At 56.6% G+C, this 56271-nt stretch carries 55 protein-coding genes, 1 tRNA gene and 3 pseudogenes (2 of these 59 only partly in view); 24 read left to right on the top strand and 35 right to left on the bottom strand.

All coding sequences use genetic code 11. The features are described from left to right. Positions 1-214: the final stretch of a magnesium transporter gene (mgtE, locus tag TU76_RS12675; protein ID WP_016782141.1), read on the top strand. It extends 1229 nt beyond the left edge of the window; only the last 214 of its 1443 coding nucleotides appear in the window; its start codon lies beyond the left edge, outside the window; its stop codon occupies positions 212-214. A gap of 117 nt (positions 215-331) precedes the next feature. Here mgtE and TU76_RS12670 read toward each other — a convergent pair whose 3' ends face one another. From TU76_RS12670 to TU76_RS12650, 5 genes are all read right to left on the bottom strand, one after another. Continuing rightward, on the bottom strand, positions 332-652 hold the full coding sequence (locus TU76_RS12670; RefSeq protein ID WP_019823397.1) for an Arc family DNA-binding protein: 321 nt from the start codon (positions 650-652) through the stop codon (positions 332-334). Positions 653-924: 272 nt separating this feature from the next. Further along, the gene (locus TU76_RS25400; protein WP_019823395.1) at positions 925-1101 is read right to left on the bottom strand and encodes a PA3371 family protein; all 177 of its coding nucleotides are present in this window, start codon (positions 1099-1101) and stop codon (positions 925-927) included. A gap of 29 nt (positions 1102-1130) precedes the next feature. Next, complete coding sequence (locus TU76_RS12665) at positions 1131-1361, bottom strand: hypothetical protein (protein ID WP_019823393.1); 231 nt, start codon at positions 1359-1361, stop codon at positions 1131-1133. 233 nt (positions 1362-1594) lie between these two features. After that, positions 1595-2323 carry an aspartate/glutamate racemase family protein gene (locus TU76_RS12655; protein ID WP_019823389.1) on the bottom strand — a complete coding sequence of 243 codons (729 nt, stop codon included), beginning with the start codon at positions 2321-2323 and terminating at the stop codon, positions 1595-1597. Between the two features lie 55 nt (positions 2324-2378). Continuing rightward, on the bottom strand, positions 2379-3920 hold the full coding sequence (locus TU76_RS12650; RefSeq protein ID WP_037031889.1) for an NCS1 family nucleobase:cation symporter-1: 1542 nt from the start codon (positions 3918-3920) through the stop codon (positions 2379-2381). A 616-nt stretch (positions 3921-4536) separates the two neighbouring features. On the opposite strand from TU76_RS12650, the gene TU76_RS12645 reads away from it, so the two are divergent. Further along, a tRNA-Arg gene (locus TU76_RS12645) sits at positions 4537-4613 on the top strand. A 61-nt stretch (positions 4614-4674) separates the two neighbouring features. Here TU76_RS12645 and TU76_RS12640 read toward each other — a convergent pair. The 7 genes from TU76_RS12640 to TU76_RS12610 form a co-directional block, all read right to left on the bottom strand. Continuing rightward, positions 4675-5862, bottom strand: a complete 1188-nt coding sequence (locus tag TU76_RS12640; protein WP_019823385.1) for a fumarylacetoacetate hydrolase family protein — start codon at positions 5860-5862, stop codon at positions 4675-4677. A gap of 139 nt (positions 5863-6001) precedes the next feature. Beyond that, positions 6002-7786, bottom strand: coding sequence for an IlvD/Edd family dehydratase (locus TU76_RS12635; RefSeq protein ID WP_019823383.1), 1785 nt, complete (start codon positions 7784-7786; stop codon positions 6002-6004). A 16-nt stretch (positions 7787-7802) separates the two neighbouring features. Then, complete coding sequence (locus TU76_RS12630; protein WP_046808559.1) at positions 7803-8687, bottom strand: NAD(P)-dependent oxidoreductase; 885 nt, start codon at positions 8685-8687, stop codon at positions 7803-7805. After that, a complete protein-coding gene (locus TU76_RS12625; protein WP_019823378.1) occupies positions 8684-10054 on the bottom strand; it encodes an MFS transporter in 1371 nt (456 codons plus the stop codon). The genes TU76_RS12630 and TU76_RS12625 overlap by 4 nt, the downstream gene beginning before the upstream one ends. Positions 10055-10205: 151 nt before the next feature. Further along, positions 10206-11180 carry a D-erythronate dehydrogenase gene (gene denD, locus TU76_RS12620; protein ID WP_019823376.1) on the bottom strand — a complete coding sequence of 325 codons (975 nt, stop codon included), beginning with the start codon at positions 11178-11180 and terminating at the stop codon, positions 10206-10208. 38 nt (positions 11181-11218) lie between these two features. Beyond that, positions 11219-12067, bottom strand: coding sequence for an ureidoglycolate lyase (locus tag TU76_RS12615; RefSeq protein ID WP_019823375.1), 849 nt, complete (start codon positions 12065-12067; stop codon positions 11219-11221). Positions 12068-12164: 97 nt separating this feature from the next. Further along, positions 12165-12905 carry an SDR family oxidoreductase gene (locus tag TU76_RS12610; RefSeq protein ID WP_048351767.1) on the bottom strand — a complete coding sequence of 247 codons (741 nt, stop codon included), beginning with the start codon at positions 12903-12905 and terminating at the stop codon, positions 12165-12167. Positions 12906-13011: 106 nt separating this feature from the next. On the opposite strand from TU76_RS12610, the gene TU76_RS12605 reads away from it, so the two are divergent. Both TU76_RS12605 and TU76_RS12600 read left to right on the top strand, forming a co-directional pair. After that, the gene (locus tag TU76_RS12605) at positions 13012-13968 is read left to right on the top strand and encodes a LysR family transcriptional regulator (protein ID WP_019823372.1); all 957 of its coding nucleotides are present in this window, start codon (positions 13012-13014) and stop codon (positions 13966-13968) included. Between the two features lie 116 nt (positions 13969-14084). Next, complete coding sequence (locus TU76_RS12600; RefSeq protein WP_019823371.1) at positions 14085-15362, top strand: MFS transporter; 1278 nt, start codon at positions 14085-14087, stop codon at positions 15360-15362. Between the two features lie 157 nt (positions 15363-15519). Here TU76_RS12600 and TU76_RS12595 read toward each other — a convergent pair whose 3' ends face one another. The 9 genes from TU76_RS12595 to TU76_RS12555 all read right to left on the bottom strand — a co-directional run bounded on the left by TU76_RS12595 (position 15520) and on the right by TU76_RS12555 (position 23614). Continuing rightward, positions 15520-15771 carry a hypothetical protein gene (locus TU76_RS12595; RefSeq protein WP_019823369.1) on the bottom strand — a complete coding sequence of 84 codons (252 nt, stop codon included), beginning with the start codon at positions 15769-15771 and terminating at the stop codon, positions 15520-15522. Between the two features lie 94 nt (positions 15772-15865). Then, positions 15866-17188 carry an MFS transporter gene (locus tag TU76_RS12590; protein WP_019823368.1) on the bottom strand — a complete coding sequence of 441 codons (1323 nt, stop codon included), beginning with the start codon at positions 17186-17188 and terminating at the stop codon, positions 15866-15868. A 40-nt stretch (positions 17189-17228) separates the two neighbouring features. Further along, positions 17229-18464: an L-fucose:H+ symporter permease gene (fucP, locus tag TU76_RS12585; RefSeq protein ID WP_019823366.1), complete on the bottom strand. Its 1236-nt coding sequence runs from the start codon at positions 18462-18464 to the stop codon at positions 17229-17231. A 124-nt stretch (positions 18465-18588) separates the two neighbouring features. Further along, positions 18589-18918 (bottom strand): L-rhamnose mutarotase, encoded by a 330-nt coding sequence (locus tag TU76_RS12580; protein ID WP_048351766.1) that lies wholly within the window; start codon positions 18916-18918, stop codon positions 18589-18591. Then, positions 18915-19691, bottom strand: coding sequence for an L-fucose dehydrogenase (locus TU76_RS12575; protein WP_048351765.1), 777 nt, complete (start codon positions 19689-19691; stop codon positions 18915-18917). Before TU76_RS12575 ends, TU76_RS12580 begins: the two co-directional genes overlap by 4 nt. Then, complete coding sequence (locus tag TU76_RS12570; protein ID WP_046808555.1) at positions 19688-20551, bottom strand: amidohydrolase family protein; 864 nt, start codon at positions 20549-20551, stop codon at positions 19688-19690. The genes TU76_RS12575 and TU76_RS12570 overlap by 4 nt, the downstream gene beginning before the upstream one ends. Before the next feature lie 23 nt (positions 20552-20574). Then, a complete protein-coding gene (locus TU76_RS12565; protein WP_019823360.1) occupies positions 20575-21852 on the bottom strand; it encodes an L-fuconate dehydratase in 1278 nt (425 codons plus the stop codon). 14 nt (positions 21853-21866) lie between these two features. Beyond that, positions 21867-22715, bottom strand: a complete 849-nt coding sequence (locus tag TU76_RS12560; protein ID WP_019823359.1) for a fumarylacetoacetate hydrolase family protein — start codon at positions 22713-22715, stop codon at positions 21867-21869. 158 nt (positions 22716-22873) lie between these two features. Continuing rightward, positions 22874-23614: an SDR family oxidoreductase gene (locus TU76_RS12555; protein ID WP_019823358.1), complete on the bottom strand. Its 741-nt coding sequence runs from the start codon at positions 23612-23614 to the stop codon at positions 22874-22876. A 240-nt stretch (positions 23615-23854) separates the two neighbouring features. Here TU76_RS12555 and TU76_RS12550 point away from each other — a divergent pair, with 240 nt between their 5' ends. Together TU76_RS12550 and TU76_RS12545 are read left to right on the top strand one after the other, a co-directional pair. Next, the gene (locus TU76_RS12550; RefSeq protein WP_048351764.1) at positions 23855-24616 is read left to right on the top strand and encodes a FadR/GntR family transcriptional regulator; all 762 of its coding nucleotides are present in this window, start codon (positions 23855-23857) and stop codon (positions 24614-24616) included. Positions 24617-24737: 121 nt separating this feature from the next. Continuing rightward, positions 24738-26003: an EAL domain-containing response regulator gene (locus tag TU76_RS12545; protein ID WP_048351811.1), complete on the top strand. Its 1266-nt coding sequence runs from the start codon at positions 24738-24740 to the stop codon at positions 26001-26003. Here the strand turns inward: TU76_RS12545 and TU76_RS12540 are convergent. Next, positions 25958-27256, bottom strand: coding sequence for a histidine-type phosphatase (locus TU76_RS12540; protein WP_048351763.1), 1299 nt, complete (start codon positions 27254-27256; stop codon positions 25958-25960). The genes TU76_RS12545 and TU76_RS12540 overlap by 46 nt on opposite strands. Positions 27257-27630: 374 nt before the next feature. Here TU76_RS12540 and TU76_RS12535 point away from each other — a divergent pair, with 374 nt between their 5' ends. Beyond that, complete coding sequence (locus tag TU76_RS12535) at positions 27631-28872, top strand: glutamine synthetase family protein (protein ID WP_162207960.1); 1242 nt, start codon at positions 27631-27633, stop codon at positions 28870-28872. Between the two features lie 66 nt (positions 28873-28938). Next, complete coding sequence (locus TU76_RS12530) at positions 28939-30243, top strand: MFS transporter (protein WP_048351761.1); 1305 nt, start codon at positions 28939-28941, stop codon at positions 30241-30243. 70 nt (positions 30244-30313) lie between these two features. Here the strand turns inward: TU76_RS12530 and TU76_RS12525 are convergent, their stop codons facing one another. From TU76_RS12525 to flgA, 4 genes are all read right to left on the bottom strand, one after another. Further along, positions 30314-31054: a flagellar brake protein gene (locus tag TU76_RS12525; protein WP_048351760.1), complete on the bottom strand. Its 741-nt coding sequence runs from the start codon at positions 31052-31054 to the stop codon at positions 30314-30316. Positions 31055-31150: 96 nt separating this feature from the next. Beyond that, positions 31151-31618, bottom strand: coding sequence for a flagella synthesis protein FlgN (locus tag TU76_RS12520; protein WP_019823348.1), 468 nt, complete (start codon positions 31616-31618; stop codon positions 31151-31153). Positions 31619-31669: 51 nt separating this feature from the next. Then, complete coding sequence (gene flgM, locus TU76_RS12515; RefSeq protein WP_046808548.1) at positions 31670-31996, bottom strand: flagellar biosynthesis anti-sigma factor FlgM; 327 nt, start codon at positions 31994-31996, stop codon at positions 31670-31672. 151 nt (positions 31997-32147) lie between these two features. Beyond that, complete coding sequence (flgA, locus tag TU76_RS12510; protein WP_019823345.1) at positions 32148-32918, bottom strand: flagellar basal body P-ring formation chaperone FlgA; 771 nt, start codon at positions 32916-32918, stop codon at positions 32148-32150. 78 nt (positions 32919-32996) lie between these two features. Here flgA and TU76_RS12505 point away from each other — a divergent pair, with 78 nt between their 5' ends. The 6 genes from TU76_RS12505 to flgE all read left to right on the top strand — a co-directional run bounded on the left by TU76_RS12505 (position 32997) and on the right by flgE (position 38001). Beyond that, positions 32997-33959, top strand: coding sequence for a chemotaxis protein CheV (locus TU76_RS12505; protein ID WP_046808547.1), 963 nt, complete (start codon positions 32997-32999; stop codon positions 33957-33959). Between the two features lie 12 nt (positions 33960-33971). Further along, positions 33972-34799 (top strand): protein-glutamate O-methyltransferase CheR, encoded by an 828-nt coding sequence (gene cheR, locus TU76_RS12500; protein ID WP_019823342.1) that lies wholly within the window; start codon positions 33972-33974, stop codon positions 34797-34799. Positions 34800-35056: 257 nt separating this feature from the next. After that, entirely contained in the window at positions 35057-35464 is a 408-nt protein-coding gene (gene flgB / locus TU76_RS12495) for a flagellar basal body rod protein FlgB (protein WP_048351759.1), read from the top strand. Positions 35465-35467: 3 nt separating this feature from the next. Continuing rightward, on the top strand, positions 35468-35911 hold the full coding sequence (flgC, locus tag TU76_RS12490) for a flagellar basal body rod protein FlgC (protein ID WP_019823339.1): 444 nt from the start codon (positions 35468-35470) through the stop codon (positions 35909-35911). A 15-nt stretch (positions 35912-35926) separates the two neighbouring features. Next, on the top strand, positions 35927-36652 hold the full coding sequence (locus TU76_RS12485; RefSeq protein ID WP_019823337.1) for a flagellar hook assembly protein FlgD: 726 nt from the start codon (positions 35927-35929) through the stop codon (positions 36650-36652). A gap of 29 nt (positions 36653-36681) precedes the next feature. Further along, on the top strand, positions 36682-38001 hold the full coding sequence (flgE, locus tag TU76_RS12480; RefSeq protein WP_048351758.1) for a flagellar hook protein FlgE: 1320 nt from the start codon (positions 36682-36684) through the stop codon (positions 37999-38001). Positions 38002-38139: 138 nt separating this feature from the next. Here flgE and codA read toward each other — a convergent pair whose 3' ends face one another. The 4 genes from codA to TU76_RS12460 all read right to left on the bottom strand — a co-directional run bounded on the left by codA (position 38140) and on the right by TU76_RS12460 (position 43945). Then, positions 38140-39375 (bottom strand): cytosine deaminase, encoded by a 1236-nt coding sequence (gene codA / locus TU76_RS12475; protein WP_048351757.1) that lies wholly within the window; start codon positions 39373-39375, stop codon positions 38140-38142. A 545-nt stretch (positions 39376-39920) separates the two neighbouring features. Then, positions 39921-40667, bottom strand: a complete 747-nt coding sequence (locus TU76_RS12470) for a hypothetical protein (protein ID WP_048351756.1) — start codon at positions 40665-40667, stop codon at positions 39921-39923. A gap of 303 nt (positions 40668-40970) precedes the next feature. After that, positions 40971-42677, bottom strand: a complete 1707-nt coding sequence (locus TU76_RS12465) for an ATP-binding protein (RefSeq protein WP_048351755.1) — start codon at positions 42675-42677, stop codon at positions 40971-40973. 2 nt (positions 42678-42679) lie between these two features. Beyond that, positions 42680-43945, bottom strand: coding sequence for an SIR2 family protein (locus TU76_RS12460; protein ID WP_231984114.1), 1266 nt, complete (start codon positions 43943-43945; stop codon positions 42680-42682). A gap of 399 nt (positions 43946-44344) precedes the next feature. On the opposite strand from TU76_RS12460, the gene TU76_RS12455 reads away from it, so the two are divergent. Further along, a complete protein-coding gene (locus tag TU76_RS12455; RefSeq protein WP_072022822.1) occupies positions 44345-44602 on the top strand; it encodes a transposase in 258 nt (85 codons plus the stop codon). A 104-nt stretch (positions 44603-44706) separates the two neighbouring features. Here the strand turns inward: TU76_RS12455 and TU76_RS25225 are convergent, their stop codons facing one another. Both TU76_RS25225 and TU76_RS12445 read right to left on the bottom strand, forming a co-directional pair. After that, entirely contained in the window at positions 44707-45174 is a 468-nt protein-coding gene (locus tag TU76_RS25225) for a helix-turn-helix domain-containing protein (RefSeq protein ID WP_048351754.1), read from the bottom strand. Positions 45175-45351: 177 nt separating this feature from the next. Next, positions 45352-45567 (bottom strand): hypothetical protein, encoded by a 216-nt coding sequence (locus TU76_RS12445; protein ID WP_048351753.1) that lies wholly within the window; start codon positions 45565-45567, stop codon positions 45352-45354. Here TU76_RS12445 and TU76_RS25875 point away from each other — a divergent pair. The 6 genes and pseudogenes from TU76_RS25875 (at position 45463) to TU76_RS12420 (ending at position 49729) form a co-directional block, all read left to right on the top strand. Then, positions 45463-45685: pseudogene (locus TU76_RS25875) on the top strand (DUF6957 family protein). The gene TU76_RS12445 and the pseudogene TU76_RS25875 overlap by 105 nt on opposite strands. A gap of 42 nt (positions 45686-45727) precedes the next feature. Beyond that, a complete protein-coding gene (locus tag TU76_RS12440) occupies positions 45728-46150 on the top strand; it encodes a hypothetical protein (RefSeq protein WP_048351752.1) in 423 nt (140 codons plus the stop codon). Between the two features lie 104 nt (positions 46151-46254). Then, complete coding sequence (locus TU76_RS12435; protein WP_048351751.1) at positions 46255-46983, top strand: metallophosphoesterase family protein; 729 nt, start codon at positions 46255-46257, stop codon at positions 46981-46983. Positions 46984-47094: 111 nt separating this feature from the next. After that, a complete protein-coding gene (locus TU76_RS12430; protein ID WP_048351750.1) occupies positions 47095-47499 on the top strand; it encodes a DUF6957 family protein in 405 nt (134 codons plus the stop codon). Between the two features lie 3 nt (positions 47500-47502). After that, positions 47503-47889: a hypothetical protein gene (locus TU76_RS12425; RefSeq protein WP_169775414.1), complete on the top strand. Its 387-nt coding sequence runs from the start codon at positions 47503-47505 to the stop codon at positions 47887-47889. 541 nt (positions 47890-48430) lie between these two features. After that, a complete protein-coding gene (locus tag TU76_RS12420) occupies positions 48431-49729 on the top strand; it encodes an RES family NAD+ phosphorylase (protein ID WP_048351748.1) in 1299 nt (432 codons plus the stop codon). A gap of 367 nt (positions 49730-50096) precedes the next feature. Here TU76_RS12420 and TU76_RS12415 read toward each other — a convergent pair whose 3' ends face one another. Then, the gene (locus TU76_RS12415) at positions 50097-52241 is read right to left on the bottom strand and encodes a DEAD/DEAH box helicase (RefSeq protein WP_048351747.1); all 2145 of its coding nucleotides are present in this window, start codon (positions 52239-52241) and stop codon (positions 50097-50099) included. Positions 52242-52344: 103 nt separating this feature from the next. Next, entirely contained in the window at positions 52345-53970 is a 1626-nt protein-coding gene (locus TU76_RS12410; protein WP_048351746.1) for a HamA C-terminal domain-containing protein, read from the bottom strand. Positions 53971-54139: 169 nt separating this feature from the next. Here TU76_RS12410 and TU76_RS12405 point away from each other — a divergent pair, with 169 nt between their 5' ends. The 3 genes and pseudogenes from TU76_RS12405 to TU76_RS24740 all read left to right on the top strand — a co-directional run. Next, positions 54140-54988 carry a hypothetical protein gene (locus TU76_RS12405; protein WP_151121062.1) on the top strand — a complete coding sequence of 283 codons (849 nt, stop codon included), beginning with the start codon at positions 54140-54142 and terminating at the stop codon, positions 54986-54988. Between the two features lie 277 nt (positions 54989-55265). After that, a pseudogene (locus TU76_RS25870) lies at positions 55266-55469 on the top strand (transposase); the annotation flags it as partial. A 98-nt stretch (positions 55470-55567) separates the two neighbouring features. Further along, a pseudogene (locus tag TU76_RS24740) lies at positions 55568-55858 on the top strand (transposase domain-containing protein); the annotation flags it as partial. Here TU76_RS24740 and TU76_RS12400 read toward each other — a convergent pair. Further along, positions 55819-56271 carry the 3' portion of an HNH endonuclease gene (locus TU76_RS12400; RefSeq protein WP_048351745.1) on the bottom strand. 441 nt of this gene lie beyond the right edge of the window, so 453 of the gene's 894 nt are visible here — the last part of the coding sequence; its start codon lies beyond the right edge, outside the window — the gene reads right to left on this strand; it ends in the stop codon at positions 55819-55821. The pseudogene TU76_RS24740 and the gene TU76_RS12400 overlap by 40 nt on opposite strands.

Below are 56271 nucleotides of genomic sequence, written 5' to 3'. Positions count from 1 at the left end.
TCTGCTGTACGGCAGCTGGTCACTGGGTGTGGTGATGACCGCGGCCATGACGCTCAACCTGCTGTTGGCAGCGCTGATGGGGGTATTGATCCCCATGACCCTTGCCCGGCTGGGGCGTGATCCGGCCATGGGTGCGAGTGTGATGATCACCGCCATGACGGACAGCGGCGGGTTCTTCATCTTCCTGGGACTGGCAACCATCTTCCTGCTCTGAGGGCTGGCGGCCTGGTCTGACAACTGTCACGCCAGGTCGTTTTGTACCTGGCGCAAATCGCGCCCATAAAAAAGCCAGCTAAACGCTGGCTTTTTTGTCGCCTGAGTTAAATCAGGATTACTCCGAAGCTGCCTCAGCGTCGTGAGCAATCAGTGAAACCAGGGCGTTTTGTTGGCGATGGGACAGTTGGCGGAAGCGTTGCAGCAGCTCGCGCTCGTGGAGGGAGAGCTCAGGGCTGTCCAGGCGCATGCTGAGTTCGTCACCCAGTACGCCTTCTTGAATGAGGCTTTGCTCAAGGCGAGCAATGATTTCTGAGTTCATGCTGCGGTGATGATTGCGAGCCACCTCGGCGATGCGCTCGCGCATTCCGTCTGGCAGGCGTACGACGAACTTGTCAGCCGTACGGCTGGAGTAAATTGCCTGTTTCAATGGGCGCATTTTAGTTAACCGGTTAGTTCAGGGGAGCGGTTCTCGGGAATTGGCCGCAGGATGTGATTAAGACCGTCCTTATAGCCAAAGTTCAACCTGAATTGCTAGGAGGCGCGCATCATGCCTCAAATCTGCCACTTCCCTGGCGTCAATTCTGTGACAAATATTGAACCGGATAAAGGCGTTATGCCAGTAGTGATTGCTAAAAAATAGGCATCCGCATTAATAGCATCGACATCCACCACTTACCCCAAATGCTCCGCCCCCGACGTTGAGCGGTCTCAACGCAATTGCGGGTCAAATTTGAACCTGCGGCCGATGATCAGCGCCACCAGCCAGCAGCTGAAAAACACTCCGGCAGCAATTAATGGCAGATTTCCGAATTCGTCACGGGCAAATACATCGAGTGCGAGGCTCGACAACGCCAGCATTAACAAACTCAAAGCAATTTTGGACATGATTTCCTACCAACCTCTCAAGGTGCTCTTCAAAAGACCCAGCGCTCACCCTCAGATGCCAGATTGGCGGCAGGGTGTTCGGTGGTCAGGTGAGGTGTCACGCTGCTGACGCTATTCATGACTGCCACTTGTGGCTGCGGCGCGAGGGGCTTGTTGTAAATTTGGACATGTTGCTCTGCGGCAGCGGGCTCGGGTTGAAAGTGAAAAATCACTAACACAGCCAGCGCCAGGGCGTTTAACAGTAAAAGGGTGCTGTTCATGGCGGTCATCTCTGAGAGCATGGACGGGATACTGTTAATAGAGCAGTCTTCGTGCCAACTGTTAAAGGTCTAAAAACCCTTATAAAACAGCTGGTTGAGGTATGTATTCAAGAGGATTTGATTGCAATTTGCAATGATGGCTTTTTGATGTAGTGCAAATTGCACGATCAGGTCCAGAGCCCGCGGGAGCGGGCTTGGGAAAGATTCAGTGGATATCGCCAACAGATGACCCGTCAGCGTGCGAAACGTTCGGCCCATCCGTGAATAACCTTGGGGCGCGGGGTTGCGTAGGTGCGTACTTTTGACGTCGACAGCCCCAGACGAACCAGCGACTCGGCAACGGTTACCGCAGCGGTAACGCCATCGACCACTGGCACGCCGGTGCGCTGGCGAATCTGCTCATCCAGCCCCGCCATGCCTCCACAGCCCAGGCAAATGACCTCGGCCTTGTCTTCGCTCACGGCCAGTTCAGCCTGACGAACAATGGCCTCGACCGCTCTTTGCGGTGACGATTCGAGCTCCAGAACCGCCAGGCCGCTGGCCCGTACCGATGCACAGCGATACCAGAGCCCGGACAGTTTCAGGCGATCCTCAATCAGCGGTACGGTACGATCCAGTGTGGTGACAACCGAATAGGCGCGCCCCAAAAACATGGCGGTGCTGGCCGCAGCGTCAGTGATATCCACCACGGGTACGTTGAGCAACTCCTGCAATCCTTCTCGGCCATGCTCGCCATACCCGGCCTGAATCACCGCATCGAAGGGCTGGTCGTAGGACATGACGCAGTCCATTACCGCGATGGCGGCCAGATAACTCTCAAAATTACCTTCAACCGACTCGGCGCCGAAGCTGGGCGTCAGCCCGATGATCTCGGTGCCTGGTGCGGCAACGGACTGCGCCTGACGCGCAATGGCCTGGGTGATGCTGTCGGTGGTGTTGACGTTGACCACGAGAATTCGCATGGACGTTCCTTCAAATCAAGGGTGGGCGGTCTGACCTGGCCAGACCGCAAGGGTATCAATGGCCGGCGTTGTCGACCGCGATCGACTCGCCGCTGACCTGGGCGTAGTGGGGTTGGCGTATGGCGATGATCAGGTAAAGCATCGCCGCGATGCTGGCCCCGATCATCCAGGAGAACGGCGAAACCGCGTGGAAGCCCGGCACCAGGGCCAGCACGATGGCGATCAATGCGGCAGGAATAAACGCCGCGACAGCGCGTAAATTGACGCCACGGCTGTAGTAGTAAGCTCCGCTCGGGTCTTCGCTGTACAAAGCCGGCACATCAATACGGCCTTTTCGTACAAGCCAGTAGTCGACCATGATCACCCCGTACAGCGGGCCAAGCAGGGCACCCAGGCCGGACAGGAAGTAGACGATCACCAGCGGGCTGTTATAGAGATTCCATGGCAGGATCAGCACCGCGAGGGTCGCGCTGATCAGTCCGGCGCGTTTGAACGTCAGGTGCTTGGGTGCCAGGTTGCTCAGCACGAACGCTGGTGCGACGAAGTTGGCCATGATATTCACCGCCACCGTCACAATCAGAAACGCCAGGCAGCCCAGCACCAGAAAGAAGGTATTTGGGATCGTGGCAATAATTTGCGTTGGGCTCTCGATAACGGTTCCGTTGATTTGAAACTGAGCGCCACACAGCAGGACGGTGATACCGGCAAACACCAGAATATTTACTGGCAGGCCCCAGAAATTTCCAACCTTGATGGTTTTGCAGCACGGCGATGAGCGTGAGAAATCACTGAAGTTGAGGATCAGCGTGCCGTAGATCGCCAACCACAGCGCGGCACCGGCAAACACGTTGCGCCACACCTCCGCGGTGCTCAAGGGCACGCGGTCGGACCAGGCAATGGTGCCGTTAGCCTGAAAGTACATCCACCCCGCCAGACACAATACCGTCAGCAAAATCACCGGCCCGGCAAAGGCTTCGTAGCGGCGAACCATTTCCATGCCGTAGGCCAGGATTGTCAGTTGCACCAGCCAGATCGCGACAAAACACACCCAGCCCAGACTCGACAGGCCAAGGATCGAGTCATGGTCGTAAGCGTCGAAACCAGGGTGTACGGCCACCAGCAGCACCCGCAGAACCACCGAGGCCAGATACGTCTGAATACCAAACCAGGCGATAGCGATTACTGCGCGTATCAGCGCAGGAATTTGCGCTCCATGAATGCCGAAACTTATCCGGCTGATCACGGGGAAGGGCACACCGGTGCGCTGGCCCATATAGCCCGACAGGTTCATAAAATTGAACACCAGCATTGCGCCGATCCCGAGTGAAAGCAGGATCTGCCAGCCGTTCAGGCCCAATGCGTAGAGCCCGATGGCGAACGAGTAGTTGGCGATGTTGTGCACATCGTTGGTCCACAGGGCAAAAATACTGTAGCGGCCCCAGCGGCGGCCTTCGGTTTTAGTGGGAGCAAGGTCACGGTTGTGCAGGCGTGGACTGAGCGCCAAAGGTAATGCGCTAGCGTCCAGAGAATCGGGGAGGGGAGTTGAAACCGGTGAAGGTAAATCCAGAGCGATGGTATCGGAGAGTCTTGAACGCATTCTGGCAAGCTCCTGATGCCCGCTGGCGTGATGACTGTTCATGAGCGTTGGCTCGACAAATCTTCGTCACGACAGCGGAAATCACTGGTTGTGAGAGTTCGCGGTATGCCTGCTTTTATGTGGCAGGCTACGAAACAATGTGTACTTAGTTTTTGTTTGTTTTGTATACAAGTGTCGTGTGGGTGTAAGCGATATTCATGCCAGCAAAAACATCAGAACCGATAACGGTGTTCACAGACCGCTTTGTGTTTTTTTATCTATCTGAAAATAAAAGAATTTTTAATTTTTTCGCGACTGCTTAAAAACAAGCCAATAGAAAGGAGGGTGAAGCGAGGTGGATTCTGACCAAAGAGTGAGATGTTACCTTTTGATGCAGAAAACCTTTTTGAAAAGTTTGAGTGCACCGTTATGTGACGTTTTGTATACGATTAATAGGCGCTGTAGGCACCTGTAATCGCTGCCGCGCTGCGCGGGGCAGCGATAGGTCGTGAACATTGAGCGTCAGGTCTGCCGGTTGCACTGCAGTAACGGCTACGGGGAGTGAGTCTTACCGTGAAAAAGGCCACGCACGACATGACAAATAAAGGCATGGCCGTTACCATGCTCGCCGTCATTTGTCTCAGTAGCTCAATTGGATAGAGCATCCCCCTCCTAAGGGGAAGGTTGCAGGTTCGAACCCCGCCTGGGACACCAGATACGCAAAGGCCCCGCACTGTTTAACAGGCGGGGCCTTTTTTGTGGCTTAGCCCGTCATTCAAGCCTGGCGGAGTAACCCCCGCTGTGCCAGGTTCTTCATCAATGCACCCACCCCAAACGCCCATTGCGGCGCCTGGTCGCTACCCGTCACGCGGTTGTGCAGGGCGCCCAGTGTGGGTGATGAAATGCTCACGATATCGTCCGCTTTGTGGGTGAAACCCTGACCCGGGTGGTCGCGGTCTTCGGTGGGCGCGAACAGGGTGCCGAGAAACAGTACAAAGCCGTCCGGGTACTGGTGGTTGGCATTGAGCGTCTGCTCTGCCAGGTCGGCCGGGTCGCGGCTGATCTGGTTCATGGAACTCTTGCCGTCCAGTACATAGCCGTCCGTGCCTTCGACGCGCAAGGTCACTTCGCAGTGGCGCACGTCATCGAGACTGAAGTGTTCGTCGAACAGGCGAATAAACGGTCCCAGTGCGCAGGATGCGTTGTTGTCCTTGGCCTTGCTCAGCAGCAGCGCACTGCGGCCTTCGAAGTCGCGCAGGTTGACGTCGTTGCCCAGGGTTGCGCCGTGAATCCGGCCCTGGCTGTCCACCGCCAGTACGACTTCCGGTTCGGGGTTGTTCCAGCTTGAACCCGGGTGAATGCCGATGGCATTACCGCTGCCCACCGCCGCCAGAATCGGGGCCTTGGTGAAGATCTCGGCGTCCGGGCCGATACCGACTTCCAGGTACTGGGACCACATGTTCTGTTCGATCAGCACCTGCTTGAGGCGCATGGCTTCAGGTGAGCCGGGACGCAGATCGCGCAGGTTGTCGCCAATGACTTCTTGCACCAATGCGCGGATCTCTTGGGCGCGCAGTGCATCTCCGCCTGCTTTTTCTTCGATGACCCGCTCGATCATGCTGGCGGCAAATGTCACGCCTGCCGCCTTGATCACTTGCAGGTCTGCAGGGGCCAGCAGGTAGGGCTTGGCCATGTCACGTTGCTCGCCACTGTTGGCCAGCACGGCCTGAATCGTACCCAGGGCAGTACCGCTGATTTCACGCAGGCTTTGCAGCGGCTTGGCGCTTTCCAGCAGCGAGCTCAGGGTGGGGAAGTGCGCAGTGCAGTCGATCACTTCGCCGTCTCGAACCACTACCACGGCCGGGCCACCACGCTCGCCGGGCAGCCATACGCGACCGACCAGTGTCGCGCGTTGCCAGTCATTGGGCAGGGAGTTTTCTACGGTCAATTGCAGCGTTTGCATAGGCCTGATCCTTGAAAAAGGTACATCGAGATTCGTGGGAGCGAGCCTGCTCGCGATCGAGTCACTGCGGTTTGCCTGAGCATCCGCAGCGTCTGCTTCGCGAGCAGGCTCGCTCCCACAAGTCATGTGTCTGTGGTTTCTAGTGAGAGTGGCGGGGCGGGCCGTTTTCCGGGATTACGCGCCAGTACAACGTTGCCGGTTCCAGGCAGCCGCCGGTGGACAACTGGCCGACCAGTTGGCGATACAGTTCCTGCCACGGTGTTTGCGACGGGGCCAGCGGCGGCAGCGGTTCCTGGCGACGCTCGTTGAGTACGGTTTCGTCCACCAGCAAATTGACGCTGCGCGCATTCAGGTCGACGCGCAGGCGATCTCCCGTGCGCAGCAGTGACAGGCCGCCACCTACGGCAGATTCCGGGGACATGTTGAGGATCGACGGGCTGGCCGACGTACCGCTTTGGCGGCCATCGCCCATGCACGGCAGTGAGTCGATCCCGGCCTTGATCAGGTTGGAAGGCGGGGCCATGTTCACCACCTCGCCACTGCCGGGGAAACCCACGGTGCCGCAGCCGCGAATCACCAGGATGCAGCGCTCATCGATATCCAGCGTCGGGTCGTTGATCCGTGCCTGATAGTCTTCGGGTCCCTCGAACACAATGGCCCGCGCTTCGAAGCTGTTGGGTTGCAACGGGTCGCTGAGGTAGGTCTTGCGGAAGGCTTCACCCACCACCGACATTTTCATGATGGCGCTGTCGAAGAAGTTGCCGCTGAGCACGATAAAACCGGCACGGTGCATCAGCGGGTCTTCGAAGGCGCGGATCACATCGCGATCGCCGGTGACGGTGTCGGCGACCACCTCGCCCATGGTGCGGCCACTCACCGTGAGGCAGTCGCGGTGCAGGAGGCCAACCTTGTCCAGTTCATGCATCACCGCCGGTACGCCGCCTGCACGGTGGAAACTTTCGCCCAGGTATTCGCCGGCCGGCATGCAGTTGACCAGCAGCGGCACGTCTTCGCCCACGCGCTGCCAATCTTCGAGCGACAGATCAATGCCGCTGTGGCGGGCAATGGCAATCAAGTGCGGCGGGCAGTTGGTGGACGCGCCCAGTGCCGAGGCCACGGCAATGGCGTTTTCGAATGCAGCGTGGGTCATGATCTGCGATGGGCGTACATCCTCGCGAACCAGATCGACAATCCGCATGCCGGTGGCATAGGCCATCTGCCCGCGTTCGCGGTACGGCGCCGGGATACTGGCGCAGCCGGGCAGCGACATGCCCAGCGCTTCGGCCAGGGCGTTCATCGACAGGGCGGTGCCCATGGTGTTGCAGTGCCCAACCGAAGGCGAAGAGGCGGTGGTCAGGGTCATGAACCCTTCGTAATCGATCTCGCCTGCGCTGAGCAGATTGCGCGCATGCCACAACACTGTGCCGGAGCCGATGCGCTGGCCTTTGTGCCAACCGTCGAGCATCGGCCCACCGGACAATACAATGGAGGGCAGGTCAGTGGTGGCCGCCGCCATCAGGCACGCCGGGGTGGTTTTATCGCAGCCAGTGGTCAGCACCACACCGTCCAGCGGGTAGCCATGAAGCACTTCCACCAGACCTAGATAGGCGAGGTTGCGATCCAGCGCGGCGGTGGGCCGGCGTGACTGCTCGGCGATCGGGTGCACCGGGAATTCCATCGGAATGCCACCCGCGTCGCGAATGCCGTCCTTGACCCGCTTGGCCAGTTCGATGTGATGGCGGTTGCAGGGCGTCAGGTCGCTGCCGGTCTGGGCGATACCGATAATGGGCCGCCCCGATTGCAGTTCGGCGCGGGTCAGGCCCTGGTTCATGTAGCGTTCAACGTACAGCGCGGTAAGGTCAGCGTGACTTGGATCATCGAACCACAGCTGGCTGCGCAGGCGGCGTGGGGTTGAATCGGTCATGGCAGGCTCCAGCAAATTATTCGGGTAATGGGTTGTTACGGCGCAACTGACGGATCAGTCCGGCGTGGTCGAGTTCGCCATCTCCGGCCTCGACCATGGCTGCAAACAGACTGTCCACCAGGCTGCCCACGGGCAGGTTAAGGCCCAGCTTTTGCGCCTGAGCGAGGGCGGTTCGGGTGTCCTTGAGCTGCCACTTGGCAGGGCCGCCGGGAGTGAAGTCGTTGTTGAGCATGCGTTGACCGTGTTGACGCCAGATCGGCGAATCGACAAAGCCTCCCATCAGCGCTTCGTGGACTTTTGACGGGTCCGCGCCGCCGCGCTCGGCCAGCAGCAGGCCTTCGGCGACGGTGGCGATGGTGCTGGCGACGATCAACTGGTTGACCAGCTTGGACAGTTCGCCAGTGCCCGCCGGGCCTACGTGTACCGGGCGGCCCATGGCAGCCAGCACCTCGCGGCCCTGTTCGAAGGCCTCAGCTTCACCGCCGACCATGATCGCCAGGCTGGCTTCCCGCGCGCCGCGCTCGCCCCCCGACACCGGGGCGTCGAGGTAGCGCAGGCCGCGTTCGGCACACAACCGCGCTTGCTCGGCAGCGGTGTCGACGGGGATCGAACTCATCACAATCACCAGCGCACCCTGTGCCAAGGCCAGGGCCGCGCCGTTGTCGCCAAACAGAATCTCGTCGCAAGTCGGACCATCGCTGAGCATGCAGATCAGCACTTGCGCGCCGTGTGCTGCTTGAGCCGGGGTCTGGAAAACCTCAGCACCTTGTGCCGAGAGTTCCTGCACCTTGGCCGGCGAACGGTTCCATGCCCGTACCGCAAAGCCTGCGTGCAGCAGGTTGCGGGCCATGGGCTGGCCCATGATCCCGGTTCCGATAAAGGCTACGGCAGGCAGGCTCATGCTTTGCCTCCAACAGCCGGGGCCATTTCTGCGCCAATCTGCGACACCTTGTTGCGTGGCATCAGCACCATGCCCAGGCCACCCAGGCCGACCAGCGCTGCAATCACCATAAAGCCCGGGGTGTAGCTGCCGGTAACGGTGAACAGATAGCCTGTCAGGTAAGGGCCGATAAAGCCGCTGAGGTTACCGATGGAGTTGATCAGGCCAATCCCCACGGCAGCGCCAACGCCGGTCAGCACTTGCCCCGGTACGGCCCAGAACACGTTGATTGCGCTGTACACACCCATCGCCAGAAGGATAAAGCCGACGACGATGATCCACGGCTGGTTGAGCCATAACGCGACGGCTATGGACACCGCCGCGAGCATGGCAGCGCCGCCCGCATGCCAGTGACGCTCTTGCAGACGATCAGAGCGACGGCTCCACCAGATCATCGCTACAGCGGCAACGGCGTAAGGGATGGCGGTGATCAGACCATTTTGCATCAGGCCGATTTCAAGCCCGAACGAGCCACGGAACGAGGCCAGTACGGTGGGCATGAAGAAGTTCATCGCGTTGGAGCCCGAGGTGATGCCGAAATACACCAATGCCAACAGCCATACCTGGCGGTTGCACAGAGCCTTGCGGATCATCTGGCCTTTGGTTGGTTGAATGCCCACCACCAGCGGTTTGTTGCGCTCTTCCTGGGCCAGGGTATTGATCAGCCAGTTACGCTGTTTGTCGGTCAGCCAGTGCGCGTCGGCCGGGTGGTCAGTGAGGTAGAAGTAGCACACCACACCGAGGATCACGGCCGGTACGGCCTCGACGATGTACATCAGGCGCCAGCCGACGAAGCCCCAGGCATCGCCCAGCTCCATCAGGCCTACCGACAACGGTGCGCCGATGATTTGTGCGATGGGTACGCCCAGGTAAAAGGTGGCGATCATGCGGGCGCGGTAACGGCTCGGGAACCACAGCGACAGCAGGTAAATCACCCCGGGGAAGAACCCGGCTTCGGCAATACCCAGCAGTACGCGCAGGGAAACGAAGTGTACGGGCGTCTGCAGAAAGCCCATAGCGCCTGCGATGATGCCCCAGGTCACCATGATCCGCGCAATCCAGACCCGGGCGCCGTAGCGGTGCAGCAGAATGTTGCTCGGCACTTCGAACATGAAGTAGCCGAGGAAGAAAATACCCGCGCCCAGGCCATAAATGGTCTGGCTGATGCCGATGTCTTCGTTCATCCGCAGTGCGGCGAACCCGACGTTGTTACGGTCCAGAAAGGCGACCACAAACAGCAGGATGAGAAAGGGGATCATGCGCTTGGTAACGCGCTTGATCGTCTGTTGTTCGATGTCGGAGACATCGGGAAGTGGCGTTGTGGTCATATCGCACGGCCTCAGTTTTTATTGTTGTGTGTAACGCGAGCTTTTTTGCTTTTTGTGGGAGCGGGCTTGCTCGCGATAAAGGCGACGCGGTGTCACTGAACAACCGCATCGATCCCGTCGCGAGCAAGCCCGCTCCCACAGAGGTGTGGGGTTATTTGGGGGCCGTATCCTCGATATGGGCGCGCACGATGGCGTCGAAGTCCGGGTCGGCGGTAAAGCCCAGGGCTCGGGCGCGTGGAGCCTGGACCTTGCTCGGCCAGCTTTCCACGATGCGCTGGATGGTAGCGTCCGGCTCCCAGCGAATCAGCTTTGTCACGTCCTCTCCTGCCACCCGTTGCAGCGCCGAGACCATGTCCGCCACGGTGGTGGTCACACCCGGCAGCGGGATGATGCGTTCGTTGCCCAGGGTTTGCGGTGACAGGGTCATGCCCAGCAGCATCGACTCAATAATCCGCCGCGGAGACGTGAGGTACACCTGGGTGTCCGGGCGCACCGGGCACACGGCAGGCAGACCCACCAGCGGCTCGCGAATGATCGAGCTGAAGAAGGTTGATGCGGCCTTGTTCGGCTTGCCGGGGCGCACAGCCACCGTTGGCAGGCGCAGCACGCGACCATCGACAAAACCCTTGCGGGCATAGTCAGCCACCAGCAGTTCGCCCACGGCTTTTTGCATGCCGTAGGAGGACTGCGGCGTGAGCACGGTATTGTCATCGACCACAGGCGGCAGCGCGCCACCAAATACGGCGAAGCCGCTGGCATACACAAAGCGCGGTGTGTTGCCCTGTTTGCGCAGGGTTTCGAGCAGCAGCATCAGGCCGTGCAGGTTGACCTGCATGCCGAGGTCGAAATCCGCCTCGGCGGCCGAACTGACCACTGCTGCCAGGTGCCAGACCAGATCCACGCCGTCAGTCACTCGGGCGATAACGTGCGGGTCAGCCACATCGCCGGTCACCAGTTCGATGCGCGGGTCATCGGGCAGGTCTTCCCCAGCAAAGGCGTCAAACAGCACGATGCGTTCAATGGCACGAGGCGCCTGGCCTTCGAGGGTCAGGGTGTTCAGGTCAAGCAGGCGCTGAGCCAGTTGCTTGCCGATAAAACCGGTACCGCCGGTGATTAGAATTCTCATGTACAGCCCCTGTTTCTTATAGTTGTTTGAGCGGTGAATCAGTCGGCCTGCACGGTGCGCTGGCGCTGCTCGCCAAGGCCGCTGATGCCCAGGCGCATTTCCTGACCCGGGCGCAGATAGACCGGCGACGGCTTGACGCCCAGGCCCACACCCGGCGGCGTACCGGTGGAAATCACATCGCCCGGTTGCAGTGACATGCAGCGGCTCAGGTAGGCAATCAATGCCGGGATCTGGAACACCATGGTGCGGGTATTGCCGTTCTGGTAGCGCTGTCCGTCGACCTCAAGCCACAGGTCGAGCTGGTGTGGATCGGTGATTTCATCACGGGTCACCAGCCACGGGCCGAGGGGACCGAAGGTGTCGAAGCCCTTGCCCTTGTCCCAGGTGCCGCCACGTTCCAGCTGCCATTCGCGCTCGGACACATCGTTGATCACGCAGTAACCGGCCACGTGTTCCAGTGCGTTGTGTTCGTCGATATTGCGTCCGCCCTTGCCGATCACCACGCCCAACTCGACTTCCCAGTCGGTCTTGGTCGAGTCGCGGGGGATTTCGACGTTATCGTTGGGGCCGCAGATGGCGCTGGTCCATTTACTGAACACCACCGGCTCCGACGGCACGGCCAGGCCGGATTCTGCGGCGTGGTCCGCATAGTTCAGACCGATGCAGATGAACTTGCCGACCTGGCCGACGCAGGCGCCGATTCGAGGCGAGCCGCTGACCAGAGGCAGGGTGGCGGGGTCGATTTTGCTGAGTGCGGCCAGGCTTTCGGGATTGAGCGCGGAGCCTGCGACATCAGCGATGTGCGCCGACACATCACGGATATTGCCTTGAGCATCCAGCAGACCGGGTTTTTCCTGACCTTTATCGCCGTAGCGCAGCAGTTTCATAAGCACTCCTATATTTAAATATGTTCTGTGGGAGCGAGCCTGCTCGCGAAACAGGCGCTGATGCCTTCGCGAGCAGGCTCGCTCCCACAGTCAGGTTTCAGTTGCTCATCCCGCCATCAATCACTTGGGTGGTGCCGGTGGTGTAGCTGCTGGCGTCGCTGGCCAGGTACAACGCCAACTGGGCGATTTCTTCAGCGTGGCCGATGCGGCCCATGGGCTGGCGGTCAACAAAAGCTTGATACACCTCAGCTTCGGAACGTCCTTGCTCAAGTGCCTGCTGGGCGATGCGCTGGCGCAGCGACGGGGAGTCCACGGTGCCGGGGCAAATGGCGTTGCAGCGAATGCCCTGGCGCACGTAATCGGCGGCCACGGATTTGGTCAGGCCAATCACGGCGGCCTTGCTGGCGGTGTAGGCAAAACGGTTGGGCACGCCTTTAACGCTGGAGGCCACCGAGGCCATGTTGATGATCGAACCGCCCCCGTTGCTCAACATGCCCGGCAAGAAGGCACGGATCATCCGGTACATGGCCGTTACGTTGAGGTCGAATGAGAATTGCCAGGCCTGTTCGTCGCAGTCCAGCACAGCGCCGCTGTGCACATAACCTGCGCAGTTGAACAGCACGTCCACGTTGCCCACTTGCTGGCTGATAGCGTCAATGTCCGACGCACGGGTCACGTCCAGAGAGAGGGTTTGAATGCCGGGGATGTCGTGCAAGGCTTCGATATTCAGGTCGGTGGCGATGACCTGAGCGCCGGCATCCCGAAAAGCCATTACCGATGCGCGGCCTATGCCTTGCGCTGCAGCGGTGATCAGAACGCGTTTATTGGCTAGGTTCATGACAAGTGTCCGTTGTTATTATTTGGCGCAACCACTGCACACTAATGTTGCTTTGCGATAATCGCCAATGAGATATTCTCAGGACTTAATAACCGGAGGTTATCGGATGGCGGATGTCGGGTTTAACCAGCTGTGCAACTGGCTGAGGTTTCGCCATTTGGTGCTGATCGACACCCTGGCGCGCACGCAAAACATGCATGCCACGGCACAGGAAATGAGCATCAGCCAGCCGGCTGTTAGCAAGATGCTGCGTGAAATCGAGCACCAGTTGGGCTTCGAAGTTTTCGCCCGCTTGCCGCGCAGCATGACGCTGACCGACCTGGGCACCCACGTGGCCCGGTTCGCCCAGATCGCGCTGAACGACACCGGCCAGTTTGTCAGCCAGATCAATCATCTGCGCCAGGGCGGACATGGCCTGCTGAAGGTCGGCACGATCTATGCCGCGACGGCTTTGGCCGTGCCCGCGGCAATTGTGCGGGTCAAGCAGCAGTGGCCACTGCTTACCGTGCAAGTGCTTGAAGGCACCAGCGCCAACATGCTGACCTTGCTCGAACACAAGGAGCTGGACCTGGTGGTGGCCCGGTTTACCCTCGACCGTCATCGTGAGTTGTTCGAGTTCCAGGCGCTGGCGCCGGAGCCGTTGTGTCTGGTCACCGGCAGTCAGCATCCCTTGGCTGGAGCCAGTGAAGTCCCCTTGGCTGAACTCGGCAGCTGGCCATGGGTGATCTACCCCACAGGCACACCGATGCGTGCGCGGGTAGAAAAAGCCTTTGTCGAAGCCGGCATGCAGACCCCGGAAAACACCGTCGAAACCGTGTCCCTGCAAACCACCATGCAGCTGCTGCAGACAACCCCGGCGGTGGCGATGCTGGCTGAATCGATGGTCGAGCCAGAAATCCAGGCCGGACGCCTGACCCGTCTAGCCTTACCGTTTCCGCTGGTCTTGGCGGATTACGGCGTCATCACCCGGCGTAACGAAGAGCCGCAGTGGTCTGCAAAAGCTTTTATCGATGCGCTATTGAGCGGGCCCGATGCTCTGCGCGGCGCTCGCCAGACACCTTGATAACTCGCAGTTATTAACTGATCCAATCATGTGATTGGGCAGCGGCCGCATCGCCCTCTAAAGTGATCGACGCCCCACCTGCCGGGTAGGGGCGCAACCGCTCATGAGAGGCGCGAATGAGAACAATAAAAAGCTACAAGACGCTGACAATCTTCTTCCTGTTCCTGATTGGCGTGGTCAATTACCTCGACCGAAGTGCACTGTCCATCGCCAACACCACCATCCAGAAAGACCTTGCCATCAGCCCGATGCAAATGGGCGTGATGCTCTCTGCCTTTTCCGTGGCCTACGCCTTCTCCCAATTGCCCCTCGGTGCCCTGATCGACAAGCTGGGCAGCAAGTTGGCGCTGGGTGGATCGCTGGTGGTGTGGTCGGTGGCGCAGGCGGCTTTCGGGCTGTTCAGCAGCTATGGCCATCTGGTCGGGCTGAGGGTATTGCTGGGGATTGGCGAGGCACCGGTCTTTCCTTCGGCGGCCAAGGCCTTGTCGGAGTGGTTCGACACCCAGGAGCGGGGCACGGCAACCGGCTGGGTGTGGTCCTCGACCTGCATCGGGCCGTGCCTGGCGCCGCCTTTGTTGACCGTATTCATGGTGCATCTGGGCTGGCGCGGGATGTTCATCCTGACCGGTGTGATGGGCCTGTTATTGGCGGTGTGCTGGTTCAAGTTCTACAAAAGCAAAGCGCAATACATGGCCGAGACAGGCCGTGCAGAACCGGTGCCGGTGCAACAGGCCAAGGCACCGAAAGTGCGCTGGACCTCGTTGTTCAAGGATCGCAATACATGGGGGGCCTTTCTCGGGTTCATGGGCGTGATCTACATGATCTGGCTCAACCTCACCTGGCTGCCCGGCTACTTTGAACGCGAGCATGGCCTGGACCTGTATCGCACGGCCTGGGTGGTATCGCTGGCTTATCTGTTCGGCGCCCTGGGCACCATCGTCGCGGGCAAGTGCTGTGACCGTCTGGTGGCGAGGGGCATGCGGGTACTGGCCAGCCGAAAACTGATGGTGATTCTGGGCCTGCTCGGCGGGGCGCTGTTTACCCTGATCGTGGCGTTTACCACCAACGTGGTGGCGTGCGTGATCCTGCTGTGCCTGACCATGTTCTTCATCAACATCTCCAGCGCCACGGCCTGGATGATCGTCAACACCATCGTGCCGTCGGAGCGTGTCGCTTCGTTTGGTTCGATCCAGAACTTTGGCGGTTATTTGGCGGGCTCCATTGCCCCGATCCTGACGGGGTTCAGCGTGCAGCAGAGCGGCTCGTTTTCTTCGGCATTCGTGATCAGTGCGGTGGTCGCTGCGTGTTCAGCCTTTGCCTACTTTGCGTTGCTCAAGGAGCCGGGCGGGAATGCATCGTCACCCCTGCAGCTTCGCGAGGCGCAGGCTTTGTAGCAGCTGACGAGCGGAGCGAGGCTGCGTCCGGCGGCGCAGCCGTCGTGAAACCTGAATTCCGTTTTCGCCTGACACAACGAGGCACCTGACTAACGACGGCTGCGCCGCCGGACGCAGCCTCGTTCCTTCGGCAGCTGCTACGGGAATGATGAGGCGCTTATAACCACGACTCGGTAATGCGTCGGTCCAGCTCTTCCCAGTCAGCCATGCCCAGCACCCGGGTGGTGTTCAGGCCGCGCAGGTAGCCGCGCAGTTGATGAGCGCTGGCGTGAATGTCGGCAGTGCGGGTGTTTTGGTTGTGCAGCGCCTCTTCATAAAGGCTCAGATATTCGTCCACCCGGTCGCGGTACTCGGGCAGTACCGCTTCTCGAATCAGGTCGAAGGTTCGCAGTTTTTGATTGGTATTCACGGGTCACCCTTTGTGAGATTACGGGCTGTTGTTTTGATTCCAACTGTTTCCCAATGTAGCTCACATGTGACCCGTGTTAATACCCGCTGCCCGGTCAGTGTGACGCGGGTGCTGTCACGGACGGTGAATCGACCTGTTTGCCTGGCTCATGTCCGGCTCTTGCGCTGCGAATCAACATCAGCGCGCCCAACAACGCCGTCCCGGCCAAAAAGTACATGCCCGCGTGCGGATTGTTGAAGTAGCCCTCGGCCCAGGTTTTGACCGTTGGTGCCAGGAACCCGCCCAGATTACCCAGCGCGCCAATCACGGCAATCCCGCTGGCAGCTGCCGCGCCCCCCAGAAAACGGGTAGGCAGGGTCCAGAACAGCGGTTGCACGGTGATGAATCCGGCGGCCGCGATGCAGAACGCCAATATCACCAGCGGCAGGCTGCCACTTAATGTCGAGCCGACCATGCCCACTGCGGCCAAAGCCAGCATTAGCGCGGCGAAGCGAGTTTGCTGACCTTTGCGGTCGGCGTAGCGGGTCACGATATACAGCATGCACACGGTGGCAATCCACGGGATTGAAGTCAGTGCGCCAACCTTCAAGCCAATGCCGGTGCCCAGCAACTCGGCGATCCGCGTCGGCAGATAGAACAGCACCCCGTACACGCTGACCTGAATCGTGAAATAGATCAGGGTGAAGTACAGCACCATCGGGTTGATCAGTGCCGCGCGCCACGACGAAGGCCCCTTGTTGGCCTTGAGCAGGTGTTCCTTTTCAAGCTCGTGCTCAATGGCTGCCTTTTCTTCGCGGCTCAGCCACTTGGCATCCCGGGGCTTGTCGGTCAGATAAAAGAACGCAAACACGCCGATGATCGAAGCCGCCAGACCTTCAGTCACAAACATCCATTGCCAGCCGGTAAGGCCGAACTGCGCGGTTTCCAGCAGCCAGCCCGACACCGGCCCGCCTACCATCAGCGAGACCGGTACGCCAAAGTAGTAGATGCCATAGGCCGAGCCGCGCTGGTTCTGCGGGAACCAGTAGGTCAGATACAGCACCACTCCCGGCGACAGGCCGGCTTCGGCCACGCCCAGCAAAAAACGCAGGATGTAAAAGCTGGTTTCGTCGTGGGCAAACATCATCGCCGCCGACACCAGGCCCCAGGTGACCATGATCCGGCTCAGCCAGATACGGGCACCGATCTTGTGCAGCATCAGGTTGCTCGGGACTTCAAATACCGCATAGCCGATAAAGAAAATCCCTGCGCCCAAGGCAAACGCCGCGTTGCTCAGGCCGGTGTCCGCCTGAAAGGCGTGTTTGGCAAAGCCGATGTTGGAACGGTCGATGATGGCCATCGCGAACATCAACGCGACAAAGGGCAGGATGCGCCAGCGGATTTTACTTAGCGCCTGTTGCAAAACGGGATTGGACATGAGGTGCTCCGGTTATTTTTTTTGTGGAGTACAACGACACTTAACGGGCTGGTTTGGCTTTGAGGGCGCCGCGGGCATAAGCCGCCACGATCACAAAGCAACCCATCGGTAACAGGTAGGCCACGGCCGTGGAGGAATGGTCGGCCACCAGGCCCATCACGTAGGGCAACAGTGCGCCGCCGACAATGGCCATGATCATGAACGAGCTGCCGCGCTTGGTATGCGGGCCGAGGTTTTTCACGCCCATGGCAAACAAGGTCGGAAACATGATCGACATGAAGAAGAACGTCGCCACCAGCGCCACCACCGACAGGCCTTCAATCCCCGTCACCACCACCGCGCACAGCCCGACGTTGATCAATGCGTAGATCAGCAGCAGACGCTGGGCGTTGACGCGGCCCATCAGCCAGGTGCTGAAGAACCGGCCGAACATGAAGCTGAGCATCGCCACCGAGAGCAGATACGCGGCCTGCTGGCTGCTCATCTGCGCCCAATGCTCGGTCACGTAGTTGATGAAAAACGCACCCACGCCGACTTGTGCGCCCACATAGAAGAACTGGGTGATGACGCCGGTGACGAACTCGCGGTGCTGCCACAGGGTTTTGTGGTCATGCTGGCCGGCTTGTACTTCCTGTTCGCGCAGATCAGGCAAGGGGGTGCGGGCGATCAGGATGGCCACCAGCAACACCAGTGCGGCAATTACCAGGTAGGTCATTTGCAGCGATTGCGTGGTGTCGGTGCTGTTGGCGCCACTGAAAAACAGTGCGCCGCCAATCAATGGTCCAAAAAACTGCCCCAGTCCGTTGAATGACTGTGCCAGGTTCAAGCGTCGTTCAGCACCGGCAGGCTCACCCAGCACCGTGGCATACGGGTTGGCGGCGGTTTCCAGGCAACCCAGGCCGCAGGCGATTACAAACAGGGCGAACAGAAAGAACTGAAAGCTCTGTGCGGCAGCTGCGGGCATGAACAGCAGGGCGCCCGTGGCGTAGAGGCACAAGCCCAGCAAAATGCCAGCCTTGTAGCCGTATCTGTCCATGATGAACCCGGCAGGCAGGGCAATCAGAAAGTACGCCCCGAAGTACGCGCTTTGCAGCAGGCCCGACTGGGCCTTGCTCACGTGCAGGGTTTCCTGAAAGTGTTTGTTCAGTACATCGAGCAGGCCATAGGAAAGGCCCCACAGGAAGAACAGGCAGGTCACCAGAATCAGTGCCCAGCGATAGGACGTAACCGCCCGGGTAAAAGGTGGCTCTGCGACGTTCGAGTGCTTGAGTGACATGACGCATCTCCTTCTTATTGTTGTTGGCGACTTGCGTGGATCTGGATCGATTTGTGGGAGCGAGCCTGCTCGCGAAGGCATCAAAGCCTGCTTCGCGAGCAGGCTCGCTCCCACAGGGTTACGGCTACAGGCTGAATATCGGGCTCATCGGCGCCCATTTTTCATGGGGCAAGGTCCAGGGTGTGGGCTGTTGAAAACGCCACATCAGCGCTTCCCATTCCTGCACCTTGGGTTCGCTGGCGCTGGCACGCTCAAAACCCTCGGCGCTGAAGCCGGGGGCGGTGTCCATGACCATGAACAGCCGCGTCCCCAAGCGCCAGATCTGCATGTCCAGCACCCCGTGCTGGCGCAGGTGGGCGCTGATCTGCGGCCAGATGTGTTGGTGCAAGCGCTCGTACTCGGCGATCAATACCGGATCGTCCTTGAGGTCCAGCGCCAGGCACTGGCGGGTCATGTCAGCGCCCGGTCCAGGTGGGTGTAGCCACCATCGACCACCAGCCATTGCCCGGTGGTGTGAGAGGCGCGGGAGGACAACAGAAACAGCACGCTGTCGGCGATTTCCGAGGCCGTGGTCATGCGTTGGCCGAAAGGGATTTTTTCGACGATGCTCGAAAGCTTGGCTTTCGGGTCGGCAAAGGTGTCGATCCAGCGCTCATACAGCGGGGTCATGACTTCTGCCGGGATCACCGCGTTAACCCGGATCCCGTCCTCCAGCAATGAGGTGGCCCATTCGCGCGTCAGGGACAGTTGCGCGCCTTTGGCAGCGGTATAACCGCTGGTGCCGCCTTGGCCGGTGAGGGCTGTTTTGGAGCTGATATTGACGATGGAGCCGCGAGTGGCCTTGAGCGCGTCCACGCACAGGTGGGTCATCACGTAGTAATGGATCAGGTTTTTTTCCAGGGACTCGACGAAGGCCGAGCGCCCGGCCTCAACGCCTACGCTGTCGTTGACTCCGGCGTTGTTGACCAGCCCGTCGATGCGTCCAAAGCGTTGCAGTACAGTGGCGACCGCTGCCCGGCAGGCGTCTTCGTCACGCAGTTCGACCTGGATAAACAGGCTCTGCGAGCCGCGCTGGTCCAGTTGCCGTGCCAGCTCATCGGACAGCGGGCTGTGGCCGAAAATCACCGGGATCGCGCCTTCGTCAGCCAGCCCCAGAGAGATGGCTGCGCCAATCCCCGAACCGCCGCCAGTGACGATAAAGACCTTGTCTTGCAGGTACAAATTCATGGAGTCGCTCCCTCAATGGTGTAGACGCGGCACGCCGTACCGCCCCAGATAGCCGCGTGTTGCGACGTGCTGAGGCTGGACGACAGGCTGTCGAGCAAAGTGCAGGTGGCTGTGTAGTCGCTGGCCAGCAGGCACACGGGCCAGTCGGAGCCGAACATCAGACGATCGGCGCCGAACAGTTCCAGTGCGGTGTGCAAATAAGGCGTCAGTTGGGCGCTGTGCCAATGCTGCCAATGGGCTTCGGTGATCAACCCTGACAACTTGCAACTGACATGGGGCAGGGCGGCCAACGGCGCGAGCTGTTTGGCCCAGGCGGTTAAATCACCGGCTTGCACATCGGGTTTTCCCAGGTGATCGAGCACCAGATGATGCTGGTCATGCTGCTGGCACAGTTTGGTGACCGCCCCCAAATCTCTTGCCTTGACCAGCACTTCATAGACCAGTCCCTGGCGCTGCAACGTTGTGAGGCCGCGCTGAAATTTATGGCTTAGCATGAAGTCACCGGGTGAAGGTTCGTCCTGCAACTGATGACGAAAGCCACGCAAAACCGGATTTTGCCCCCAGCGTTCCAGCGACTGTTCAAGATCGCTGGCGCACAGGTCGACCCAACCCACCACGGCGCGAATCCACGGGTAACGTTCAGCCAGCAGCAATAACGCATCGGTTTCACTGGCGCAGGCCCGGGCCTGCACGGCGATGCAGCCGTCAAGACCGGCCGCATCAAGCAAGGGCCGCAAGTCATCGGGTTGAAAGTCCCGGCGCAAGCCGCTCATGTCGGGACCTATCCAGGGATAGTCCGTGGCGTCATAGCGCCAGAAGTGCTGGTGTGCATCGAGTCGCAGTGAGTGTGAGGACGACATTATTATTGTGCTCCGCCCTTGGTTCAGCCCCGGTACCGATACTGCTCGCGGGACGCTGCTTTCATCTGGATCGAAAAGCCCGGCGCCTGTGGGGGCATATAGGCCGCATTGCGAATCACGCACGGGTCTTCAAAATGCTCGTGCAGGTGGTCGACAAACTCCACCACCCGGCCTTCGTGAGTCCCGGCGATGCACAGGTAATCGATCATCGACAGGTGCTGCACGTACTCGCACAAGCCAACACCGCCGGCATGCGGGCATACCGGCAAGTTGTACTTGGCTGCCATCAGCATCACGGCCAGCACTTCGTTGACCCCGCCGAGACGGCAGGCATCGATCTGCACCACATCAATGGCTTCGCGCATGATCAGTTGCTTGAACACGATACGGTTCTGGCACATCTCGCCGGTTGCGACCTTGACCGGGGCGACGCCTAGACGGATTTTGCGATGACCTTCCACGTCGTCCGGGCTGGTGGGTTCTTCGATAAACCACGGGTTGGCAAACGACAGCTCGCGCACCCAGTCAATGGCGGCGTCGACTTCCCATACCTGATTGGCGTCGATCATCAATTGGCGATCCGGCCCCAGCACCTCGCGGGCGATGCGCACGCGGCGGATGTCGTCTTGCAGGTCGTGGCCGACTTTCAGTTTGACGTGGGAGAAACCTGCATCCACCGCTTCCTGGCAAAGCCTGCGCAGTTTGTCATCGGCATAACCGAGCCATCCGGCCGAGGTGGTGTAGCAGGGGTAACCGTCAGCTTCCAGTGAAGCCAGGCGCTCGGCCTTGCCCTGGGCGCGTTCGCGCAGCAAGGTCAAAGCTTGTGCCGGCGTGATGCAGTCGGTGATGTAGCGAAAATCAATGCAACGCACCAGTTCTTCGGGGCTCATGTCGGCCACCAGGCGCCACACGGGTTTGCCTTCTGCCTTGGCCCACAAGTCCCATGCCGCGTTGACCACTGCACCGGTAGCCAGGTGAATGGCGCCCTTGTCCGGGCCGATCCAGCGCAGTTGGCTATCGCTGGTCACGTGGCGCCAGAAGCGGCCCATGTCTTCGGCGATCCATTGCAGTTTCAAACCCACCAGCAAGCTGGACAGCGCCTTGATCGAGGCGCAGCAAATCTCGTTGCCGCGGCCGATGGTAAAGGTCAGGCCGTGACCTTCAAGGCCCGGGGTGTCGGTTTCAAGAATGACATAGGCGGCTGAGTAATCCGGGTCCGGATTCATCGCATCCGAACCATCCAGGGATTGCGAAGTGGGGAAGCGAATGTCTTCAACCCGTACGGCGGTAATCGTGGTCATGGTTCAACTCCCTGTCAGTCGGCGTTCACGGTGCGTTGTTGTTGTTCACCCAGGCCGCTGATGCCCAGACGCATGGTCTGGCCGGCGCGCAGGTACACGGGTTCGGGCTTGATGCCCAGACCGACGCCCGGCGGCGTGCCGGTGGAAATCACGTCGCCCGGTTGCAGGCTCATGAACTGGCTGAGGTAACTGACGATTTTCGGGATCTGGAAAATCATCGTTCGCGTGTTGCCGTTCTGGTAGCGCTTGCCGTCTACTTCCAGCCACAGGTCGAGTTGGTGCGGGTCGGCGATTTCATCGCGGGTCACCAGCCACGGGCCAAGCGGGCCGAAGGTGTCGCAGCCTTTGCCTTTGTCCCAGGTGCCGCCCAGCTCGAGCTGGAACTCGCGCTCGGAGACGTCGTTGATCACGCAATAACCGGCCACGTGCTCAAGGGCATCGCTTTCGCTGATGTAACGACCGCCCTTGCCGATGACCACGCCCAGTTCGACTTCCCAGTCGGTTTTGCGCGAGTTTCGCGGGATTTCTACGTTGTCGTTGGGGCCGACAATGGCGCTGGTCCATTTGCTGAACACCACAGGCTCGGCGGGGATGGCGGCGCCGGTTTCGGCAGCATGGTCGGCGTAGTTGAGGCCGATGCAGATGAACTTGCCGACCTGGCCGACGCAGGCACCGATACGTGGCGAGCCTTCAACCAGTGGCAGGGTCGACGGGTCGATATCTTGCAAGCGGGCAATGCTTTGCGGGCTCAGGGTTTCGCCTGCGATATCCGTGACCACTGCGGACAAGTCGCGCAGTTGACCGTTGTTATCGAGCAGAGCAGGGCGTTCCTGGCCTTTGTCACCGTAGCGCAGCAGTTTCATAAACAATCCTTTTTGGAAGGGGCAGGGCCCTGTGGGAGCTGGCTTGTTGTGGGAGCGGGCTTGCTCGCGATGGCATCAGCGCGATTATCCTGATACACCGCAGCGATCCAATCGCGAGCAAGCCCGCTCCCATAAGAGCAAAGTCAAAAGCGATGGAGTCAGTTACTCCAGCCGCCATCAATGATTTGTGCTGTGCCGGTGGTGAAGCCGCTGGCACTGGAACCGAGGTAGAGCGCCAGCTGGGCGATTTCTTCGGCGGTGCCGATGCGGCCCATGGGTTGGCGAGCGGCAAAGGCGGCGTACACCTCGTCGGTGCTGCGGCCTTCACGCTCGGCTTGTTCGCTGATGCGCTGGCGCAGGGAAGGGGAGTCGACGGTGCCGGGGCAGATGGCATTGCAGCGAATGTTCTGGCTTACAAAATCAGCCGCCACCGAACGGGTCAGGCCAATGACCGCGCCTTTGCTGGCGCAGTAGGCAAAGCGGTTGGGCACACCTTTAACGCTGGAGGCCACCGACGCCATATTGATGATCGAGCCGCCACCGTTGCTCAGCATGCCCGGCAAGAAGGCGCGGATCATGCGGTACATGGCGGTCACGTTGAGGTCCAGGGCGAAGCTCCAGTCCTGTTCGCTGCATTCCAGAATGTTGCCGCTGTGCACAACGCCAGCGCAGTTGAACAGCACATCCAGCGGGCCAAGTTCCTTGGCCAGGCGCTCGATTGCAGCGGCATCGGTAACGTCCAGAATATGTGTGTGCGCGCCTTCAAGGGTGTTGAGGGCTGCGGCATTGATGTCGGCGGCGAAGACTTCGGCGCCAGCGGCGAGGTATGCCTGGACACTGGCCTGGCCAATGCCCTGAGCGGCCGCAGTGATCAGCACGCGTTTGCCGGAAAGATCCATGGGTGCTCCATTACGTTTTTTTGTTTTTGTCGTAAATGGCCTAATGGTCAGGCCATTGTGGGCGTAGCAAATGGCAAAACGACTCAAGTGCAGGGATAAGGTTTGCTATGATCGCTTTACGTTATCCATCCAATGGTCAGGCCATTGGTCCTTTTGTAGCATGCACCTCAAGCTTCAACAAGCGTCTTTTTTTGCCAAAAGTGCTCGTCGAAGGCTGTCCATTCCAGAGCTTATTTCCTGATGCCATTTCAAGTTATTGATAATCAAAGACTTTATCGGCAAATCGCTGATCAACTACGTGCCTTGATCGACAGCGGTGAATTCCCGCCGGGCAGCCGTTTGCCGGCCGAGCGCGAACTGGCCAAGTTGCTGGGTGTGAGTCGCGCCTCGGTGCGCGAGGCGATGATTGCCCTGGAAGTCATCGGTCTGGTGGATGTGCGCGTGGGTAACGGGGTTCTGGTCTGTGAGCCGCCGGTGCAAGCGGTGTCCGACGAACCAGTGATGGCCCAGGCCACGCGAAATCAGTGGAAAGAACTGGACCCTGAGTTGGGCATCGAAGTTGATTTCAGCGCTGAGATCCCGCCGTTCGCCTTGCTTCAGGCTCGGCGCCTGATCGAGCCCGAGGCCGCGGCACTGGCAGCGGTGAATGCCAGTGACGAAGAATTGGCGGGTATTCGTGAGGCGTTCGAGCGCAACGTGCAGGACAACCGCAACGACTCCCATACCCACCCGGGCGACCGCCTGTTCCATATCCGCATTGCCCAGGCTTCGGATAACCCGGCCTATGCGCTGATGATCCAGCATTTGCTGGGTCATCGTTACGGCAGCATGTTCCAGCGTTTGCAAAGTCACTACACCCCGGATGACATGATTCATCGTTCGGAAAATGAACACCGTCGCGTGCTGCAAGCACTGGAGCAGCACGACCCGGCCGCTGCACGTCAGGCAATGGCCGAGCATCTGGATGAAGTGATCCGCATCTTCACCCGCAGTGCTCGCTGACCTTCAATCGACAGCCGGGTCGACTTGGGATAATTCCTACGTTTAAGGGGAAATTTCCTAGGTAACTATCCTGATGTCTCCGGGACAATTGACCTACACCGTTTTTCGATGGGTCAACCTGATGTCTGGTCATTCACTGCGTATCCTGATTTTGGAAGATGACGACTTCCAGCGCGCCGTAGCGGTGAGCCTGTTTCGCTCGCTGGGCTGTCATGAAGTGTTTGAGGCCAGTGATGGCAGTGAGGCGCTGGCGGTTCTTGAGCAGGTTGGTGCGGTGGATATCGCCGTCTGCGATTTACAGATGGAAGGCATGGACGGTCTGGCCTTTTTGCGCCGGGTGGGCAAGTCGGGGCAAGTCAAAGCCATCATCATCAGCAGTGCCCTGTCGGCTGACTTGCGCCGCACGGCGCGTCAGATCGTTACCCTTTTGGGGTTGGAGTTGCTGGGTGATGTCGGCAAGCCGCTGCACGCCGAAGTGCTTGGGCCTCTGCTGGCAAAGTATCAGGGCGCCTGCACCACCGAGAAAACGCCCGGCAGTAAGGTGCAACTGGCCTGTGAAGACGAGGTGCGCCAGGCCCTGGCTCTGCAGCAACTGCAGGCCTGGTACCAACCCAAGTTCAACCTGCAGACCGGCGAGGTGTGTGGTGTTGAGGTGCTGTGTCGCTGGCAGCACCCGAGTAAAGGGGTGCTGCCCCCGGCCATGTTTATCCCGGTGCTGGAGCGCTGCGGGTTGATGGACGACATGTTGTTTGCTCAACTGGATCAGGCGTTGAGACTGCAAGAGCAAGCCAGGATTCAGGGCTTTCCCTTGAACATGGCGTTCAACCTGCAAACCGCGCAATTGGCCAATAACCAGCTGACTTACACCCTCAAGGGCATCCTGACCCGGCATGCGACGCCAGGCTCCAGGCTGACCTTCGAACTGACCGAGAACGGACTGCTGCAAGCGCCGGCCGCCAGTCTGGAGAACCTGGTACGCCTGCGAATGATGGGCTGCCGGTTATCGATCGACGACTTTGGAACCGGGTTTTCCTCGCTGCAACGGCTGTGTCAGTTGCCATTTAATGAAATCAAGCTCGACGCCGGGTTTGTTCGCCACCTGGAGCATGAGCCGCGCTGCGAAGCGGTGATCGCCAACACCCTGGCGCTGGGCAAAAATCTGGGCATGTCGGTGGTCATCGAAGGGATCGAAACCGAGGCCCAGTTTCAGCGCTTGCTGACAATGGGCTGCGTTGAAGGGCAGGGCTACTGGTTTGCACGACCCATGAGCGGCCAGGACTTGCTGCACTGGTTGCAACAACGTGAAGCCAGTCCTGGCGCTGAGGCTTCAACGGCGCCGGATCACTCGAATGAGTACGGCGTCAGTGCCGTCGGGTCGATGTTCTGATCCACGGTGGCCATCGCATCCTTGAGCGGGCAAAGCAGGCCGACGCTGGTTTTACGGCAGTCCCCGGCGCTGTTGAAATCACGCTTGAGCGGTTTTTGGGCGCCGGTCAGCTGCGTCAGGTTGCGGATCTGATCCATTGACTGCGCCTCAAAGGCAATGCGCAGAAAGTACTCGCCGGTTTTGACTTCCTTGTAGCGTTCAAACTGCAGCGTACCGACGGGCGGGATATTGTTCTCGATGTAGTCCCCCAGCTTCCAGCCGAAGCCGAGCATGGTGCGCAGGTAGGCGATATTGGTGTCGTGGGCCACGAGCAGCATCAGCGGCACATCAGGCGGGATGCTTTGCCCGTCTTTTTGGGCCAGCGGGGTGCCTTGCTTGAGTTCCAGCGAAATCTGGTTCATCAGCTCTGACGCACCGCGACTGGCGATATAGGGGATGTCATTGAGGTAGTCGTACTTGGCTTTGGTCAGCACCATCAGGCTCGACACTTGGGCTGCGGTACGACCGTTGCCGAACGCGACTTTATCCAGTGGCAAGCCCTGGCTGTATTCCAGGCGGAACACTTCGCCCATGTTGGCGCCCGCGCTCAGGCCCTTGATCGAGAAGCGGCCCTTGGCGTTTTGTTCAAGGGTCCAGGCTTGTTTGCCATAGGGGCAGTCGGCCGCGGGCAGGCAGGCGATTTCTCTGAGTTTTTCTTCAAAGGGTTTGTAACGGGCCTGAGCGGCCTCGACGCTGCCACCCAGGGCTTTGAGAATGTCGGCTTTGGCTTTCACTGGGTCGAGGGCGGCAAAGGGCATTTCATTGGCCTGGAACAAGGCGTCCTGGTCGCCGCTGACATAGGTCGGTTGCAGGCCGCAGCCCGGGAACATGCCGTCGAGCAAGGCTTGCGCGGTGGCCTTGGTGCGCTGCAGGGGGCTGGCGTGTACCAGTAACTGGCTGGCATCCGGGCAACCCTTGGGGATCAGCCCGGCGGTGCGCAGTACTTCGCCACGGTAGCGTCCCAATTCGACAGCACCGGTGTAGCCATGGCCGGTCAAGTTGCCGAAGGGCACCAGCCAGGTCGGCCATTGGCGTTGGGTGACGGCGGTGAGCAGTTTTTCATTGGACTTGGTAGGAGGACGCACGCCATGACGGCTGACTTGCACGACTTTATCCAGCGCATAACCATCGCTTGTGGGGGTTTGGGCCAAGGCCGCAGGGCTGAGCATGCTGGCCAGTAGCAGACCGGTATAAAGAGGGAGCAGCGTCTTCATCGTTCTTCCTTTTGGTCTTCCTGACACGGTGGGCAAAGAGCTTAGACAGTTATCGGGTAAACACCGCACAACCTGGCGTATCGGCTCTGTGGGAGCGGGCTTGCTCGCGATAGTATCGACGCGGTTTACCTGGTGGACCGCGCCGCCTGAATCGCGAGCAAGCCCGCTCCCACAATGCCAGTACGGTCCATCATCAGCGACTACACAAACCTGGAACAGGTGCGTATTTTGTACACATTGCCCTCAGTGGCCTGCACAGCAAGGAAAGTGTCATGACGAGCGACGTCCAGGGCTCACTCGCACAGCGATTGGCGGGTATCGATGAGGTTGAATGCGTCACTCCCGATCTCAATGGCGTACCGCGCGGCAAGGTGATGACTGCGGCGGGCTTTCTCGAAGGCCGGCGCTTGCAGATGGCTCGTGGCGTGCTGTTGCAATGCATCATGGGTGGCTACCCGGAGTCGCGCTTCTACGGCAGCGATGATGGGGATCTGGCATTGGTGCCAGACCCGGCCCAACTCCATCGCCTGCCCTGGAGCCAACAACCCAGAGCCCTGGCCATTTGTGACGCCGATGAATTCAGCGGTGAAAGCTCGCGGTTGTCGACGCGTGGTCAGTTGAAGGCGGTTATCGCTCGCTACGCGGCCCGTGGTCTGGCGCCGGTGGTAGCCACCGAGCTTGAGTTCTTTGTGTTTGCGCCCAACCCCGATCCGACTCAGCCGTTCCGCCCGCCTGTGGGGCTGGATGGTCGTCGCGAAGATGGCTTTTCGGCGTTCAGCATCAGCTCCAATAACGGTTTGCGGCCTTTTTTCAGCGAAGTCTACGAGTGCATGGCGGCACTGGGTTTGCCGCGCGATACCTTTATGCACGAGATGGGTGTCAGTCAGTTTGAAATAAACTTGCTGCATGGTGATCCCCTGTTGCTCGCCGACCAGACTTTTCTGTTCAAGCACTTGCTCAAGGAGGTTGCCCTCAAGCATGGCCTGACCGTTGTGTGTATGGCCAAGCCACTGGCACACACCGCTGGCAGCTCGATGCACATCCACCAGAGCGTTGTGGAGCTGGGCAGCGGTCGCAACGTATTCAGTGACGAGGAGGGGCAGCCGACAGCCACCTTTCGCCACTTTATCGGCGGCCAGCAGGCGGGGATGGCTGACTTTACGGCGTTGTTTGCCCCGAACGTCAACTCCTATCAGCGTTTGTTTCACCCCTATGCGTCGCCGAACAATGCGTGCTGGTCCCACGACAACCGTGCCGCAGGCCTGCGCATTCCGGCCAGCTCACCGGTGGCGCGGCGGGTCGAAAACCGTTTGCCGGGCGCCGACGCCAATCCGTATCTGGCCATTGCCGCCAGCCTGGCGGCAGGGTTATATGGCATTGAGCATGAGCTGGAACCGAGCGCCGCGATTCAGGGTGAGTTCGAAGTGCCCCAGGCGCTGTCATTGCCCTGTACCTTGCATGCAGCCCTTGATCGCCTCAAGCGCAGTCAATTGGCGATTGAACTGTTCGGCACTGAGTTCATCGAAGGTTACGTTGCGTCCAAGACGCTGGAACTTACCAGCTTCCATGACGAAATAACTCCCTGGGAACGTCGCGTTCTGGCGGCTCAGGCTTAAGCGTTTAAATCTGTGGCGCCGGGCCCTCGTCCCGGCTGCAGATACAAGGAGCCGCACGGAAAGCCAATGCACCAAATCTGGAAGTCTTTTCGAGCGTTGTACTTTGCCTCGCTGATGATGCTGATCGGCTCAGGCCTGTTGAGTACCTATCTGGCGCTGCGTCTGGCGGCCGACAACGTTGACGGTCTGTGGATCGGCGCGTTGATGGCGGCCAACTATTTTGGCCTGGTACTGGGCGGCAAGATTGGCCACCGGCTGATTGCCAGGGTGGGGCATATTCGTGCCTACGCCACCTGTGCCGGCATTGTCGGTGCGGCAGTGCTGTGTCACGGGCTGACGGACTGGTTGCCGGTATGGTTGCTGCTGCGGGTGATCGTGGGTCTGGGCATGATGTGCCAGTACATGGTCATCGAAAGCTGGCTCAATGAGCAGGCCGATGCAAAGCAGCGTGGGGTGGTGTTCAGTCTGTACATGATCGCCTCCTATCTGGGCCTGGTGCTCGGCCAATTGATCCTGGTGATCCATCCGGACCTGGGGCTTGAATTGCTGATGGTTGTGGCGTTGTGCTTTGCCCTGTGCCTGGTGCCCGTGGCCATGACCCGGCGCATTCACCCGGCGCCCCTGCACCCCGCACCGATGGACCCCAAGTTTTTTATCAAACGTGTACCCCAGTCATTGATCGCGGTGATGGGCGCAGGCCTGCTGGTGGGTTCGTTCTACGGTCTGGCGCCGCTTTATGCCTCGCAGCAGGGGCTGTCGACCGAGCTGGTCGGTCTGTACATGGGTAGCTGTATTTTTGCCGGGTTGCTGGTGCAGTGGCCGCTGGGCTGGCTGTCCGACCGCTATGACCGGCCATTGCTGATTCGCATCTTCGCCTTCTTGCTGGCGGTGGCGGCATTGCCGCTGGCGATCCTGCCGTCGGTGCCTCTGGAGGTGCTGTTTGTGGCCGGGGGCATGGCGGCGCTGATGCAGTTCTGTATTTATCCGCTGGCCGTGGCGTTTGCCAATGATCACATCGAGCCCGAGCGTCGCGTGTCGCTGACCGCGATGCTATTGGTGACCTACGGCATTGGAGCAAGCGTTGGACCGCTGGTGGCAGGGGTGCTGATGAAGGTGCTTGGCAGCCAGATGCTTTACGCGTTTTTCAGCGTGGCCGGCTTGATCCTGGTATGGCGAATTCGTCCGAATGCAGTGACCAACCTGCACCAGGTCGATGATGCGCCGCTGCATCACGTGGCAATGCCTGACAGCATGTCCAGCTCGCCGCTGGTAGCGGCGCTTGACCCTAGGGTCGATGAGCAGGTGGTGCAGGATCAGATGGTGGATAACGTTGAGCCGGAGCCGGAACCAGAGACGGAACCCAAGCCCTAGACACTTTCCCTGTGGGAGCGGGCTTGCTCGCGAAGGCAGCTCCCACAGGATGTGCAGTGTTCACTCAAGTTCAATAATCGTCGTCTTTATCAAACTGGCGCGCTTCGCGCTGCAGTTGATACACAAAACGCTCGACCTGACGCTGAACGGCGCCGCTGATGTTGTGAAAGCGCATGCCGGCAAAGGTAATGTTCAGCCGCTCTTCAAAGTGCAGGTACCGCAGCTCGACCGGTGTGGACATCAAGCCGAACGGCAGGTCTGCGCTGAATCGCTCATACACCTGGCCCAGTTGCATGCCCTGGCTGATGTCACCCTCAAAGCGCAATTTGCAGCCTGTTGCTGAAACGTCCAGCAACTTGCCTTTGAGCGGGGAATTGAGCTTTTCACCTGCGACTTCCACGCTGACCAGGTTGGCCAGCCGCAACGCTGCACGAAACGCATTGCGCCGCTGGTGGTAGACCACTTCCTGGGGTAACGCGCCGCGATAGCAGCGATGATGATTGGCATCATCAATGGTCAGCAACGTGGTGCATTCCCAGGCAATGCGCACGCCGTCGTGGAAACCCTCAACCCGAAACGGTATGCCCGCCTCAAGAAAGCGCTCGCCGTCACGGGGGATCATTTCGTCCAGAGACATGGTATTGCGCTCACGATCCACATCCACCACATAGCTTTGGAAGCGCTGGGTACGGTCCTGAAAAGTGATAATCAGCGGGTCATGGCTCTCTAACAGCATCCGCAGGTTGGAGGCAATTTCCAAAGGGGTGGTCAGCACCTTGGGTGGTTGCGGAGCATCTTGGGCGTCGAACACGTTTGGTCAATCTCCAGACAAAATACAGCGACACGCAAAAAAGAGGCATTCTGCCATTATGGTGCGTGTCTCGCTACAGGCTGCGGATGTACAGGTTCAAGCCTGGCTGTAGGCGCGGTGCTTGTTGAGCATCGAGGTGGTGCCGCGTGCGTCATACAGCGATGGGGCTTCGCCGCCATGGAGAATGCGCAGCTGGTTGGCGGTGATCGCCTGCTGGGTCTGGATCGACTGTCCATTGATCAGGTTGGCGGCCTGGCATTGGGCCAGTAACTGGTTCAGCGCATCGCTCTGGCTGAGCAGTTGCGCACCCACACTGGAGTGGCTGGCCAGGCTTTCGAGGCCGCTGCGGTTGGTGGCCAGACCAAGGCCCGCCAGAATCTCGCTGCGTTTGCGGCCATGTTGCTCCAGCAAAATGATCAGCGACTGTTTGCGCGCCAGAATGTTTTCCAGCACCTGCATGTCGCGGCCTTTGAGGGCGATGGACTCGTCCTGCAACAGACCGAGCAATTGCTCGGCGGGGGCGAGGTCATCATTGATCAGTTGCAGTAAATTTTCGTCGTGCATAGTCGGCTCTGGGAGTTAAGCGTCCAAAAGCCTGGCACTGGCCGTGTGGGCCTAGCGCTGGGCTTCCATGTTAAGCAGTTTGCTGGCGACCCGGTTGCTGTCGACTTTATAGCTGCCTTCGGCGATGGCTTGTTTGAGCTCTGCCACCCGATTTTTGTCGACCGCAGGTTGGTCACGCAACGAGTCGCTGATCTTCTGCAACTGCTGAGCCTCTTGGCTGAGGTGTACAGACTCCCCGCTTGGGGCGCTGGCGCTGGTTTGTTCAGGGTTTTTTGCCGGGGCCGCTTGCGTGGCGCTGCCTGCTTCCTGATTTGCATTACTGCGCGTACTGCCGGTTAAGGGCGGGGCGCTGTTAAGACGACTGAAGTCGATGACCATAACGAAAAACCTCGGGGTATTTGGACGCTTGCCATGTTTTCGGCCATACCCGGAAAAACTTTAGGCTCGATTAATCATAGCTTCACACAGAACTGTACTGATCTGCGTCAAACCACAGTGTAGGAAACTAGAAAGACTGATGCCAACTTTCCTACAATGCCACTTCAACTTGACCGGGTGCTGTCACTCGGGCCCGGATCACACGCTTGGAATTCAGGTTTTTTACTCGTATCTGCTCGCTGAGCCCACCGTCTGACAGGGCTTCGCCGGGCATTTTGACACTTAATGTACCGCTACGCGCGCTGATGACCACGTGATCGCCCTTGCGCACGGCGGCAACCTGTTCCAGGTGCGTGAGGGTCAGCACTTGATCGGTGACCATGGGCCTCAGCAGCTTTTGACCCACCGCCAGTTCAGTGGCAGTCAGGTATCCCTGATTGATCAGGCTGATATCCCGCTCGCGCAAGGTCACATCGGCATAGTCGATCACCCTGCCACGCTTGAGGGGGTGATTGACGGTGACCACGTCCCGGAACAGTTTGACCTGAGCGGGAACGAAGATGGTCCACGGTGAGAGCCCTTCACAGCGTACGCGCACGATCACCCGGCCCATGGGTTGGGCCGGGCTTTCGAGGGTGGCTGTCAATTCCTTGTCGCAGTGGGCCAGTCGCAGACGGGGGTCCAGGTTGTTGACCTGGATCTGATATCGACCTTCGGTCTGGCTGGTGGCCAGGTAGTCTTCAACGGTGAATTCAAGAAAGCCCTGGGTCACGCCGATAAGCTGTTCAGGCGACGTAAACGCATCAGCCTTGCTATAAGTGCCTGTGCCAAGCAGGGTGCCAGCCGCCAGGACACTCAGACAGCTGCGACGCAGGGTCTGAAGGAAGGGCCGGTGGCAGGAAATTGTCGTTTTTGCGTTCATGGCCGATAAAAAAGCAAGCCCCGTGCCGTTTACCGGGAACTGCGTGATGAAACTTGAAGTTTTTAAGAGGAGCTGACTATGGCCGGGATGATGGATGCGGTTAACCAGCGCACTCAACTGGTCGGGCAAAACCGCCTGGAACTGTTGTTGTTTCGTCTGGATGGGCCACAGCTTTACGGGATCAATGTGTTCAAGGTCAGGGAGGTGCTTCAATGCCCGAAACTGACCTTGATTCCCAAATCCCATCCCGTGGTCTGTGGTGTGGCGAGCATTCGAGGCGCGACCATCCCGATTCTTGATCTGGCCATGGCCACCGGGGCGGGCCCCCTGAAAGATCAAAGCAGCCCGTTTGTGATCATCACCGAGTACAACACCAAGACTCAGGGTTTTCTGGTTCGCTCGGTCGAACGCATCGTTAACATGAACTGGGAAGATATTCACCCGCCGCCCAAGGGCACGGGTAACGACCATTACTTGACGGCCGTCACCCGGCTGGACGACCAACTGGTTGAAATCATCGATGTTGAAAAGGTCCTGGCAGAAGTCTCGCCATCACCTGAAACCATCACCCATGGCGTGGTGGATGTCGAAACCCGAAGCAAGGCACTGTCATTGCGGGTGCTGACCGTCGACGATTCGTCGGTGGCGCGCAAGCAGGTTGCCCGTTGCCTGCAAACGGTCGGTGTTGAAGTGGTGTCGCTGAACGACGGCCGTCAGGCGCTGGACTACCTGCGCAAGCTGGTGGAGGAGGGCAAGGACCCGTCTGAAGAGTTTCTGATGATGATCTCGGATATCGAGATGCCGGAAATGGACGGCTACACCCTGACCGCTGAAATCCGTAACGATCCGCGGATGCAAAAGTTGCACATCATTCTGCATACTTCGTTGTCCGGGGTATTCAACCAGGCGATGGTGAAAAAAGTCGGTGCCGATGACTTTTTGGCCAAGTTCCGGCCAGATGACCTGGCATCCCGGGTAGTTGACCGGATCAAAGCAGCAGACCACAGCCAGGGCTCATCCCTGGCTGTCAAAACGATTTAAGAGGCAGGACATTTGTCGACGGCTAATTTGGATTTTGAACAGTTCCGGGTCTTCCTGGAAAAAGCCTGTGGCATTTTGCTGGGTGATAACAAGCAGTACCTTGTCTCCAGTCGGCTCAACAAGCTGATGGAGCAGCAAGGTATCAAGTCCTTGGGCGAGCTGATTCAGCGTATCCAGAGCCAGCCGCGCAGCGGGCTGCGCGAACAGGTGGTCGATGCCATGACCACCAACGAAACCCTGTGGTTTCGCGATACCTACCCCTTCGAAGTATTGAAGAACAAGGTGCTGCCTGAGCAAATCAAGGCCAGTCCGGGCCAGCGGTTGCGCATCTGGTCGGCGGCCTGTTCTTCGGGGCAGGAGCCGTACTCGTTGTCGATGGCGATTGACGAGTTTGAGCGCAGCAATCTTGGGCAGTTGAAAGCTGGGGTGCAGATTTTTGCCACCGACCTGTCGGCCCAGATGCTCAATACTTGCAGAACCGGCGAGTACGACAACCTGGCGATTGGCCGTGGTCTGTCGCCCGAACGCCTGCAGCGCTATTTCGACCCCAAGGGGCCGGGGCGCTGGGTGCTCAAGGCGCCGATCAAGAGCCGGGTAGAGTTCCGCTCCTTCAACCTGCTGGACAGCTACGCAGGGTTTGGCAAGTTCGACATCGTGTTTTGCCGCAACGTGTTGATCTACTTCTCGGCAGAAGTGAAAAAAGACATCCTGCTGCGTATTCACAGCACCTTGAAGCCGGGCGGCTACCTGTTTTTGGGCGCCTCTGAAGCACTCAACGGCTTGCCGGATCACTACCAGATGGTCCAATGCAGCCCGGGCATCATCTACCAGGCCAAGTAACCTCCGTGGGAGCGAGCCTGCTCGCGAACGGCCTTAGCGAGCAGGCTCGCTCCCACCGGTTTTGCGTTGTCCGATAAAAAGCGGCAGAAAAGCGGCAGTCAGCGGTCAGCCGTTGCCGCTTTTCTGGCATTGCCGCTGTCCGCATCCCGGAAAACCCTTGAAATACGGGGCTGTAAAAACTGGCACGGGGTTTGCTATATCCCTGTCATGTAAAGCCTGAATCACATTCTCAGGTCAGCCCACAAAGGTTTTCCGACATGAGCATCAGCTTCGATAAAGCGCTTGGTATCCATGAGCAAGCCCTGGGCTTTCGCGCTCAGCGCGCTGAAGTACTGGCCAACAATATCGCCAACGCCGATACACCGAACTACAAAGCTCGGGATCTGGACTTTGCCTCGGTGCTCGCCGCACAGAGCGACAAACACCAGAGCGGCGCTTTTGCGTTGAACAAGACCAACACTCGCCATATCGAAGCGCAGGGCCTGAGCAGTGGCGACGAGTCGCTGCTGTACCGCACCCCGATGCAACCCTCGATCGACCAGAACACCGTGGATGCTCAGTTGGAGCAATCGAACTACGCAGAGAATGCGGTCAACTTCCAGGCCAGCTTCACCCTGCTCAACAGCAAATTCAAAGGGCTGATGTCGGCCCTGCGCGGGGAGTAATTCATGTCTCTATCCAGTGTTTTCAATATTGCCGGTAGTGGCATGAGCGCCCAGACCACGCGTCTGAACACCGTGGCCAGCAACATCGCCAACGCTGACACCGTGTCTTCGAGCATCGACCAGACCTACCGTGCCCGTCATCCGGTGTTCGCCACCGTGTTTGAAGGCGCGCAAAGCACCACCGGCGGCTCGCTGTTCCAGAACCAGGACGCTGCAGGCCAAGGTGTACAAGTGCTGGGTGTGGTTGAAGACCAAAGCGAGCTTCAGGCCCGTTACGAGCCTAATCATCCTTCTGCAGACGCCAAGGGCTATGTGTACTACCCCAACGTCAATGTGGTTGAAGAAATGGCTGACATGATTTCTGCCAGCCGTTCGTTCCAAACCAACGCCGAGTTGATGAATACCGCCAAAACCATGATGCAGAAGGTCCTGACCCTCGGTCAGTGATAAGGGGCGACGCAAATGAGTGTGACCGATTCCACCAGCGGCATGACCCTTAACCAGGTGCTTGCCAACTCAGCCCAGGCCAAGACCACCGATACCAGTCTGGCGGCGGCCTCCAAGGCTGCGTCCGGGAACACGGCGCTGGGCAAGGATGCGTTCCTGCAACTGCTGGTTACCCAACTGAAAAACCAGAACCCGCTGGACCCGCAGGACAACACTGCGTTCGTCGCGCAACTGGCCCAGTTCAGTAGCCTGGAAGGCATCACCACGCTTAACGATACGGTGACTTCTCTCTCGGGCAATTTCCAGTCTTCGCAAGCCTTGCAGGCCTCGTCCCTGGTGGGTCGCTCGGTGATTGTGCAAACCGGTGAAGCTTACGTAGACCCTGCCAGCGAAAAACCATTCAACGGCACCGTGGTGGTCCAGGACGCCAACTCCAATCCCGTGATCAGCATTACCAATGCGGACGGTGAAGTGGTTCGCACGATCGACATGGGCACCCAGAAGGCCGGTAACGCGGGCTTTACCTGGGATGGCAAGGACGACGACGGCGTGCTGCTGGACAAGGGTTCGTACACCTTCACCGCATCGAGCAAAACCGACACCGGTACGACGGCGCTCACCACCTACCTGCCTGCCACGGTTAACAGCGTGACCCTGAGCAAGACGGGTGGCGAAATCATGCTCAACCTCGCAGGCCTGGGCAGCATTGGCATATCCAAAGTCCAGACCATTGGCCTCTAAGCCGACTCATACGCCTCAAGGAGAGAAACATGTCATTCAATATCGGCCTTAGCGGCCTCTATGCGGCGAACAAGCAGCTCGACGTGACCGGCAACAACATCGCCAACGCTGCAACCACCGGCTTCAAATCATCGCGCGCAGAGTTCGCCGATATCTACTCGGCCAACAAACTGGGTACCGGCAGCAAGACCATCGGCAGTGGCGTGAACCTGGCAGCGGTCTCGCAAAACTTTGGTCAAGGTGCCGTCAACAACACCGGCAACCTGCTGGACATGGGCATTCAGGGCAGCGGCTTCTTCGTACTGAGCGACAACGGTTCCTTGAGCTATACCCGTGCCGGTACGTTCAAGTCTGATAAAGACGGCTACGTGACCAGTTCTGATGGGACTGCGCGTTTGCAGGGTTATGGCGTGGATGCCAACGGCAATATCGTCAATGGCGTGCTGACCGACCTGCGTATCGACACCTCAAACCTGGCGCCCAAGCCTACAGGGTCGGTAACGTCCGAGATCAACCTGAATTCCAGCTCTGATGCGATCGATCAGACCAAGGTCCCGTTCGATCCGACCGTGTCCACCAGCTACACCAAAAAATTCAGCACCATGGTTTACGACACCCAGGGCAACGCGCACCCGATGGATCAGTACATGGTCAAGACCGGTGGCAACAGTTGGAGTGTCTATACCCTGATCGATGGCCGCAACCCGGATGGCACGCCAGTGTCGGGTGATGGCGCCAAAGCGCCAGTGCCTTCAACCATGGCGTTTGATTCGGCCGGTGCGCTGACCAATGTCACGCAGCCCGATCCGGTTAAAGATCAGCTGGAAAACACACTGGTCGTCAGTGGCTGGAAGCCGGGTGCCATGATCAATGGCAAGTGGGACACCAACGGCGCCGACGCCAAGCCGGGTGGCATCGTCATCAACATGGCCAAAACCACCCAGTACAACACCGACTCTTCGCGTAACCCGCCGACCCAGGACGGCTACGCCACCGGCCAGATCAACAACCTGACCATCGACGGTTCGGGCGTGATGTTCGCCAACTTCAGCAACAACCAGAGCCGTGCCATCGGCCAGATTTCCCTGGCCAGCTTTACCAACGAGCAAGGCCTGCAGCCGGTAGGTGGCACGGCCTGGAAAGAAACCTACTCCTCGGGTATGGCAGGCTACGACGCACCGAAAATCGGCAGCCTGGGCGCCATCCAGTCCAACTCGCTGGAAGACTCCAACGTCAACCTGACCAGCGAACTGGTAGACCTGATCAAGGCCCAGAGCAACTACCAGGCCAACGCTAAAACTATCTCGACCCAAAGCACCATCATGCAGACCATTATTCAGATGACGTGATGGGTGTTATCGGTCATCCAGGCCTTCTGTAGAGACTCTGTTGTCGATAAAGCCTTCCTGTGGGAGCGAGCCTGCTCGCGAATGACCTTCGCGAGCAGGCTCGCTCCCACGATTGTTTTAGTCGCAGCCTCGCTTCGCTCAGCTGAACTCAACCCGCTCTGGCACCCGTGTCATCAATACCTTGCCGCCACGAATCGATACCCGCGCCTTGGCCTGGCGGCGCACCGCTTCGTAGTCGCTCTCGGCATCCAGCACCAGCATATTCGCCGGGCGGCCCACGGCAATGCCGTAGCGCTCGCCAAGGTCGAGGGTGCGTGCGCTGTTGTCGGTGACCAGGTCCAGGCTGCGTGCCAGGTCTTCAAAACCCATCATGTGGCAGATATGCAAACCGGCATCCAGCACCCGCAGAATGTTGCCGTTGCCCAGTGGGTACCAAGGGTCCTTGATCGAGTCCTGACCGAAGCACACGTTCATCCCGGCTCGGTCCAGCTCTGCAACCCGTGTCACACCGCGACGTTTCGGGAAGGTGTCGAAGCGCCCCTGCAAGTGGATGCTTTCGGTCGGGCACGAGACAAAGTTGATGCCCGAAGCCTTGAGCAGGCGGAACAATTTCGAGCAGTAGGCATTGTCATAAGAACCCATGGCCGTGGTGTGGCTGGCGGTTACCCGGCTGCCCATGCCGCGTACGCGGGCCTCTTCGGCCAGCACTTCAAGAAAGCGCGAATGCGGGTCGTCGGTCTCGTCGCAGTGCACATCCACCAGGCAGCCGGTACGCTCAGCCAGGTCCATCAGAAACTTGATTGAACTGACCCCTTGCTCACGGGTGTTTTCAAAGTGCGGAATACCGCCGACTACATCCGCTCCCAGCTCCACTGCCAGGGTCATCAGCTCGCGCCCACCGGCGTAGGACTCGATATCTTCCTGCGGAAACGCAACGATTTGCAGGTTAATCAGGTGGCGGGTTTCCTCACGCACTTCAATCATCGCCCGCAGCGCGGCCAGCGTCGGATCGGTGACATCGACATGGGTACGCACGTGTTGAATGCCATGCTCGGCCAGCATGCGCAGGGTGGTGTGGGCACGCTGCTTGGTGTCCTCATGGGTGATGGTTTCCTTGCGCTGCGCCCAGCGCTCGATGCCTTCGAACAGGGTGCCGCTCAAGTTCCACTCGGGCTGACCTGCGGTCAGGGCCGCGTCCAGATGAATATGCGGCTCCACAAACGGTGCGATCAACAACTGGCCCTGGGCGTCGATATCGCCTGCCTGAGGCGGTACATGAGCCGACTGTAGGGTGATGGCACTGATGTGCTCACCCTCACACATGACGGTGTGCAGGCCGGGAGTTTTTCGCAGCGTGGCATTGATGATCTTCATGGGGCGTCCTGTTGTTGAATTCTGCAACCTGCAATGTAGTCGCTGACGAAGCAAGAAGGGTGCTCCCGTCGTTTAATCGCGCAAAAACAAAACCCCCGTTAAACCCAACTGTTGCCAGGGTTTAACGGGGGTTTTTGGTCAGGCGGTTTGACCCGCCTGCCAGCTCAGCTTATTGGCATAATATTCATATAGGTCTACGTATACATTCGCGCAGCCCAACGCCTGCGGGGCTTTTATCAAGTCTTAATCGATGCGATCGAGTAAAAACGTATACTTTTGGCTATTTCAGCTTCATTTTGAGGGTCGAAGTATACGCTTTATCAGCCAAACTTCGAATCCGAAATATTTTGTAAGTCGACGTCTCTGAGCAAGCTGAGAGCTGTAAATCACGCTCCAATCCGGCTAAGCAAGAACCCATGCCCGTCGAACGATAACCCCATGTCTAGACATCAATTCCTCTTTACGTATGCTGTTCAGCCTTTTGATCGACCTGAGGTGATCGGCCATCCAGCCCAGGCTGAATTGAAGGATTGAAGCGATCTCGTTTAGTTGGGGACTGAGCCTTTGGAGGTGTGATAACGCTTGGCCAGAGCAGCAATTTTATCGGCCGTTATTGTGTCGCCCGGCCTGGCATTGGCAACAGTGTCAAAGATTGCATGAATCACCTCTTCCACATCGGGGATCTCCATAAGAGCATTGCGACAAAAAGCCAATCGGGCACGGTGCCCTTTTTGTATCTGCCGCACCAAAATATCCCATCGATGATCATCGGGGATGACGGCCTCTTTCATTTGAGTTGGTATTGTCTCGTGTTCGCCAGGATGCATAGGGCGTAACCGGTGAGATCTAGCGGAGTGTGTCTCAAACCACTGTGCGTCATCCGTCTTCCACGGGGTGTCGGTCAACGAAATACCTTGAGCAGGCCTCGAAAGCCCTCCGCGCCGCATTGTGCGCTCGACGATGTCCTCTAGTCCTCCAATGCCCGACTGGAGACGCCTCGAAGCTTCCAGCGCATCCGCGACTGGTTGCCCACCTGAATCACCTTTCATCTGCTCCAAAACACCCATGATGGCATCGGTGTTCTGGTTGATGTACACCCCGGAACCCATGACGACATCGAGCTGGTTTTGGCAGCACTCACCCGCCAATGCAGCGCATCCATCCGACAACACTCCGCCAAAAGTACGGGAGTTGTGTTTCAGTGGCTTGCGGCAAATCCCGCAGTTATCACCGGCCTTCTTCAAAGCTTTTGGAAACTCTTTCTCGTACCTGCGGCGCTCTGATCGGTTCATTCCTTGGAAATCTCATGACTGTACGAATGAAAGCTAGCACTTCATGATCGCGCACTCTGAATTTATCTACAACCAACCGGTGGTTAGATACCTTGGCCGGACGCATACGGTTCAAGCGTCAAAAACAAGGCACAGTAACCTGAGTTTATAGCGTTACCCATACAGATGGCCGGAGTAAATTCGCAAGCTGCATCATCGTATATTTGTGTTGAGATCCAGCACCCGCGACGTCGCTTAACTGTTTGAATTCGAGAGTAGCTGAACATTCTCAGAACACCGATGCAAGCGAAACGGATTGCGACATCACCATAGCGCTTGAAAGCTTGGCCCGTCCGACCTTGGAGGTTGGGTGGGGCGTCCCATCTGAATGGTTACAGGGATTGGGAAATCAACACCTACCAGTGCCACCTCGCCCTGCTTGAGGTTGGGCAAAAAAGCGGCGGCTGAACGATCCAGCTCTCCACAGGCACGTTCGACCACTTCTCGGTCACGGTCATTGGTCAGCCGATGTACAAGCAACGTGCCCATCTGACTCAGCACTCCTTCTGTGATGTCTCGCGGTCGCTGAGTCACTAGGCAAATGTTGAGTCCGTACTTTCGTCCTTCTTTCGCTATGAGCTCGAACGCGTCCAGGTTCTGAACATCGTCTTCACTTCCCAACGTTTTTCCTAGGAAATTGTGAGCCTCGTCCAAGATGACGATCAGCGGACGCTGCCTAAAAAACTCGTTACGTGCTCGAAGCAATAACAGCCTGCCGATGGCGTTGGCGATGACTTCTCTTGCGTTGAACTCATAGCCGACTGAGCTGAGGCATATTCTGAATAACCGCTTTTCTCCAGCGATAAACTCATCGAGATGTTCAACCAAGCTCGGGAGACCCTCTGCAGGGCGAAATATACTGCTCAGCGAAGGAGAGTCCATGACACTCATGATTCGTGTCATTAGGGAGGAGCAGTAGGATAGCTCGCTACTTGCCGCGCCCCATCTACTCATGTCGTTGTTCTGTCCCGTCGGGAAGCAGCATTCCTCGACAATTTGCCGAACCAACATGCCCTGATCAAAGGGGAGATTCGGATTACCCACCCGGTTGGCGTTATTGTCCCTATTCATCGCTCGACGAAAATCAGCTTTGAGTTGACCTACTTTCGGAACGTACCCTCCCGTGAAGATATCTGGAGCCAACGCCGCAAGCCTCAGGCTTTTTATGGCTTCTCTGAGTTTTGGGCCTTGAGTTTTACCTGACGGCTGAAAGAGTGCGATAAAATCCGTCTCATTAAAGCATGTGGGCGGAATGGCCACTTCAAGTGAGGCAGGAGTCCGATGCAGCGGGTTTCCAAGATGGTGATGTGTTGAGTCTTCCCCTTCAAGTGACCTGTATTCCCCGGTAGCGTCCACAAGCACGATCTTGCAGGTATATCGACGACACTCCTCAATAAGCTTTGAAGTCGTCCAGCTTTTCCCGCCGCCGGTTGAGCCCAAGATCGCGCAATGCCGACCAAAGAGTTTTTCTGGCGTTACAGCAATCGCGAAACCTCCGTCCCCAGAGACATGTCCGAGGTCGAGTGTTACACGGGGGGACTCCCCATTTATTCCGCTCGAAATCAATGTTGGGATTTTGGAGATAAACGAGCCAGGTGCTGAGTAAACCCGGTCTCCCAATCGTGGGTAGGAACTCACGCCTGCAGTGACTTTCAAGGTGTGTGGATCAACAGACCCCAGTAGGCGGATCAAGCCAATTGCATCAATAGCATGCGTGCCAGCGAAGTCCTGGGAAATCTCGGTGCGCTCACGATCAGGTAGGTTCACCTCGGTAATGCGTCCTAGGAGCACCGCTTGCTGACCCTCGATCAGCACCAGTTCCCCCACCTCACCCTTACCGTAGCGATTGTGACCTAAATATCGACCGCTGTTTTCTCCAGCATGTGCCAGGTTGATTTTGATCAGTTGCGCTGCCACGCTGGTGACCACTCCGATTTTCAGCGTGCTAAGAAGTATTCCTTCTGGGGACATGGTTACCTACCAATCCGTTTAACAGCATTTGCCAACTGTTCAGCTGGTGAAGCGGTGCGCAGGTGGGGGATATGAGCCGTCAAATCACCAAATGAGCCGCTGACAAAATGGACGTCGAAACCGCGCTGAGCGAGATCGCGGAATTTTCCCCAATACGGACTCGACCCATTAAAACCCCGGTTGTGGACATGGCTGATGCACTGGAAGTCGCAAAGAATCAGCTTCAGGCTTGGGTTGGATTGCAACGCTGAATAGATCGGTTCGGAAAGGTGGTCATCGTTAAACCCGAATCCTGACACAACCAGGCAGCTGTTCGGCTGACGCAAAAACTCTAAAAATCTTGAAAGCAGCTCTAAGTGAGGTTGGAGAAACGCTTGTTGGTACTTTCCTTTCGCGGGGTATATCAGGCAGGCATTTTCCGGCGTCGGTCGACTGTCCTCGTAGACTTCATTGCTCTCTCGGCTCCAGCTGACGGAACCATGGAGCTTCAGTAGTTGAAAAATGCCTTCGGCAAACTCATGGCTGTCAGCTTCACGGCGCACGATGTCGTATGTGAAATGTTTGCCGTCAAACCGACGTCTGCGGGTGTAGGAGAATCCATCAATAATGACCATCCCCAGTTCCGACGCTGCCGTTTCAAAGCACATGTCATAATTTGTCGTAAACACCTTCAGGCGCGGGTCACGAACCCTTCTCCTAGCCAGCTTCTGAAGGAGTTCACGATATGCCGATATGTCTGACGTGGGCAGGGTAATAAACGTTGAGCAAGCGTGTAGGATTTGCTCTTTCACGCGTGCAACAAACCCTTCGACGGCTGGGTCGTCGTTGAACGCTAGGTAGGCATCGCATTGTGACAAGAAATGCTCAATGTTCGGATTTTTGCGCTCGGCATAACGGACACGCTCAGTAACCTGCTGACCGGCAGCTGTCAGCGTATGGGTCAGCGGGTCGCACATCGAGTCTTGCCATAGCTTCAACATGCTAGGCCCACCGGGGTTACCTAGGGATGTACCGCTTCCCGCAAAAAAACCTAGGTTAGGCACCTGAAGAGCGGACGAGAACATCTCGCTCAACGTATTCCTGTTCGAACTGATCAGTTGGGCATCATCAGGCTCGGCCCCTTTCAGTACGCGATATGCTTCAGCTGTCAGTGGCATCCACTCATTCGCACCTGGGGGAAGATATGCCTGCTGCCCTTGATGTTGGAGTGTGAGAGGGATTACAGGCAGTGGTGCTAGAGGGGCAAGTGGCAGGGCATCGACTGGCATAGAACACGATCCTGTGTTGTGAAATGAAAGCCATACAGCCCCGGTTTTATCGACCGTTCCCAAGCTGCTTGTGTTGATATCTACTTGGCATCATATCGCATGCGGACATAGCGGCGTATGGCAGATTGCCCCACACCCGAGCCGGGCCAAGAGTGGAATTCATGGGGTCTACTAGACAGTTTTGTCGATGGCGGGTTGGGGTATGACCGCCGAACAGTCGGTATTGGCGGCGGGCAATTTCAATTGGGCTCTCATCCAGTCGACATCACGAGCCGCCATTCTATGGTGAGGCCTATCGCTGGTCGGTGGACGTCACCGTCTACATATCACCAGAGTGTAGTGATCTAATGAAACCGGACAACCATTTAGGCAAGAATGCTCGCCATATCGAGGTGTCAGATGACCAAACAGCGTCGTGCTTTTTCCGTTGAATTCAAACGCGAGGATGCCGACCTCGTACTCAAACAAAACTATAGCTTCATCGAAGCCAGTCGCTCGCTAGGTGTTGGCGAGTTGGCCCTGCGCCGCTGGGCTAGCCAGCTTCTGCAGGAGTGCACAGGTATCACCCCGCAGACTAATGCACTGACCCTGAGCAGCAAAAGATTCAGGAGCTGGAAGCCCGAATCGCTCGTCTCGAACGAGAGAAATCGATATTAAAAAGGCTACCGCGCTCTTGATGTCGGAAGATCTCGAGCGTTCGCACTGATCCATCAACTAAGCGTTGCAGCGACAGCAGAATATGTGTCCGCAGGTACCCCAAGCTACGTACCACTAACATTCCACAAATCAGCCACTGTGGATTTGGGGAGCTGTAGCTTTTTCGCCGCCTCTCGCTGGGTCATCCCGATCATCCTGCACTCTTGAACTGCCAGTTGCTTTTCCAATCGGCTGTTTGCCCTAGACGCTACTGCACCATCCTCTACCTGGCTAGTTAGCTTTTCCAAGCCGCCTTGGCTTTTAAATTCCGCCAGCTCCTCCTCTACACATTTCAGTATTTGTTCTGGCGTTTTACCGTTATTCGCTACTGCGCGGAGCACCATCAACGTCACAGTGTCAAGCCCGGCCGCTAAGGCGATTTCATCAAGTTTGCTAAGTGTCACATCCGACTTGGCCCGCTCGATCCTAGATAAAAATGTACGACCTGCTGCAGATGCTAGGTCGCTCTGGGCGAGGTCTTTGGTGGCTCTAATCGCTCGTAGAACGGCTGCTAAGCCTTGGCTCAGTGACATAGGAAATCCTCGAAAGGCGAGGATGTAGCCACGTTGCTCTGCCCGGATCGACTCTATATAGTGTTCTTCCGGGCAACCACTTGAGCTCCAACGTATTTTTCGCCGCCGGTTACCGCTGGCGGCGACAAGCGCTGTCAAGCGTAGACGGCATAGGTACTGAACCTATCACATGTAATGTCAGAGGCTTTTTGATTGGAACTCGAAGATACCCAAGCAGCCGGTGAGCTCCTCTCCAGCAATGGAGAACCTCGGTCTGGTTCTACTGAAAGCCAAGAGAGCTTGATTCAGTTGGTACAGAGCTGCTTTCCAAACAAAGGCTTTTGCATCGTCCAGCAGTGGACGATTGTGCGTGCGATAGCAAGCGATGAGGATCTGACCAAAATCTACGTCCATGGCCATTTCATTCCAAGATGGCTTTCTCTTTGAAACCAAAAATACGGTGTACGTTTTGATGGGCGATGGCGATGAAAAGTCAGCCAGCCTCGCCGCGATTATGTCTCTTTATCAATGAAATCAGCTGCAACTGCGGCCTGTAGATCTATGGGAATGTGAAATGTTTAGAAGTCATGAAGCCTTTGCCGACGGCACCCCTAATATCTTTGGGGATGGGTATTCAAACTGGCGGATATTTGAACGCCACTTGGCTCATCCTTGGTATCACGTCGTTCTTGAAGAGTGCTCGGATGGCAAGGTGTGGCCACGCACCATGATGATTAGTGACATCGATATGCTCGACGAAATACTTTCTCAACAAACCAGCGAGTTTGTCATTACGGAAATTCAGGTCGTCACACCCGGGTGGATGAACAAAACCGGTAAATGGATCATGGAGGGGCTTTCTGGATTACTGGTGGGATATGACTCCACGGGATGTCGGGTATGTCTTCACAACATAGATGACGAAAAGGCTTATGCCGATGCCCCAGGTCGTCTTATAGATGCCCACTCTCTAAAAGGACTCCGAGTGATTTTTTAATCCAAGTCGTAAACGCAGCCTCTCCTTGCAAGACGAGTCACCCTAGGAGGCCAGCTGCCGCAGCGTTATCCAAAGTACATCTAAATCGAAACTGGTCGTCCGCTATGAAAATTCAGATTTACTCTGACCTGCACCTCGAGTTCGTTCGGTTCGATCCCACCCCAAGCGATGCGGACGTAGTCATTCTCGCTGGTGACATTGATCTCAAATCGCGTGGAGTCTCATGGGCGAATGAGACATTCCAGTGCCCTGTGATCTATGTTTGTGGCAATCACGAATATTACGGCGGGCATATAGGTCACACATTGCGAAAGATGAAAGACGCTGCATTGCCCCATGTGCATGTACTCGAAAACGAGATGCTTATTCTCGATGGCACACGCTTTTTGGTCACAACTGCCTGGACGGATTATTCGGCAACGGGTGATGTGGTTGCGGCAAAGCGCCTTGCTTGGGATTCGATGAACGATTTCTTGGCTATTCGAGCCGACTTGGATTACAGGCGTTTGCGTCCAGATGACCTAGTCGCGAAATCCATGAGAGCTCACCGCTGGTTAACCCAGGAGCTTAATAGACCTTTCGACGGCAAAACAGTGGTGGTCACACACCATGCACCAGTGTTGGATCATCTGGGTGACGATCATCCTGGACATCAGGCTGCAGCCTATGCGAACGATTGGTCAGAGTTACTTAGTAAGGCTGACCTGTGGATACATGGGCACACGCATTTTGCAGCAGACTTCTTAAAGAATGGGTGCCGAGTGGTTTCCAATCCGCGAGGTTATCCGGGTCAAAGCACAGGCTTCGATCCTGAGTGCTTGGTGGTGGTTTGAGGGTGAATAGATCTCGTCAGTGTCCTTCATTGGGCTCGGAGTTGATAGATCAAAACTAGCGGGTGTGAGCTTGCTCGACAGTTGATGTTTAGTGTGAATCTAAGGTTTTAAATGGTCACTTTGAATGAAATCTCGCAGTTGCTATACGGAACCGGAGATGAATTGCCTGGCTGGCAGGGATCTGAAAAGAAATTGATCTGTTTGGCAGCAAAGACATTCCCGGGCAAAGCATTCTGTGTGGTCAAACAGTGGATCTTGATCGACCTCACCGTTACGCCGGTTGAAAGGGAAAAGCTTACGAGTCTTGGTCTACTTCCCATGACGCTTTTCGCTCACGAAATCGTCCTAGACAGTAAAGGTCGTTTCCAGCCCGCTATGTGGGTACGTAGTAACTTCGGAAAATCCTTCACTGAAAGCTGCATGTTTGAAACCAAGAGCACCGTCTACCTCCTCTGGGGATCGGGCCTTAGAAAAGAGGGCAGTGTGGGTGCCGCTTTTTCTATGAAAGCAGGTTAAGCAATGAGCACCTCAAATACTGTTAATTCATTTTGGAGCTTTGGCCGGATGCCAGAAATCATCGAAGTCGAATTTCATAGTAAGTATCTCAGTGACTTTCAACTGAGTCGTCTTGTACAGGCGAGTCTTCGAAAATACACCGTAGCTATTACGGCTTTTATCAGCGATGTGGTGATTATAGAAGACAGGTGCCTTGGTGTGTTCTTCGATCACCTTCAGGAAGGCGAAGCTCATCGAACAGCCAATGGCGGAATCATTTGCACGACGAAAATTCAAAGAGCATGGAAAGAAGGGCGTTTCTGGCTTTTGGAAACGGGGGAGGGAAATTACCTTGTTGGTAGCTTCAAGCGCGGCGGTGGGCGTCGTAGTTTTCTTGAGTTGCTTCGGTAAAGTGAACGGCTCGAGTCTGATCAAAGGTTGAATGCGCGATTTCATTGGACGTGGAGGCATGACTGTGTGGCAATGGAAGAGCGCTGGAGGGCTACTCGGGCTACGAACAATTTCGATGAGTTGGTCGAAAAGGGAATCACGAATAGTAAACCGATTTTCATCAGTGGGAGGATGCGCTTTTTGAAGAGAACCGCCGGAAGCTGATCGACCAGGACTGTAAGGTTCAGCATCTATGAAGGTGATTATGCTCACCAATTAGAGAGAACTGCGTTTTGCGAGTGTTCCCTCCATCCTGATCTAGGGATGCGCTGGGAGATGATGAGCTAGAGCCTTCACTACGCGGGGTGATCAGCTTGGGACTGTGTACTGCCTTAGTCCGAGCGATCTGGTGGCTTCGGCCGAAAGACTTGATTGGATTATTCGAAATTATGGCTCAATAATAGTTATTGCTGAGCCATAATCTCTAGCGAGTTTTGACGGAGATTAGGTCTTAGTGTCGGCTAGGGGGCTTGGCGTTAGTTAGGGTTTTTTGGAGATTTAATTGGATAGCGACGTGATCTGCTTTGGCTGTGTAAATGATGACTACCTTGTTAAACTCATCAAGAGAAAGGGGGTCAGCTCCGAATGCTCAGTCTGTTCAAAAAAACGTAAGGCCATTCCTGTTAGCGACTTGGTTTTGATGGTCGATAATGTTTTACAACGCTATTTTTTACCGGGTGCGGATTATCCAAAATTCACTCATAGTGGGAGCTTTTCCCACTATGAGCAGAAGGGTGATCTATTGATCCTTCATATTGCTGAGATGCTGGGCGTTGATGAGGATGATCCGGTATCGGAACTTGTTTGCGGTGCTCTAACGACCTGCTCACACTATGAGTTCATGCAGGGTGGAGAGCCCCAATATAGCGACGAACTAAACTACGTCTCGCGAACGCTCAAGCCCTATCAGGCTGAGCACCGATGGGACGATTTCAAGCTAGACATGAAGCACGGAAATCGTTTCTTCAATAAAAATGCGAAACAGTTTCTTGATTGGCTGTTTAAAGGGATTGATCTCTTTGAAGTCTACGGCGATTTCAGAACCGTAATCAGAGAGCTGAGCGATGAAGAAATCTATCGTGGTAGACGCTGTGATTCCACTGCTGAGTATGTTGTGATCGCGAAGGATGCCGCTAACCAGTTAGGGGCGCCTCCAAAGGAGCGTGCAGGATCGGGGAGGATGAATCCTGCAGGTGTGCCTGCCTTCTATGGAGCTTTTGAACGTGACACATGCGTAGCTGAACTTCGTCCGCCTGTAGGAGGACGGGTTATCAGTGGGCTATTTAAGCTTAGGCGGCCCGTTCGGGTTTTGGACTTTATAACTTTAGACAAGGCTTATGAAACGCACCCGCTAAGCATCTTTGATCCCGCATACGCAGAAAAAAAGGGGCGCCGAGATTTTCTTAAAACACTACACAGCAAAATCAGAATTCCCGTATTACCCGACCAAGAGCATGAGTATTTAGTCACTCAAGTAATGGCGGAGTACTTGGCTACCCAGCGAACACCTCCCATCGATGGAGTTCTTTTTGCCTCTGTACAGGTGGCGGATGGCACAAATCTAACCTTGTTCAACCATGCGGTGATTGCCGAAGAACCGCGAGTGGATGTAATCGACGATCTTGGGCAAATATCGAATTCGTTACCTCCGCGCTTGAGTGCTATTGAATACGTTTCGAATTCACTCATGCTCCACAGCGTTCAGCGGGTTAAATTCTCGACGGATGACTCACCGCGAAATGATAACGATCCTGATCAGTGTGATTTTGACGACGATTGGTATGGGGGTGATTGGGATTGACCCCCGCGGGCACAAAGCCTGACCCATACTCTCTGTGAGGTAGATCGCGCATTAGGCTTTGTGAGATACCCTAATCGCGTTGTTTAGTTAAGAGGCTCGGACGAGCACATAAAAATTACATTTGAGGGTTTTTATATCCAAACTCGCAGAGCTCCGCCAACTTGAAAGCATCTCGTCGAGCAGTTCCAAGCGCTAGAGGCCCTGAAAGGTGATGTTGTATTATGCCTCTCCTCGCATGAAGGACGGTTTGGCAGTTGGGGCCGTGTTGAGACTGCTATCCGTTACTGGCTTGGCGAATCAGCGACAAGGCTTTGCTGTGAGTCGGCCCTTCTATGACTCTCGAAAGACCGAATTCCTTAGCCCTTGGTTACATCTCTGCGATGGCCCAACTCATCAAGCTTTTCTCGAAGTTGCTCAACCTTAACCGTTCTACTTGGGGGGCCAACGCCCGGAGCTTTCGAAGCAAATCGTTCAGGTTATCAGACGGTAGAATCATGCCTTTGATCTGGGTTGAGACCTGCGTAGGAATGCCGTACTCATCCAGGGCCGTGAGTAACGGGTCAAGGAAAAGGTTCTCCAGCTGCTCTGCGAAAAAGCTGAAGTCTCCTGGCTCGATATTTCTTTGGGTGAATACATCGTCCTGTATTTTGCTAATCGCCATTATGTCCCGTGGCAACCTAAAGCAGACCATGTTCCTGAGGAATTTCAATCGCAGATTTATCGCTTCGCTCGGTGTGTCATCCTCCCTACGATTCAGTACGGCATCCTGGAGATAGGAGGGCAAATCTTTCTTTGTTCTGATCTCATTGATGTGCCATGCCAGATGGGAGCTTGAAGAAATTCCGTACTCCATCAAATTGCCGCCTTCCAAGCTATAAACGAGATCGCAGAGGTAATTAAGCTGACTCGATTTCTCTGGAATGCCCTTCCAAGTGAGCAACTGCCTGCTTTCAGCCAGCTCCCGAATGATCGCGTTGGCAACCTCGAGTTGTCGATCGATTGGTATATGCCGGTTCTCAATCAGGGTTGCTGGTGATATGACAGGATTCGAATACGCCTCTTGAAGCCGTCCGCGCGAGACGTCAGTGAGGTATTCATTCTCCAGTTGCATGAGAAGGCCCATTGGAGAGCTTTCGTCCTGGTGGCCGATGGGGTACTCAACGGTAAGACCCCGCTCCACAGGGGGCTCCTCGAGCATAAAAACCTTGCCGATGAAATATTTATTCATTCGACCAGCACGGCCAGAAATGTTCTTAAATGTGAAGTAGTCAAAATTTGACGTCTTTAATCGGCGATCATAGATGATGACGTTCTCTGCCGAAGTATTAACCCCCTCGATCATCGTTGACGTGCAAATGATGCGCTTGATAACCCCTTCGTTGAACAGCTTTACGATGTATTGCTGCAGCGCGCGAGGGACGCCTCCATGGTGAATGCCGATGCCTAAGGCAATAGCCTTGGCGACGTTCCACTCCGGGTGATAATGCTTCGAGATCCAGGCGGCTATTTCCTTTGTTTCCGGCACCTCGGAAAGCCCTGCCTCTTCGATCAAGTATTGAGCGACACGATTGGCGCTCGCTGGCGCTTGGCAGTAGATTAGCGTGGGGGAGGCTAGGGTCTTGACGAGTTTCAGCAGTGTTTCTTTTCTCTCCTCCGAGCGCATACCTAGGTTGAAGTTCTGAATGTCGACTGCGACCGTACTGAAGTCGGACGGGATAAAATTATACTCGTAGCTATCCAATCCAGTAATCTGCTGAATGTGAGGGCCGAGCATATAAAATTGAGCACGGGTCTTGGCAAGCTTGTGAAACGCCAAGCTCAGATCAACAGCGCGGGTACTCCCGTCCTTGTCGCTACCCAAGTCTATTTTGTAAAACTCATCGACAACGAAGAATTCGACATCATCTAGGTCTTTGCGTTGGATGACCCTTTCTTGAGTCAGAAGGTAGACGTTGGTCGTTCCTGCTTCTGCTTCTTGGCTGGGATGGGTGATCAGGTTGAACTGTTTGAATCGTTTAACAAGACGGCGACGGGTTTCATCGATTAACGCAATGGTTGGAACGATCACAACGACTTTTTTGAAGCGGTGCTGAGCCAGAACAGCATCGATTACGAGGCTTTTACCAACACTTGTGGACGCGCTAAGCACCACGTTTCGGCCCTGCATTATTAAGCTGAACACGTGAGCCTGCAGGTGATGGAATACCATACCCTGTTCTAGTCCCTCTACCCGATGAGCCTCGTATGCTAGCCGGTCGGACAGATCCATATTGCTCAGGTGAGGGGTTATATAGGGAAAGAGGCCAACTGCACGCACCATATTGAGCAACAGTGATTGCTCAACTGGGCCGAACAGATCAAATTTGTCGAGCGCCCGGATGACTAGGTCACGTCCTTCCCACTCAGGGTCACTTCTGCTGACAAAAGTGTTGATGGCTATTAGCAGATCGATACTCAATAGACTGCTTTCGTTAAGCTGAACCAGATTTTCTTTGGCTTTCTCGTAATTCATGACCTGTTCCTTGAGGCCTTGGTCGAGTCTCTACACTCCCCCGAGGCCAATTCCGTCTTTGGCGTGCAGCTACTAGGCTAGAGTCGAGCATTCAGATCAGCGTCTATAAATCTTCAAGTTTTTTACAGCGTTCGTTGAAGGCTTTGATTAGCTTCGCAACGCTCTCCATAGGTACAAGAAAGACGGCAACCTTTACCTGTTGAATGTTCTCGGGTAACTGCGTCCTTAGAGCGCTGTAGTGGTCGATAATCTCATTTTCGAGGTGATTGACGTAGTCGGCCAGCCAGCCAGAGGCGAGCGATGCGCTGTCGTAGGTCAATAAGATAGGGAAGCAAAGGACGTTAAGCATGTCGTCCACAGGCGAGTTTCGATGTAACGCCTGATTAAATGTTTCAGCTTTTGGCAGGTGATGGTGGGGTTCGCGGAGCGCAATGACTATCTCGCGCTCAGCGGACAGAACGGCTTCAGAGATGGTGGCGTCCAACACTTCGCAAATCTGCTCAAGCGTAGTGTCCATACTGCCAGCTTCGATTAGCCGCGCAAGGCCAAGCCAAAGTTGGTCGTTTTGTCCTTGCTCTTGGATGATATGGGCATTGCCGAATTCTGAAAGCTTGCCAGCAGCCTTGTAGAAAACTTTGCAGGCGATAGGCTCGCTGTTTGCTCGGCTGCGTAGAATTGCATGAAGTATGAGCTCTGCAACGAGCCTTTCTCGTGGAAGCTCATTGTTGCTAAAAGCGCTGATCGACCGTGCGATTATTGCTTCAGCGTTGTGTGCCTGGATGTTCACGATTTCACTGGCCTTCAACGAGAACTCTGGCAACCATTCGATCAGATGCTTCGCCATGTCCTCACATCGCCATTTTTTCAACGAATAGCGAACGTCGTAAGCGGTAACTGAGCGGAGTAATCCCTCTTCGGTGCTGGCGTGAAACTGTACCAAAAATGGTTCAGGTCGAGTCTTGTAAGGCTTGGAGGTTGAGGTTGAAACCGCATCAGCTTCGTCAAGTCGCTGCCGAATGAGGGTTAATGTAGTTTCGCGGCTTATGATCTTGGTCGCTGCATCCGTCTTCACATCGGCGGTCGCCGCCTTATCAGCCAACTCCAAGAGTTCCTCGTAAATATCTTTAAGCTGGTTGTAGTTGGGTCGATTGCCATACTGCTCAGCTAACTTAGCAAGCGTGTTGATGTTGATCGCTTCTAGGGCATTCACTTCGCCGTAAACCTGCCACACGAAATTCTCCGCCCAGTACGAGAAGTCTCGGTTCTGAGGGGAACAGAATGTTTTGAATTTCTTAAGCAGTGCTTCGCTTCGCTCCGTGGTTGTATCAGGCAGAAGCCGCTTTACCAGCTCAGTTTTGAAGCCTTCCAAGATGGTTGCTACGTCTCGTTTTGTTACTATCCGGAAGCGAGCCGTGCCAGATCGGATGTCACATTTAAGCGATTTTTGGAACAGGGAAGACTCTGCCTTCTTGTTCTCAAGATCCGTCACCTCTTTCCAGTTCCACTTGTGGTTACCTTCCGTGGTTTTGACTTGGATATATTCAAAGACGGTCAGTCCCGAATGTTGGAAGACTGCAACGATATCGTCGGCTGTCTCGCACTCAATCTGAACGTAGCTACTGTCGCGAAGCATCTTGACGATGAAGCTAACAGCCACGTGGTCTTGATATTTGAAGCCCTGCCTCGCCGCAGGCCCACCTTTATTGGTTGGGCTAGAAATACGCACCATGACGTCCTTGTATCGCAAGAAATTTGGCTAAAATTCGGACGACCGCTCAAGCTTCTGTAGAAGAGGCGAGAGGGGGGGCCGAGCCTGTAAATTATCTAACGCTAACACTAATGGCAATTGGCCGGCCATCTCTGCTGCGGATCACTATACGAGCTCACAGGGGAATCGTGTGCATCTTTTAGGATCAGAAATTGGCCATTTCACTGCTACTGATTGCTCACCGGAGAAAACTCAAAGATTACCTACTTCTGAGTCTTGCATTTTAGACGAGACCTTCAGAGGAAAAGCGCCGGCAGTGGTGCGCGTCATGGGGAGGCAATGGGCTAACCTAAAGTTTGTTAAGTTTAACCTGCACGGGGGGCAAAGTATGGATGTTGGTTTTTTCCTGAAACAGCGCACTGCGTTCATAACGCACTTTTTTGATGAGGCCTCAGTCCCGTTTGTGGAAACGATGCGAAAAATAGAGGCAGGAGAGGAGCCATTCGAGGAACAAGGCTTCGATCCAGACGCGGCAACTGGTGAACCTGCATTCACAGATGAATGGCTTCGCGCGCAGACTGGGTTAGAGATAATTGGTCAAACCGCCATATCCATGTTGTCTGAGACCTTGAAAATTTTTTTCGTTACTCACGAAAAGAATGCTGGTCTGAATTGCGTAAAAGAGGTTGGCCAAGATGTGTTCGGCAAAGGCTTCATTCGTGGTTACCGTACCTGCTTCGCGCAGCACGGTGTTGACTGGAGCCAATGCCCCGTAGATTTCTCTATATTGGAGCAAATTGTATTGGCTAGGAACGCTAGCCAGCACGTCAGTTGCATAACCTACACTCGGGCTAACCACACCCTAAAAGCGCTGCAAAAGCACCCAAGCCCTATTTTTGTGAGTGAGTACGAAAGAGAGCTAATGGAGCGCTTAGGAGGTAGCTGGATGATTGAACCATCTGTCCATGTGACACGGGAGGCACTAGAAAAGGCGATCGAAGAGGTAGAAAAACTAGCTTCCTGGCTTGAGGGTGAGTAGCTGATGAGTGACCTAGAACCCTAACATCGTTAACTCTTATCATTAGGGACGTATCTCACCGCTTGGTTTCATGAGCTGAAGGGAATTACCTTCAGCAGTACCTTTGCTCTAGAGACAGTTGCTCCCTGCCTGCACAGTAAGGGAGCGGCAAACACACCTTCCGAACTCTCAAATTAAGGGCGATGTTGTCCGTCTATTTTTAAGCGGACGCGATAGTCCTTAAATGCGCCAACGAAGCTTTTACCCCAAGTCGTTCAAAGCCTAGGTTGTTCAGGAATGCCTGCAACCCGGCGTATCCATTTCCAGCGTTGCCATCAGTCACGGCATCAATACCAACGTGATTCGTAAGTGGCTGCCGCTTTATCGAGATCAACCGTCCGCAACGCTGCCAGCGTTCGTACCGATAAAGGTCGCCCCAAAACCAGCAACTGAATCGTCAGTGATCATTGACCGCCATTTGGCGAGCAAACTATCACGGTGAAATGGCCGTTTTCAGATATCGAGGGATGCGCCCGCTTTTTCCGTGGACTTGCTCCATGATCCGCATCGATGCGATCTGGCTGGCCAACCAGCCTCTTGATAGACAACAACTATATCGAGCAGCAAATTCGTCCCTGGGTTCTGGGAAGAAAAAATTGGCTCTTCGCAGGGTCGTAACGCAGTGGCAAACGCGCTGCTGCGTTGATGAGCCTGATCCAGTCGGCCAAGCTCAATGGGCATGATCCCTTTGCCTACTTGAAGTGCGTTTTTGCTCGCCTGCCAACGCAGCGGGCAATTGAATCGGAGAGTCCGCGGGACGCTCTCAGCTTTGCGCTCCAGATCTTGGCGACTCAGTCAGAATCGTCCAAGAGCTCATCTAGAATTCGCTGAGGTACCTTGAATATCTCCACGAAACCTTCGCCGACGAACTCGTCGTGGTTTGCCAGCGCTCTCAACAAGGTAGGTCGCCAGTGATTGGTGTAGAGGTTTTCAGCCTCAATTGCTCCCTGGTTGCGAAGAAATTTCCTAACGCCGCGTTCACCCTTTCTGGCGTGTTCAAGGTGAATCGCCGTCGCGTGGGACATCACGTAGTTGTTCAATTCTTTTTCATAACGTTCGTTGAGCTTCAACGTAATCATTTGGTTAGAAAGGCGACCACTGATGCCTTCATCCAGTGCAACCTCTGGTATCACTTGGAACGTTGCAACCAGCCCACCTTCAGAGATGTCTATTTGCGCCTCCAGAAACTGGATGTCAGGCAGTGCGTCAAAATAGGCGTGGACAAATGCCAGCTCTTCTTCGTT

Origin of the sequence: Pseudomonas psychrophila, assembly GCF_001043005.1 — a bacterium.
Classification (GTDB): domain Bacteria; phylum Pseudomonadota; class Gammaproteobacteria; order Pseudomonadales; family Pseudomonadaceae; genus Aquipseudomonas; species Aquipseudomonas psychrophila.
This window is presented reverse-complemented; position numbering and strand designations above follow the sequence as displayed.

Bases quoted from the DNA above. Each gene is read 5' to 3' on its own strand.
- TU76_RS12665 (WP_019823393.1), bottom strand. From the start codon at position 1,361: ATGAACAGCACCCTTTTACTGTTAAACGCCCTGGCGCTGGCTGTGTTA.
- TU76_RS12635 (WP_019823383.1), bottom strand. From the start codon at position 7,786: ATGACCGATTCAACCCCACGCCGCCTGCGCAGCCAGCTGTGGTTCGAT.
- TU76_RS12560 (WP_019823359.1), bottom strand. From the start codon at position 22,715: ATGAAACTGCTGCGCTACGGTGACAAAGGCCAGGAACGCCCTGCTCTG.
- TU76_RS12545 (WP_048351811.1), top strand. From the start codon at position 24,738: ATGTCTGGTCATTCACTGCGTATCCTGATTTTGGAAGATGACGACTTC.
- TU76_RS12555 (WP_019823358.1), bottom strand. From the start codon at position 23,614: ATGGATCTTTCCGGCAAACGCGTGCTGATCACTGCGGCCGCTCAGGGC.
- TU76_RS12630 (WP_046808559.1), bottom strand. From the start codon at position 8,687: ATGAGCCTGCCTGCCGTAGCCTTTATCGGAACCGGGATCATGGGCCAG.
- TU76_RS12540 (WP_048351763.1), bottom strand. From the start codon at position 27,256: ATGAAGACGCTGCTCCCTCTTTATACCGGTCTGCTACTGGCCAGCATG.
- TU76_RS12460 (WP_231984114.1), bottom strand. From the start codon at position 43,945: ATGCCAGTCGATGCCCTGCCACTTGCCCCTCTAGCACCACTGCCTGTA.
- TU76_RS12415 (WP_048351747.1), bottom strand. From the start codon at position 52,241: ATGAATTACGAGAAAGCCAAAGAAAATCTGGTTCAGCTTAACGAAAGC.
- TU76_RS12505 (WP_046808547.1), top strand. From the start codon at position 32,997: ATGGCCGGGATGATGGATGCGGTTAACCAGCGCACTCAACTGGTCGGG.
- flgE (WP_048351758.1), top strand. From the start codon at position 36,682: ATGTCATTCAATATCGGCCTTAGCGGCCTCTATGCGGCGAACAAGCAG.
- TU76_RS12670 (WP_019823397.1), bottom strand. From the start codon at position 652: ATGCGCCCATTGAAACAGGCAATTTACTCCAGCCGTACGGCTGACAAG.
- flgM (WP_046808548.1), bottom strand. From the start codon at position 31,996: ATGGTCATCGACTTCAGTCGTCTTAACAGCGCCCCGCCCTTAACCGGC.
- TU76_RS12440 (WP_048351752.1), top strand. From the start codon at position 45,728: ATGTTTAGAAGTCATGAAGCCTTTGCCGACGGCACCCCTAATATCTTT.
- TU76_RS12520 (WP_019823348.1), bottom strand. From the start codon at position 31,618: ATGCACGACGAAAATTTACTGCAACTGATCAATGATGACCTCGCCCCC.
- TU76_RS12640 (WP_019823385.1), bottom strand. From the start codon at position 5,862: ATGCAAACGCTGCAATTGACCGTAGAAAACTCCCTGCCCAATGACTGG.
- denD (WP_019823376.1), bottom strand. From the start codon at position 11,180: ATGAGAATTCTAATCACCGGCGGTACCGGTTTTATCGGCAAGCAACTG.
- fucP (WP_019823366.1), bottom strand. From the start codon at position 18,464: ATGTCACTCAAGCACTCGAACGTCGCAGAGCCACCTTTTACCCGGGCG.
- TU76_RS12430 (WP_048351750.1), top strand. From the start codon at position 47,095: ATGGTCACTTTGAATGAAATCTCGCAGTTGCTATACGGAACCGGAGAT.
- TU76_RS12625 (WP_019823378.1), bottom strand. From the start codon at position 10,054: ATGACCACAACGCCACTTCCCGATGTCTCCGACATCGAACAACAGACG.
- TU76_RS12605 (WP_019823372.1), top strand. From the start codon at position 13,012: ATGGCGGATGTCGGGTTTAACCAGCTGTGCAACTGGCTGAGGTTTCGC.
- TU76_RS12565 (WP_019823360.1), bottom strand. From the start codon at position 21,852: ATGACCACGATTACCGCCGTACGGGTTGAAGACATTCGCTTCCCCACT.
- codA (WP_048351757.1), bottom strand. From the start codon at position 39,375: ATGAAGATCATCAATGCCACGCTGCGAAAAACTCCCGGCCTGCACACC.
- TU76_RS12410 (WP_048351746.1), bottom strand. From the start codon at position 53,970: ATGGTGCGTATTTCTAGCCCAACCAATAAAGGTGGGCCTGCGGCGAGG.
- TU76_RS12425 (WP_169775414.1), top strand. From the start codon at position 47,503: ATGAGCACCTCAAATACTGTTAATTCATTTTGGAGCTTTGGCCGGATG.
- TU76_RS12615 (WP_019823375.1), bottom strand. From the start codon at position 12,067: ATGAAACTGCTGCGCTACGGCGATAAAGGTCAGGAAAAACCCGGTCTG.
- TU76_RS12470 (WP_048351756.1), bottom strand. From the start codon at position 40,667: ATGAACCGATCAGAGCGCCGCAGGTACGAGAAAGAGTTTCCAAAAGCT.
- TU76_RS25225 (WP_048351754.1), bottom strand. From the start codon at position 45,174: ATGTCACTGAGCCAAGGCTTAGCAGCCGTTCTACGAGCGATTAGAGCC.
- TU76_RS12465 (WP_048351755.1), bottom strand. From the start codon at position 42,677: ATGTCCCCAGAAGGAATACTTCTTAGCACGCTGAAAATCGGAGTGGTC.
- TU76_RS12600 (WP_019823371.1), top strand. From the start codon at position 14,085: ATGAGAACAATAAAAAGCTACAAGACGCTGACAATCTTCTTCCTGTTC.
- TU76_RS12485 (WP_019823337.1), top strand. From the start codon at position 35,927: ATGAGTGTGACCGATTCCACCAGCGGCATGACCCTTAACCAGGTGCTT.
- TU76_RS12610 (WP_048351767.1), bottom strand. From the start codon at position 12,905: ATGAACCTAGCCAATAAACGCGTTCTGATCACCGCTGCAGCGCAAGGC.
- TU76_RS12550 (WP_048351764.1), top strand. From the start codon at position 23,855: ATGCCATTTCAAGTTATTGATAATCAAAGACTTTATCGGCAAATCGCT.
- TU76_RS12580 (WP_048351766.1), bottom strand. From the start codon at position 18,918: ATGACCCGCCAGTGCCTGGCGCTGGACCTCAAGGACGATCCGGTATTG.
- TU76_RS12655 (WP_019823389.1), bottom strand. From the start codon at position 2,323: ATGCGAATTCTCGTGGTCAACGTCAACACCACCGACAGCATCACCCAG.
- TU76_RS12570 (WP_046808555.1), bottom strand. From the start codon at position 20,551: ATGTCGTCCTCACACTCACTGCGACTCGATGCACACCAGCACTTCTGG.
- flgC (WP_019823339.1), top strand. From the start codon at position 35,468: ATGTCTCTATCCAGTGTTTTCAATATTGCCGGTAGTGGCATGAGCGCC.
- TU76_RS12590 (WP_019823368.1), bottom strand. From the start codon at position 17,188: ATGTCCAATCCCGTTTTGCAACAGGCGCTAAGTAAAATCCGCTGGCGC.
- TU76_RS12435 (WP_048351751.1), top strand. From the start codon at position 46,255: ATGAAAATTCAGATTTACTCTGACCTGCACCTCGAGTTCGTTCGGTTC.
- flgB (WP_048351759.1), top strand. From the start codon at position 35,057: ATGAGCATCAGCTTCGATAAAGCGCTTGGTATCCATGAGCAAGCCCTG.
- TU76_RS12575 (WP_048351765.1), bottom strand. From the start codon at position 19,691: ATGAATTTGTACCTGCAAGACAAGGTCTTTATCGTCACTGGCGGCGGT.
- TU76_RS12455 (WP_072022822.1), top strand. From the start codon at position 44,345: ATGACCAAACAGCGTCGTGCTTTTTCCGTTGAATTCAAACGCGAGGAT.
- TU76_RS25400 (WP_019823395.1), bottom strand. From the start codon at position 1,101: ATGTCCAAAATTGCTTTGAGTTTGTTAATGCTGGCGTTGTCGAGCCTC.
- TU76_RS12530 (WP_048351761.1), top strand. From the start codon at position 28,939: ATGCACCAAATCTGGAAGTCTTTTCGAGCGTTGTACTTTGCCTCGCTG.
- flgA (WP_019823345.1), bottom strand. From the start codon at position 32,918: ATGAACGCAAAAACGACAATTTCCTGCCACCGGCCCTTCCTTCAGACC.
- TU76_RS12445 (WP_048351753.1), bottom strand. From the start codon at position 45,567: ATGGACGTAGATTTTGGTCAGATCCTCATCGCTTGCTATCGCACGCAC.
- TU76_RS12535 (WP_162207960.1), top strand. From the start codon at position 27,631: ATGACTGCGGCGGGCTTTCTCGAAGGCCGGCGCTTGCAGATGGCTCGT.
- TU76_RS12650 (WP_037031889.1), bottom strand. From the start codon at position 3,920: ATGCGTTCAAGACTCTCCGATACCATCGCTCTGGATTTACCTTCACCG.